We start from the raw sequence: 55,983 nt of genomic DNA on the forward strand, positions 1-55,983 counted from the left end.
GCGTTCACCCCCGCCTTCCGGGAGCGCACCGCGATCTTGGTGCGGTGGCCGGCCTCGCGGGCGATCGCGGCGATCTCCACGGTGCCGTCCGCGATCTCCGGGACCTCCAGCGCGAACAGCTTGCGGACGAGGTTCGGGTGCGTCCTGGACAGCTGGATCGACGGGCCGCGGTGGCCCTTGCGGACCTGCACGACGTAGCCGCGCAGCCGCTCGCCGTGGTCATAGCGCTCGCCGGGCACCTGCTCCTGCGGCGGCAGGACGGCCTCGATCTTGCCGAGGTCGACCAGCACGTTCCGCGGGTCCTTGCCCTGCTGGATGATGCCGCTGACGATGTCGCCCTCGCGCCCGGCGTACTCGCCGAAGGTCAGCTCGTCCTCGGCGTCGCGGAGGCGCTGCAGGATCACCTGCTTGGCGGTGGTGGCCGCGATGCGCCCGAACCCGGTCGGGGTGTCGTCGTACTCGCCGACGGGCTCGCCTTCGTCGTCGGTCTCGGTCGCCCACACGGTGACGTGGCCGCTCTGGCGGTCCAGTTCGACGCGCGCCTTGGGCGCGGCGCCCTCCGTCCGGTGGTAGGCGATCAGCAGGGCGTCTTCGATGGCCTTGACGGCCACGTCGAGCGAGATGTCCTTCTCGCTCTCCAGACCGCGCAGGGCGGTCATGTCGATGTCCACGAGGTTCCCCCCTCTATTCCGGCTCAGCCGGAGAACGCGTTCCCTCGGCCGTGCCCGCAGGGTGTTTGAACTCCACCTGCACTCGGCCGCGCCCCAGCTCGCCGAGGCCGAACCGGCGCCGTACGGTCTCCGTCCCGGCGGTCTTCGACGCCGCCGCCTTCGACCCGGCGGTCTTCGACGCCGCGGTCTCCGGCTCGGCGGATGCCGGCCCGGCGGACCTGCCGCCCCTGGCCCCGGCTCCCTTGCCCCGGCGCTTCTGGACGACGTCGATCTCCACGGCCTCGTCGTCGGCCGCGACCACCCGGCCCTCGACCTGGCCTCCCTCCGTCAGCGGGGCGACGACCAGCCGGCCGACGGCACGGCGCCAGTGCCGCGGCTCGGTGAGGGGGCGGTCGACGCCCGGGGAGGTCACCTCCAGCACGTACGGCGAGGTCCCCATGACATCGGTGGTGTCGAGCAGCTCGGAGGCCGTCTCGCTGATCGCGGCGATGTCGTCGAGGCCGACGCCGTGGTCGCCGTCCACGACGATGCGCACGAGGCGGCGCCTGCCGGCGGGCCGCACGTCGACCTCCTCCAGGTCGAAGCCGGCCTCGTCCACCGCGGGCGCGAGCAGACCGGTCAGCTCGGCGACGGTGGCGGCGCGCTCCGGACGGGCCGGACGCGCCGGACGCGCCGAGGCGTCGTCGCGCCTGCCCTGCCCGCGCCCCCCTTGAGCGCGGCCGCCGCGGGACTCGACGCTCATGGGACCCTCCTCCTGTTGTGCCGCCTGCGATCCGTTGTGCCGCCTGCGATCGCGGATGTCGCCGCTGGTTCGTCGACACCTCAAGACTATCGACAGCCGGGGACCGCAGCGGTTTTTCGATCGGCTCACCGGCGCGGCGGATATGGAATGCTTGAGCAGGCCCGATGGACGCGTCCCGGGGCCCGGGCCGCGGAGGGCCGCCGCCACCACACCACCGGGTGAGGAGACTCCCTTGCCAGAGGCCCCGCCGCGCCCGCCGGAGCCCGTGTCGCGCCGCGCGCTGCTGGGCCGGGGGGCGGTGCTGGGCGGGGGTGCGCTCGTCCTGCCGTGGCTGGCGGGCTGCGCGGCGGAGGCGGCGGCGCCGCGCGCGGACCTGCCGGCGCTGGTCGGCGCGATCGCGTCCGAGCAGAACCTGATCGCCACCTACGAGGCGGCGCGGTCGATGAACCGGTCGCTGGCGGGGCGGCTGGATCCCGTCCTGGCCCATCATCGGGAGCATCTCGACGTTCTGAAGCGCCATTACGTGCCCGGGTCGGGCGATCGGGCGGACGAGGGCGGCGCCATTCCGGCTCCCAGGGCCTCCTCCGTCCCGCGCGGCGGCGGGGTCCTCGTGACGCTGCGGGACGCGGAGGACCGCGCGGCGAAGGAGCGCAGGGCCGAGGCCGCCAAGGCCGGCCCGGGGCTGGCCCAGCTGCTGGCCAGCATCGGGGCGTGCGAGGCGGGCCATGCCATGCGGGTGAAGGGGGACGTCCCGCGGGTCCGGTCGAGGTCGGGAGCGGACGCCGTCCAGAAGGCGCTGGCCGGCGAGCACGCGGCGGTGTACGGGTACGGGGTGCTCGGCGCGCGGTTGCAGGGTCCGCTCCGGCAGACCGCGAAGGCCGTCTGGAACGCCCACCGGGCGCGGCGCGACGAGCTGATCGCGATCCTCTCCGGCACGCCGGTGGCCGCCGCGGCCGTGTACGAGCTGCCGGTCAAGGTCACCTCGGCGCGCAGCGCGGCCCGGCTCGCGGCGGCGTTGGAGGACGGTCTCGTCCCCGCGTACGTCGCTCTCGCCGGGGTCTCCTCCCCTGACCTGCGGGCCTTCGCCGCCGACGGCGCGCAGCGGGCGATGGCGCGGTCGGCGGCCTGGCTCAGCAAGGCGGGCGCTCCGGCACCGCGGGACGCGTTCCCGGGGCTGCCTTCGTCGGCGCTCTCCCCGCACGGCGAATCGGATGAGTGATCTTCCGCACGCCGGGAACGATGTGCCCGATTCATCGCGTTAGTCCCTTTGCAGCGGATGACTCGGGGGAGGAGTCCAGACCGGCATGAGCACCACTCCGCAGGGGAGCGCCCTCGACGAACTGCGGGCCGCGTACCACGAACAGCTGAACCGGCTCGCCGCCGAGCGCGACGCCGCCCGCCGCCAGGCGCGCATGGCCCAGGCCCAGGCCGACGTGGCCCGGGCCGACCTCGCCAGCCTGACGAGCCGCGTCCACGAACTATTGAACGCCGCCGCCCGGCACCTTCCGGACCTCCCGGCCGTTGAGGCGTCGAAGGGCCCGGTGGCGCAGCGGGCCCTTCCCCCCGCCTCCGGCGATTCCGAAGCCGGGAAGTCCGGAGAACGTCCGGCCCGAGCCGCCTGACCCGGGAGGAACGGCCCGCACATGGGCCGAACGGAGACCGCCGGGGACACCGTTCCCCGGCGGTCTCCGCCGTTCCGGACGAGGCCGACCCGCCGTTCCGGACGAGGCCGACCCGCCGTTCCGGACGAGGCCGTCCCGCCGTTCCGGACGAGGCCGCCGGGCCGGGCGGATGGCTGTAGGGTCGGGCGAATGACCGCGTACGGCCTCCTCGTCTCCCCCTCGCACAACCGGGTCTACGCACAGGCCGCAGCGGGCCTTGTGAAGGCGGAGCTGGCCGTGTTCAGCGAGCGGGCGCTCGGCGGGCGCGTCCGCGACATCCAGGAGACCGCGATCGGCGGCGTCCCTTACGTGACGTTCTCCGCCGATGGACTGGCGGAGCAGGACGTCCGCCTTCTGTCGAACCTGTCGTCGCTGTACGCGCTCTTCCAGATCGTCGAGGACGACCTTCTCCGTCCCGTCGCGCTCCGGCCGCTCGACCTGTTCGGCAGCGACCTGCTCACCATCCAGAAGTACGCGGGCAAGACGAACGAGTACTTCACGAAGCTGCTGCTGAACGTCACCGCGATGGCGGCCGAGTCCCCCATGGACCTGGTCACTGGACGTCCGCGCGTCCTCGACCCCCTGTGCGGACGCGGCACGACCCTCAACCAGGCCATGATGTACGGCCTGGACGCCGCCGGGATCGACATCGACGGCAAGGACTTCGACGCCTACGCCGCCTTCATCAAGACCTGGCTGAAGAACAACCGGGTCAAGCACCAGGCCGAGGTCGCCAACATCAGGCGTGAGAAGGCCGTGCTCGGACGCCGTCTCCACGTGACCCTCGGCGCGTCCAAGGAGCGCTACAAGGGCGGCGAGACGATGGAGATCACCGTCGTGAACGCCGACTCCCTCGACGCGGGGAAGTTCTTCCGGCCCGGGTCGTTCGACCTGATCGTGACCGATGCGCCGTACGGCGTGCAGCACGGCAGCCGTCCCAAGGGCGGGCAACCCGGGCGCAAGGGCAAGGGGAACCTGTCGCGCAGCCCGGTCGAGCTCCTCACGGCGGCCGTGCCCGAGTGGGTCCGGCTGCTGCGCCCGGGCGGCGCCATCGGCATCTCGTGGAACACGTTCGTGGGGCGCCGTGAGGAGCTCGCGGACGTCCTCGCGTCCAACGGCCTGGACGTCCAGGACTCCGACGCCTACCGCGGGTTCCGCCACCGCGTCGACCAGGCCATCACCCGCGACCTGATCACCGCCCGCAAGCCCTGATCACAGTTCGCCGACGCCCGTTCGCGTACGCCCGATCGCGCGCCGGTCATGGAGCGTGCCAGCGGTCTATGTGCGGGAGCAGCTCGGCCAGGTCGTGGATGAGGGCGTCGGGCGGTGTGAGGCCGGGACGGCTGAAGGCGTGCGTGGTCTGGTGCCGGACCTGGACGGCGCGCAAGCCGACCGCCTTGGCGCCGTGGATGTCGTCGTACGGGCGGTCGCCGACGAAGACGCAGGATGCGGGGTCGGTGGCGCCGACAGCGTCCAGGGCGGCGCGGAACGCCTCGGCGTGCGGCTTCGTCCAGGGGATCTCGCTGGAGTAGACGGCGCCGTCGAGCAGGTGCAGGACGTCGTCCCGGGCGAAGATGCGTTCGTGCAGGTCGCGCGACCAGATCGTGTTGGACAGGACGCCGACCCTGATCCCGCGGTCGCGGAGGGCGCGGAACAGGCCGGGGACGGCGGGGTCGGTGTGGGTGTGCGGCGTCCAGGTCTCGAAGTGGGAGGCGAGGAGCGCCTCGGTGGGCTCGACGCCGGCGATCTCGAAGAGCTCGGCGAGGGTGGCGCTGCGGTGCTCCTCGTCGCCGCGGCGCCAGAGCGCGAGCTCCGCGTCGGCGAGCGCGGCGGCGGCCTTCTCGACGTCGTCCGGGGGGAGGTGGGCGGTGCAGATCGCGCGCCACATGTCGGCCAGTTCGATGTCGTGCCAGGGGGTCAGCGTGCCGCCCCAGTCGAAGATCACAGCTTGTACGCCCATGCCCCGGATCGTAACCATCCGGCCGGGCATGGACGATCACTCCGGAACGCGGCGCTTCGTCCTGGCGCGACCGTGAGTAGGGCGCCGGTCAGCGGGGATACCGGTCCGATCAGCGGGAACCGACACGAACTGGAGGAGCCATGAGGGCGCGCGAGCCCGGTGAGGCCAGGGACTTCCGCGACGACATCGACGACATGGGCGACAACACCCAGGACGAGCAGATCGGGTTGACGGAGGAGTACGTCACCGATCCGCCCGAGGAGATGGAGATCGAGGAGCCCGAGCAGAGCAGGGACGGGCTGGGCATCACCGAGTACGAACGGCAGACGGCCAGGGAGAACGACGAGGAGCGGCCCCGCCCGGACACCCCCGCCGAGTCCGACGCCGTGAACCCCACCCGGAGGCCGTGAGCGCGGTGTCCCGGGTCACGGCATGCCACGCGTCGGTCTTGAGGGAACCGTCCGCGTTGAGCGGCCACCGCACCACGCGCATGGGCAGCGCGGACGTCACCCCGCCTTCCTTTCCCTGGGGCGGGCAGAAATAGGACAGAACGGAGATCTTAGGCATCCGGCGACCATCTGTCAGACCGTTCCGCCGCCTCGGACCAAGGACCGAATCCTGCCCGGGACCTTCGACCGAGATCGCTCCCCGCGGGAATCAGGAGAGCCGATCAGCGGCTTTAGTGGGCGTCGACCAACCCGTAGCCACGAAACGGACTCCCATGAGCGGATCGCCCAACGGCTCGTCCGGAACGCCGGTGACCGGTGTCGACGGCACCGCCTTCCGCTCGGTGCTGAGCCGTTTCGCGACCGGCGTGGTCGCCGTCACGGGCGTCGAGCCGGGTTCGGGACGTCCCACCGGCCTGGTCGCGAACTCCTTCACGTCCGTCTCGCTCGACCCGCCCCTGGTGGCGTTCTGCGTCGCGCACACCAGTACCACCTGGCCGCGCCTGCGCCCCGCCGACCGGCTGTGCGTCAACATCCTCAGCGAGGCGCAGCTCCACGTCTCCACGAGGCTGGCGCTCAGCGGCGGCGACAAGTTCGCCGGCCTCGACTGGACGGAGTCCCCGGGCGGCGCCCCGATCATCGACGGCGCGCTCGCCTGGATCGAATGCTCGGTGGACCAGGAGCACGCCGCAGGCGACCACATGATCGTCGTCGCCCGGGTCCACGCCCTGGCCGAACACCGCGACGACCCCCCACTGATCTTCTACAAGAGCGCCTACGGCACCCTCACCTGACCGCCTGATCAGACGGGTGTGTCTTCTGGGGCCTTGAGGCGGGCCAGGACCTGGAGGGGGTCGGCGAGGACGTCGGCGAACGCGAACTCGGCGGCGCCGACGAGGGTGGTGTCGTCGCCGAGGGCGGCGGTGCGGAGCTTGACCTTCTCCCGGGACGCGGCGAGGGCGCCGGTGGCGAGGACGCTGCGGACCTGCGCGGCGGCGCCGAGGTAGATGTCGCGGAGCGTCCCGCCGAAGACGACGAGTCCGGGGTTGAAGACGTTGACGAGGTTGGCGACGCCGAAGCCGAGCCACGTGCCGACGCGCTGCAGCGCCTCCCGCGCGACGATGTCCCCGGCGTCCGCGGACGCCACGATGTCGCGGACGGCGTCGCGCCCCGGCTGGCCTGGGATCTCCTCGCGGCCCGCGTGGGCGAGCAGGGTCCGCTCCCCCACCTCGGCCTCCAGGCAGCCCTTCGAGCCGCAGGCGCACGGCCGCCCGCCCGGGTTGACGATCATGTGGCCGATCTCGCCGCCGTAGCCCTCGTCGCCGCTGAGCAGCCGCCCGTGCGCGATGATGCCGCCGCCGACGCCGACGTCGCCGTGCAGATAGATGAGGTTGTCGGAGTTGACGCCCGCGCCGCGCTCGTGCTCGGCGAGCGCGCCGAGGTTGGCGTCGTTGCAGACGGAGACGGGGACGCCGAGGCCGAGGCGGCGGGACAGCAGGTCGCCGAGCCGCAGGTCGCCGACGTCGAGGTTGGGGCCGAACATGATCGTGTCGTCGGAGCGGCGGACGGTCCCCGGGAACCCGACGGCGGCGCCGACGCAGACGGCGTCCCGCTCGGCCTTGCGGACGAGGGAGCGGGCCCCCGCGCCGAGCACTCCGACCAGGTCGGCGGGGTCGGAGTCGCGGGACCGGACGCCTTCGCGCCGGTCCAGAATCACGCCGCCGAGCCCCACCCGCGCGACGACGAGCCGGTCGACGCCGACCTCGAACGCGAGCACGTACACGCGGGTGGACTCGGGCCGGACGACCAGCGACGGGCGTCCGGCGCGCCGTCCTGGGCCGCGCGGCAGCTCCTCGCGGACGAGCCCGGCGGCGGTGAGGTCGGCGGTCAGCGCCATGATCGTGCTGCGGTTCAGGCCGAGGGACTCGGCGAGCGTCGCCCTGGACGCGGGCCCGCGCAGATGGACGAAGCGCAGCAGCGTCCCGAGGTTGTGCCGCCTGATCTCCTCTTGTGACGGGCCGCCCTTCATCATCGGCGCAGCCCCAGCTCGCCGCTGGCGCCCGAGGTGATCAGCTCAACGACCTGCCTGTGGGTGACGTCGGCGGTGCTGACCTGCGCGACCATCCGGCCGAGGTACAGCGCGGCGATCCGGTCCGAGACCGCGAAGACGTCGTTCATGTTGTGCGAGATCAGCACCACGGCGAGGCCCCGGTCGGCGAGCCGCCGGACGATCTCCAGCACCTGCTGGGTCTGCGCGACGCCGAGCGCGGCGGCGGGCTCGTCCAGCACCACGACCTTGCTGTCCCACAGGACGGCGCGGGCGATCGCGACGGTCTGCCGCTGCCCGCCGGACAGCGTCGAGACCCGCCGCCGGACGGAGCCGATCGTGCGGACGGAGAGCCCGGACAGCGTCCTGCGCGCCATCTCCTCCATCGCGTCCTCGTCGAGCGCGAGGCCGCGGCGCCGCTCCCGGCCGAGGAAGAGGTTCTGGACGATGTCGAGGTTCTCGCAGAGCGCGAGGTCCTGGTGGACGATCTCGATGCCGAGCCGGGTGGCGTCGCGCGGGCTGCCGACCCGCACCGGGCGGCCCTCGAAGCGGTACTCGCCCGCGTCGAACGGGTGGATCCCGCCGATGCACTTGACCAGAGTCGTCTTCCCGGCGCCGTTGTCGCCGACGAGCGCGGTGACCTCGCCCGGACGCGCGCAGAACGCGACGTCGTGCAGGACTTTCACGGAACCGTAGCTCTTCTCGATGCCGCGCAGATCCAGGGCTGGCGTCACTGACATGCCGAGGGGCTCCCACCGTGCCGCACCGCCGCCGCGCGCCAGGCGGTCGTGATCCGTGAGCGTATCAGCAGCCCACGCGTCCCCGGCGGGGTTCACGGCGTCACCTCCCCGTGCTCGACCGCCGGCGCCTGGCCAGCGCGTCGATGCTCGCGGCGAGCAGCAGCACCAGGCCGGTGATCAGGTAGCTGAGGTAGGCGCTGGTGCCGAGCAGCCCGAGCCCGTTGTCGATGAGCGCGATGACGAGCCCGCCGAGGACGGCGTCGCGCGCCTTGCCGCGTCCGCCGAACAGGCTCGTCCCGCCGATGACGGCGGCGCCGACCGCGTACAGCAGCGTGTTCCCGCCGCCGGCGTTGGTGGCGACGGAGTTGAGCCGGGACGCGGCGACGATGCCGCTGACCGCCGCCAGACCGGACGCGATCATGAAGACGGAGATCCGGATCCGGGTGACGTTGATGCCGGCGCGGCGGGCGGCCTCGGAGTTGCCGCCGACCGCGTAGATGTGCCGTCCGTAGGCGGTGCGGCCGAGGACGAACGTGCAGACGATCAGCAGCGCGCCGACCAGCGGCACGCCCCACGGGATGCCGCCGAGCGTGATCAGCGGGCTGGGGGCGCGGTCGAGGCTGAGCACGTAGGTGCTGATCAGCAGGGCCGCGGCGACGACGGCGCACTGCGCGATCACGAACTCGACCGGCTTGGAGTGCAGCCGCCGGACGTGCTGGCGCCGCCATCGCAGCAGCTGCGTCGCGGTGTACCCGGCGACGCAGACGCCCGCGAGCGCCCAGCCGAGCCAGATCGGCATGTTCTTGTTGGACAGCGCGACGATGACCTCGTCGCGGACGGGCACCGTCCCGCCCTCGCCGATCAGCTTCAGCGTCACGCCCTGCAGCCCGAGGAAGAACGCCAGCGTGACGACGAACGACGGTATCCGCAGCACGGACACGAGCCAGCCGATGGACGTCCCGATGACGATGCCGATCGCCACGCCGCTCAGCACGGCGGTGTACCAGGGCTGCCCGGCGTCGGTGATGAGCTTGGCGAGCACGGCCGCGCACAGCCCGCTGGCGACGCCGGCGGCGAGGTCGATCTCGCCGAGGAGCAGCACGAACACCAGGCCCATCGCGAGGATCGTGATGGGCAGCGCCTGCACAGACAGGTTCGCCATGTTCCCCTTGCTGAGGAACGTGTCGGGCTTCAGCGCGGTGAACAGCACGACCAGGGAGATCAGGCCGAGGACGGCGGGCAGCGCGCCGAGCTCGCCCGCCCTGATCCGGTGCCAGTAGTCCAGCAGCGCGGACCTCATGTCGTGCTCGCGCCGGTCGGTCGCGAAGTCCGAGTCCGCCAGCGTCATGGCCCTGCTGCCCTCGCTGAGGTCGTTCTTGGTGAGGTCGGCGCCCTTGGCGACGTCGTCGCCCGGGATGTCGGTGGACACCTGCGTCCTCCCTTCAGATGCTCTCGGCGGCGGTCTGCGGCGCGAGGCCGAGACCGCCGGAACGGCCGGCGGTGATGAGCTCCACGACCTGGCCGTGGGTGACCTCGGAGCGGGCGACGTCCGCCGCGACCCTGCCGAGGTACAGCGCGGTGATGCGGTCGGCCACCTCGAACACGTCGTTCATGTTGTGCGAGATGAGCACGACGGCGTGCCCGGTGTCGGCGAGCCGCCGGACGAGGTCGAGGACCTGCCGGGTCTGCGCGACGCCGAGCGCGGCGGTGGGCTCGTCCAGGATGACGAGCCTGGACTCCCACAGCGCGGCCTTCGCGATCGCGACGGTCTGCCGCTGCCCGCCGGACAGGCTCGCGACCTGCTGCCGGACGGACTTGACGGTGCGGATCGACAGCCGCGCGAGCGTCTCCCTGGCCGCCTCCTCCATGGACGGCTCGTCCAGCACGAGGCCCTTGCGGCGCTCCCGTCCGAGGAACATGTTCTGCACGATGTCGAGGTTGTCGGCCAGCGCGAGGTCCTGGTAGACGACCTCGATGCCGAGCGCGGACGCGGCGCGCGGGCCGTCGACGGTCACGGGACGGCCGTCGAACTCGATCCGTCCCGAGTCGAACGGGTGGATCCCGGCGATGCACTTGATGAGGGTGGACTTGCCCGCGCCGTTGTCGCCGACGAGGGCCATCACCTCGCCGAGCCGCACCGTGAAGTCCACGTCGTGCAGCACATGGACGGCGCCGAAGCTCTTGTTGAGCCCGGTCAGGCGGAGGACGGGGTCTCCGTTTTCTGCCACGTGGTTCCTTCCGTGTCTCCCCTGCCGGGGATGGTGCCCGTGGCGGGCCCCTACGTCCCGGGTTTCCGGGTATCCGGGACGCTCCCCAGTGGATCGGGGCCCGCCACGAGGTCGGCGGGGCGCGCTACTGGATGCCCGCGTCCTTGCACTTGGCCGCGTAGGCGCCCTTGCAGAGGTCGTCCTTCTTGATGAAGCCGTCGGCGACGACCTGCTTGACGTTGTCCTCGAAGACGGCGATGGGGGTCAGCAGGACCGACGGGACGTCCCGCTTGCCGGTCGGGTCGTTGACGGTGCCGTTCGTCTCGCCCTTCTGCCCGTTGATGAGGGAGACGGCGAGCTTGGCGACGGCGTCGGCCTCCTGCTTGACCGGCTTGTAGACGGTCATGCACTGGTTGCCGTCCAGGATGTTCTGCAGGCCCTCCAGGGTCGCGTCCTGTCCGGTGACGGCGACCTCGCCGGCCTCCTTGTTCTTCTTCAGGATCGACACGACCGCGCCGCCGAGCGCGTCGTTGGCGGCGACCACGCCGTTGATCTTGCCCTGCTGCTCGGTCCACATCTGCTCGAAGATCGTCGCGGCCCGCTCGGCCTTCCACTCCGGCACGGCCTGCTCGGCGACCTTGGTGTAGGCCGTCGCCTTGTCGAGGACGCTGTGCGCGCCCCGTGAGAACAGGGTCGCGTTGTTGTCGGTGGGCGCGCCGTTCAGGTAGACGATGTTCGACTTCTTGTCACCGAGGCACTTCTGGAGGCCCTTGCCGAGCTCCTCGCCGACCTTCACGTTGTCGAACGACACGTAGTAGTCGGCGACGCCGCCGAGCGTGAGCCGGTCGTAGTCGATGGTCTTGACGCCCTGCGCCTGCGCCTTGCGCTGGACGGCGGCCGCGGAGTTGGAGTCGAGGCCGTCCACGATCAGGACGGTCACGCCGCTGGTGAGCATCTGGTCGGCGATCGTCTGGAAGCGCTGGGCCGAGCCCTCGGCGTTCTGGATGTCGTAGCCGACGCCGGCCGCCTTGAAGGCCTGCTCCAGGTAGGGCCGGTCGAAGCTCTCGTACCGGACGGACGAGGTGGTGTCGGGCAGGATCACGCCGACCTTGCCCTTGGCCGATCCGGAGCCGCCGCCGGACTCGCCGGAGTCGTCCCCGCACGCGGTGAGGGTGAGCGCCGCGGCCGCGGTGAGGGCCGTCAGGCTGAGGATCCCCTTGCGCATAGCCCGGGTCCTTTCTGGGGGTGGCCGCCGTGCCGCGGCCGGGGGGTAAGGCCGAGATGTCGGTGGACGAGGCCTCCGACTTAAATGTTGTGCCCCGCAACTTATGTCGGGCTTGTCCGTCACGCCAGACCCGCCGCCCGGTTGATTTGTTGTTGGCGGTAACAATCATGTAACGCGAGATCACCTAGGGCGGGCCCGCATACCAGCGCCGCGCACACACGCCACCGCGCCCGCATGCGCGGCGGGCGCGGCACAACCCCAGAATGTTCGGCGCGTCAACAATCAGCCCGACCGGCGGCCATCACGAGCCGCGCGGAACTCACCGACCGTTGCGATCGTTGGTCGGCGTCCTGGCCTGCTCCGCGCGCGGAGGAGGGATCAGCGGAGGGCGAGGACCTGTGCGATCCGGTCGGCCGCGGCGGACGCGTCGTCGGCGGGCGCGATGCGCTCGGCCCACGACCACCAGTACCACCAGCCGTCCGCGGCCTGCTCCGCCAGGACGTTCTCGGTCAGCGCGGACGCGTCCGGGTTCAGCACGTGCAAGGTGGGCGACTGGCCGCGGGGCAGGACGAGCCGCACCCGCAGGCCGCGCTCGACCAGCCGTTCGCCGAGCTCTTCCAGATATTCGATCCGCGTCTTCGACGGCGCGGTGGTTCCCGTATCGTCAGGCGTCATCCTTAGTTCCTCACGGCAGTTCCTCACGGACTCCGCGCGGCCCGACGGGACTTCAGCCTCCCGCTTCGTCCGCCCGTGCGCAAGCACCGCCGGGCTGGTCAGCCCGGCGGCGGCCCGGTCGGCGGCGCGCGTTTCGAACGTCGGCGAGCGGCTATCCGGGATATCTTGCGCGTAACAGATGAACAGGACTTGGGGGGCGAAGTATGACGCTGGGCCCTGATCCAGCAGCCGACCCGGACGCCACTCCGGCCCTCGGCACCCCGGCGGGCGCCGCCCCGGACCCCGGGCAGGCGCCCGGACCAGCGCCCGGACCGGCGGCGCCTCGACCGGCCGGGACGCTTCGCGCGGGCGCGCGGACGTGGCACCGGTTCCACTACGCGGTCGGCGTGTTCCTCATCGCCTACGGCGCGACGGCGCTGCTGAGCGGGTTCCTGCTGTGGAGCGACCGGCAGGACGAGATCGACGGCTACTTCGACTCCGGCCCGGCGACGGGGCTCCTCGTCCTGGTCAAGCTGGTCGAAGGGGTGCTCGTGCTGTCCGCGGTGGCGGGGGTGGCGCTGCGCCGCGACCTCCTGTTCGTGCCGTCGACGGCGGGCTGGATGGCGGGGTTCGCGATGTTCGCCGTCCTGGACGTGTTCACCGGCCGGTGGGGCGGGCTCGCCGAGCACCTGCTCTACCTGGCGGGATTCGTCGTCCTGCTGTTCGTGTCGTACGGGCTGAGCGCGAAGGCCCAGCTCGCGAGCGCACCACAGCCCGACGAGGGCTCCGAGGACGCCTCGCCCGGCGACGGCCCGCACCGGCTGACCCGGACGCAGGAGTTCGCGCTCCAGGCGATCAACCGGGCCGTCGCGCTGACCGGCCCGCGGCCCCGTCCCGGACACCGTCCTGAAGGACGCGACTGATCTTGGCAGAAGTTGCCCTTGGTGACCGTTCCGCACGGTGACACGTTGTGGCTCATGAGAGCCCGAAAACTGGCGTTGCCCCTGGTGATGGCGGCGTCCCTGGCGGTGCCCGCGGCGCTCGCGGCGCCCGCCGTCGCACGACCCCAGGCGGCCCCGTCCGGCTGTGATCCGACGCAGACCGCTCCGGTGTACCGGGGCAAGGTCCCCTCCCCCAAGCAGGTCCTCGGTTTCGAGCTCGGCGAGCGGCAGGCCACCGCCGCCGAGTCCGACAGGTATCTGGAGACGGTCGCCGCGAAGAGCGAGCGTGTGCTCTCCGGGACGCTGGCCAGGACGGCGCAGGGCCGTCCGCTGAATTACGCCATCGCGGGACGTCCCGAGCTCCTGTCCAAGGCCGGGCTGGCCAAGGTGCGGCTGGAGGCCGGGCTGCTGCGCGACCCGCGCACACCGGACGCGCTGGCCAAGCGGATCACCGCGCGCGGCGTCCCGATCCTGTGGGTCAGCGGGAACGTGCACGGGAACGAGCCAAGCGGCACGGACGCGGCGCTCAGGGTGCTGCGCGACCTCGGCGACCGCTCCGACTGCGCCGCCACGTCGATCCTGGACAACGCGCTGGTGATCGTCCTGCCGACGCAGAACCCGGACGGACGGGAGGCGGACACGCGCCAGAACGCCTACGGCTTCGACATGAACCGCGACTGGTTCGCGCGGACGCAGCCGGAGACCGACGGCAAGCTGGAGATGCTCAACGAGTACCCGCCCGCGCTCTACATCGACGCGCACGAGATGGGCGGGACGTCGTACTTCTTCCCGCCGAACGCCGACCCGATCTACCACGAGACGCCGGAGCAGGCGGTCGGCTGGATCAACGACCTGTACGGCGCGGCGATGGCCACCGAGTTCACACGGCAGGGCATCGACTTCTTCAACCGCGACGTCTACGACCTCTTCTACCAGGGGTACGGCGACTCGGTGCCGACCAGCGCGTTCCACGCCGCCGGGATGACGTTCGAGAAGGGCGGCGACAGCCCGTACCCGGAGCGGGTGAAGGAGCAGTACCTCACCCAGTGGGTGACGCTGTCGGCCGCGGCCCGCGACCGGCACCGGATCCTGGGCGAGTGGCGCCAGATGACCGTGGACGCCTACACGCAGGGCAAGGCGGGGAAGCTGGAGCCCAACCAGATCTACAACCCGCCGAACCAGATCGACCGTCCGGTGCCCGACCGTCCGGTGCGGAGCTACTTCCTGCGGGACGACGACCCGTCCAAGCGCGACGAGGTCCGCACGATCGTGCGGCGCCTCCAGCGGATGGGCGTGGACGTGAAGCGACTCGTCCGGCCGCTGACGGTCCCCGACTTCAAGGCGTACGGGCATCCCGAGGCGAAGACGACCCTCCCCTCCGGCACGTACTGGATCTCCATGGCGCAAGGCCAGAAGCACTGGATCCAGGCGATGCTGAACGAGGACTCCTACACGCCGTTCCCCTACTTCTACGACGTGACGGCCTGGAGCCTGCCGCTGCTGGGGAACGTGTCGGGTGGGTCGTCCGGGGCCGTCCTGCACCCGCGCGCCGTCCCGGTGCGGACGCCGCCCGCCCCGCGTCCCGGACATGACGGCAGGGCGCCGAAGATCGGCATCCTGCAGCTGTCGGCGGCGTCGTCGGCGGCGCGCCAGTCGGCCGGCTGGCTGCGGCACCGCCTCGACCGCGACTGGAAGCTGCCGTTCACCCCGCTGACCCCGGCGGACGTGGCCGCGGGCAAGCTGGCCGGCGTCGAGGTCCTGCTCACGCCGGACGGCCCGGCGAAACCCGCCCACGACGCCCTCGGCGCCACCGGCCGGGCCGCGCTCCAGCAGTGGACGCGGGACGGCGGCCGCTACGTCGGCTGGCAGGGCGGCACGGAGCTCGCGGCCCTCCTCGGCCTGACGACGGCGACGCTGTCGGAGCCGACGTCCGACATCCCCGGCACGCTGTTCCGCGTGCAGGTGGACGGGACGAGCCCGCTCGCCGCCGGCGTCGGCGCCACGGCCTGGAACTTCACGTCCTACGACCCGGTGATGAAGGCGTCCAGCGGCGTCGTCGTGTCGTACCCGGAGACGGACTCGCCCGGCTGGTTCGTGTCAGGGTTCGAGCGGGGCGCGTCCGAGCTGGGCGGCACCGCGGCGGTCGTCGACCAGCCCGTCGGCGCGGGACGTTCCGTGCTGTTCGCGGCGGAGCCGAACTTCCGCGCGTTCACCGACGGGACGGCCAAGCTGCTCTACAACGCGATCCTCGGACGCGACCCGTCCAAGGCGACGGCCCCGCAGGCGGGCGCCACCGCGGAGGCGGCGCGGCAGGCGGCGGCGCTGCCGTCGTACGAGTCGCCGATCCGCGTCTCGGTGAAGGCGGCCGACGCGGCGAAGGCGGCGTCGATCCTGCGGTCGGCGGGCGCGACCTGGGCCGAGAGCCGCGGCGGCGGCGTCGTCCACTACGTGATCGACAACCCGCGCGGGCTGCCGACCGACCACCATCCGTTCGCGGGACGGCTCCCGTCCCTGATCCGGCGGGCGGGGATCCACCCCGTGGCCGTCACCCTCCCCTGAGTCGAACGGCGTGCCGGGCTGCGGGGGCCACCCGGCACGCCGCCCCTCTCGAACACTTTCGCCCTCGGCCGACCCACGCGGGCCAGGCCCCGCGCGGCCGGACGGGACGAGAGTGTCCACTCTTACTTACGCACGATCCAGGCGATGGCGGTCATCGTGCCGGGCGGAACCTCGGTGAACCCGCCGTCACGGACCGCCACCGTCGCCTCCTTCACACACTTCCGCCACGGAACGTCCCTGGTCGCCGCCTCCCGAGGGGGGACGACCCCCCGCACCCCCCGGTCCGACTCCGTCGGAATCAGGTGGACGCGGGCGCCGCCGTCGACCCATGCCGCGACGTCCTTGCGCCGCCCCTGGCGCAGCAGCAGCTGGGCCGCGTGCCCGCACTGGGCGGCGGCCTTGCCGGTCGTGATCGTCACGTCCGGGTTGATCGCGATCACCGCGTACGGGGGCTCGGGCGGCGGGCCCGGCTCCTCGGCCTCGGCCAGATCAAGCCCCGCGACCTGGAGTTTCGCGAGCACGGACGGAACGTCCGACACCGGCCCGGGCGGGAACGCCCGCACCTGCGCGCCCGCGTGGTCGACGGTCACGCCGGGCAGCGCCTCCGCCTCCGGCCACCGCACGCCCCGCGCCCGCCGCGTCACCTTCCGGATGCGGCGCGCCTCCCACTCGCGGACGGCGTCGTGCCACTCCCCGCCGGGCTCGGCGGCCCGCGGGTCGGTGAGCAGCCGGACGACCGCGGTCGCCGCCGCCTCGCAGACCGCGCCGTGCGCGGGCGGGCCGGCCTTCTCGGCGCGGACCACCAGCTGCATCGCCCAGGGCGGATCGTCGTGGGGATCGTAGTCGGGTCGCACGCGTGGAGTATTCCAAACCCGGCCCGGCTTTCCGGACACGGATATGGGTACTGCAACTTGTGCCGTCCCTCGGACGTCTTTCCTGTTACGGGCTGGACGGCCCTCGCCGGAGAGGGCGAGGGGACACGGCGGAACGGTCGGGTCGGAGGTCGCCGGTGACCAGTGGCACGTGGAGCGACTCCATACCGGGAGTCGGGACGTTCTTCGTAGGCATCGACGTCGCCCCAGGACGCTACCGGTGCGACGACGGCAAGGGCGGCTGGTGGGTGCGCTTCACCGGCCCGGGCGGCGGCGACCCGGTCGGCTCGTGGCCGCTGCCCGCCGGCCCCTCCGAGATCGAGATCGCGCAGACCGACTTCGCGTTCGAGACGCACGTGTCCACGTACTGGCGGCGGATCGCGCCGCCGCGCACCCCCGGCGACGGCTCCCCCGCCGAGCCCCGCCCGGTCGCCGACCCGGCGCTGCGCGCCGAGCTCGACACGCTCGTCGCGCGCCGCAGGCCGCTGCTGTGGCTGGCGCCGCTGACGGTCCTCGGCCTCGGCCTGGTCGGCGGGCCGCTGATCGGCTCGCTGTGGCTGGTCTGCCTCGGCATGCTCGCGCTGCTGGTCGCGCTCGCCGGCCCTTCGGTCTCCCTCGACCTGCGCCGCGCCCGCGAGCTCGAACGGCGCCGCGACCGCTACCTCATGCCGGAGGACCTCGACGACGACGGCCGCGCGCTGCTCGGGCGCGTGCAGGCGGCGGTCGACGCCGTCCGCGACTCCGACGTCAACCGGGAGGGCCTGCTGGACGCGGTCGACAACGCCGTCACGCTGCCGCGCCAGGAATGGGAGATCGCGCAGGTCCTGGCGAAGCAGGCGAAGCTGCGCGCCGACCACGCGGAGCTGGCGGGCGCGGCCGCGCTCCCGGAGGTCGAGGCGGCGCTGCGCCCGCTGCGCGACAAGCTCGACAGCTCCGTCGAGGCCGTGACGCGCCGCGTGGAGGCGCTGGAGCGCTACGCGGAGCGGGCCCGGGCGGCGGACGAGGTCCTGCGCGCCCAGCGCCACCTGGAGCGCATCGCGGAGAAGGCGCACGAGTACGACGAGCTGCTCGCCGACACCGTCCGCGACGACCTGGCGATCCCCGCGATCGAGCGCCTGACCGAGCAGGGCGACGAGCTGGTCCGCACCCTCCGCGAACGCCTCTCCAAGGCCGCCGAGGCCGCCCAGGAACTCCCTCCGCCGTCCTGAGCCCACCGCCCGCGACGAGGGCCGGCTGCCGCCGCCGGACGGGAGCCCTCGACGACGTCTGGGCGTTCCAGGGGGCGCTGACCCAGGAGCAGGTGTCCATGATTTCCGGCGGCATCGATATCGACACCATGGAATTGCTGGACTGATCGCAGAGCGGGTGGAGCGGTGGTGACTTGTCCGGTCACCACCGCTCGCCCGCCGTCCCGGGCGGTGCAGTGCGGGGCAGTCCGGGCCGGTGCGGTGCGGGGCTGTCAGAGAATGGCGCGGACCTGGTCGGGGGACGTGAACAGTTCGGCGCGCATTCCGGTTTCGCGGGCGGCGACGACGTTGCGTTCGGTGTCGTCGAAGAACAGGACGTCGGCGGGCCTGACGCCCAGGCGGTCGGCGCAGATCTCGTAGGCGCGCGGGTCGGGTTTGGCGACGCCGATGTGGCAGGAGTAGGTGAGGGCGTCGAAGCGGGACAGCCAGTCGCCGTGGCGGGCCTCGAAGCGGGGCACGAGGTCGCCGATGATGTTCGACAGCAGGCCGAGGGTGCGTCCCCGGTCGGCGAGCTCGTGGACGAGGGCGACCATGGTGTCGTCCACGTCCGTCCAGCTGTCGAGGTCGGCCTCGATCAGCGCGGGGACGTCGGGGAACGTGGCGCCGAGGACGCCGGCGACGTCCGCCCAGTAGTCGGCGCTCGACCGGCCGGCGTCGTAGGCGGGGCGGCAGGACCAGTAGGCGTCCCAGAACACGGGCCCCTGGACGCCGGCGACGTCCTCGATCCGCCGCACCGCCTCGGGGGTCTGCGTGCGGGCGATCACTCCGTACAGGTCGAAAACGATCACATCGGGCATGCCCCGAGCCTATGCAGGACGCGGCGGCGCCGCGCCCTTAGCAAGCGCTTGATGCGGGCGCGTACGCTGGTGCCGGCGGTCAAGCGGGCCGTTGGGCGAGGCGGCATAATGAGGGGGTGACGACCACGAGCGCCAATTCCGGACGATCCAGGGCCCGCGCCGCAGGCGAGGCCGGTGCCCGCCGCCGCGGCAAGGGCTCGGCTCCCCTGGCGTCGGAACGGCGCGAACACCTGGTCAGACTGGCCGCCGAACTGTTCGCCGAGAAGGGCTTCCAGGCCACGACCGTCCGCAATATCGCCGACGAGGCGGGCATTCAGTCGGGCAGCCTCTACCACCACTTCGACTCCAAGGAGTCGATCGCCGACGAGATCCTCTCCAGCTTCTTCGACGAGATCATGTCGGCGTACCAGGCGGTTCTCGACGAGAGCGGGAATCCGCGCGACACCGTCGCCGGGCTCGTCCGCGTCGCGTTCGGCAGCCTGGAGCCGCACCGCGCCGCCATCACGGTCATGCAGAACGACTGGAACTACCTGAAGGGAATGGACCGCTTCGCCTATCTCACCAAGTCCGAGGACGAGGTCGAGAAGATATGGGTGGACGCCCTCAGGACGGGTCAGGAGAACGGCCTCTTCCGCGCCGACCTCGACCCGAAGCTCACCTACCGGATGATCCGCGACACCATCTGGGTGGCGGTCCGCTGGTTCCGTCCCGGCGGGCGGCTGAACGCCGAGGGCCTCGCCGAGCACTACCTCAAGGTCATGTTCGACGGCATCAACCTCCACTAGCCCCCGGCGTCGACCACCGGCCGTCCGTCAGACGCGCACGCCGTCCGCGGGCGACTCGGCGGCGGGGGTCTGGCGGGACGGCAGGAGGCGCGCCAGCGGCCGCGGGATCCACCAGTTCGCCTCGCCGAACAGCTCCATCAGCGCCGGGACGAGCACCAGCCGCACGATCGTCGCGTCGATCAGGATCGCGACGCCGAGGCCGAGGCCCATCTGCTTGACGGCGACGTCCGCGCCGAGCAGCACCGACAGGAACACCATCACCATGATCGCCGCGGCGGCGGTGATGACCCGGGCCGTGCGGGACAGGCCGAGCGCGACCGCCTCCCGGGTGCGGACGCCCGACTCGTACGTCTCGCGGATGCGGGACACGAGGAACACCTCGTAGTCCATGGAGAGCCCGAACAGGATCGGGAACATCATCAGCGGCACCCAGGTCGTCACCGGCATGTCGGTGGGGAACCCGAGCAGACTCCCGGCCCACCCCCACTGGACGACAGCGGTCAGCACCCCGTACGCCGCCGCGATCGACAGCAGATTCATCAGCGCGGCCTGCAGCGCGACCGTCACCGACCGGACGAGCCCGACGAGCAGGAGCAGCGACAGGCCGACGACGACGGCGATCAGCCACGGCAGCCGGGTGCTGACGTCGTCGGCGAAGTCGATCGCGGCCGCGTTCGGCCCTCCGACGTAGGTGCGCGCGCTCGTCCCGTCCATGACGCCGGGGATGACGTCGTCGCGCAGTTCGTGGACGAGCTTCGGCGTCGCCTCGTCCTGCGCGCCCGTGGTCGGGAACGCCATCACGATGGACGCGGCGCCGTCCTGGCTGGGGCGCGGCGGCTGGACGGCGGCGATGCCGGGCGTCTCGCGGACGGCCGCGGCGAGCCGTCCCGCGTCCGCCGCGTTCCCGCCCTCGGTGACGAGGACGAGCGGCGCGGACGTCCCTGGCCCGAAGCCCGCCGCCATGATCTGGCTCGCGCGGTACCCGCTGTGGTCGTGCGGCTGGGTGCTGGAGTCCGGCAGGCTCAGCCGCATCGACAGCGCGGGCACGGCCAGCACCAGCAGGACGGCGGCCGCGCACAGCCCCGCGACGACCGGGTGCGCCTGGACGACCCGCGCCCACCGCTCCGCCAGGGGACGCCGCCGGGTCTTGCCGAACCCCGGCACGCGGAGCCTGTCGATGGAGCGTCCGGCGAAGCCGAGCAGGGCGGGCAGCAGCGTCACCGCGCCGAGCATCGTCATCAGCACGGTCGTCGCGGCCGCGACCGCGACGGCGTTCAGCAGGCTCTGCTGCATGACGAACAGGCCCATCAGCGCGATCACCACGGTGGTGCCGGCGAACAGCACGGCGCGTCCGGCGGTGATGATGGCGGTGACGGTCGCCTCCTCCGGGTCCTTCCCGGCGTGCATTTCCTCCCGGTAGCGGGTGACGATGAACAGCGCGTAGTCGATGCCGACGCCGAGCCCGATGAGCGCGGCGACGATGGGGGCGAACGACGGCGCGGGCAGCGCGTGCCCGAGCAGCATGATCAGCGCGAGGCCGGAGCCGATGCCGAACAGCGCCGTCACGATCGGCAGCCCCATCGCCAGCACCGACCCGAACGCGACGAGCAGGATGACGATGGCGGCGAGCACGCCGATGGCCTCCGAGGGACCGCCTCCCGGCGTCTCGGCGAGGTCCACGGCGGCGCCTTCGAGCTGGACCTCGACGGGCCCGCCGTCGCTGCGGACGTCGTCGAGCAGCGCGGACACGTCCGCCTTGGACATGTCGTCGGACGGGACGTCCAGGTTTCCGGTCGCGAACGCCGTCTTCCCGTCCTGCGAGATCTGCCCGGGCGTCTCGTAGGGCGACGACACCGACGCCACGTGCGGCGTCTTGGCGAGCCGGTCGATCGCCTGCTGCACCTTCGGCTTGGCCTCCGGGCTCTGGACGCCCGCGTCCGCCCGCACCGCCAGCGTGATCGAGTCGCCGCTCTGGTCCGGGAAGTGCTCGTCCAGCAGGTCGGACGCCTTCGCCGAGCCCGAGTCGCCGCCGGAGAAGTCGTTCAGCGGCTCGGCCGCGAAGCCGAACCCGAGCACCATCACCGCGATGGTGCCGGCGATCCAGCCCGCCACCGTGAGGCGCCGCCTCCGGAAGCAGAACCGGGCGAGCTTGGCCAACCTCATGGGAACCACCCTCGTGTACGTGTCGCTCTGGACCGGATGACGTCCGGACGCGCGGGAATGTGACGGCAGGGTCCAGCGTTACCCGTCGACCAGGCTCGACACATCGGGCGGACGGTGTCACTCGTACCGGTGATGTACATCCGTTGGAGTACATCCGGCGCGGTATCCCACGGAGCGAGTCCCCTAACCCCCATAGTGTGCTTAGTCACTAATTGCCGAGTAGGGGTGACGCTTTGGTCCGTGGGGACGCTGTTACGGGAGACAACGATGAGTCAGGTGGGGCTTGTCGATTGTTGGGTGGGGGGTGTGTGGCATGACGGCTCGGCGAGACGCCGCCGGTCGCGACGAGCCCACGCCCGCGGCCCTGCGCGCCGCCACGGCGCGCGGCCTGCAGGAGCAGTTCCCCGGAGTACGCGTCTGGTACGGCGAGGCGACCGGGTCCTGGTGGGCCATGGTGCCGCTGCGCAGCGGGCCCCGGCTGCTTGAGGCGCCGACCCCGCAGGAGCTCCGCGAGGAGATCATGAGCCTGCGGAGCCGGGGATGACCAGGCCCGTCTCGTAGGCCAGCACCACGAGCTGTGCCCTGTCCCGCGCGCCGAGCTTGCTCATGGCACGGCTGACGTGCGTCTTCACGGTGAGCGGGCTGAGCTCGAGCCGGGCCGCGATCTCGCCGTTCGACAGGCCGCGCCCGGCCAGCCGGACGACCTCGCGCTCCCGTCCGGTCAGCCCGTCGAGCAGGCTCCCCGGCCGGGACGGCTCGGCCGGATCGGGCCGCCGCGCGACGAACCCCTCGATGACGGCGCGGGTCACGGCGGGTGCGAGCAGCGACTCGCCGCCCGCGACGACCCGCACGGCGCGCAGGAGGTCGTCCGGCTCGATGTCCTTCACGAGGAACCCGGAGGCGCCCGCCCGCAGCGCCAGGTACACGTAGTCGTCGTCTGTGTAGGTCGTGAGTACTACGACGCGTACGTCGCGGAGCGCGGGGTCGGACACGATGCGGCGGGTCGCGGCGAGCCCGTCGACCTCGGGCATCCGCATGTCCATGAGGACGACGTCCGGGCGCAGCTCGCGGGCCAGCTCGACCGCCTCGGCGCCGTCCTCGGCCTCCCCGACCACCTCGATGCCGTCGCCGCGGGCCAGCAGCGAGCGGAAGCCGGCGCGGACCAGCGACTGGTCGTCGGCGAGCACCACGCGGATCACGGGCGCTCCGCGCGTCGCGCGGGGCGGGTCGTCGTCGGTACCGGCGGTCACGCGGCAAACGTTACGACGGTTCGGGCGCTTCGGGCGCCCTCGCGTGGGACGACCGCGGCCGATGCCGTGCGCACCCGCCCGGATCGCGCGAACGGCTCCGGGGGCCGGGCTGCGGCCAGTCGACTCCAGGGCCAAAGCTCGTTCGCGGCTTCGCGGCTTCGCGGGGCGGGGCGCGTTCGCGGAGCCGCCCACCGGGGACGGGGCGCGATCCGTCCCCGGCGGGCGTCTTCGGTGACGGTAACCCGAAAATGGTTCGGACTCAAGCGCTTGCTCGGTTACCCGTCTACGTCGCGTACTGGATGGACGCGCGCTCCGCCGCGATCGGCGCGATGTACCGCTCGACCACCGCCCGGTGGGACGGGTGGTCGCGATAGGCCAGGTAGGCGTCGCGGTCGGCGAAGTCGGCGACCAGCACGAAGTCGTAGGCGCCGGGGTTCACGCCCGCGTCGGCGCCCAGGCTGTACTCCCGGATCTCCTGGATCACGGCGGGCAGCTCGCGCAGCCGCGCCGCGACCTCGTCCTGCTGGCCGGTCGTCGTCCCCTCGGCCCACCTGAACATCACCACGTGCCGGAAACCGCTCATGGCGGCACGCTACCGGTGCCGACCCCGTAGATCAGCTCGCCCGGATGTCGCCGAGCTCTGCCGCCGTGACCGCCCCGAGCTCCCAGCACGCCTCCAGGTCGGCCTTCGACGGCTCCCCGACGACCGCGACGGGCGGCTGGACGGCCTTCCACCGCAGCCCGGTGGTGATCGAGTCCAGCGCCCGCAGGCCGCCGGTCGCGTCGTTGTTGCCGTGCAGGAACGCGCCGAACGGGCGGCGGACGGTCTCCTCCAGGCACGGGTAGTAGACCAGGTCGAAGAAATGCTTGAGCGCCCCGGAGAGGTAGCCGAGGTTGACCGGCGATCCGAGGAGGTAGCCGTCCGCCTCCAGGACGTCCACGGCGGTGGCCGCCAGCGCCGCGCGGCACACGACCTCCACCCCCTCGACCTCGTCGGTGGACGCCCCGGCGCGCACCGCCTCGAACATCGCCTGCACGGACGGCGACGGCGTGTGGTGGACGATCAGCAGCCTCTTCATCGTCACGAGCGTAACCGTGCGCGGGACGGCCCGACGTGGTAGGAGACCCGGTGCGGGGGAATGACGTCCAAAGGATCTTGGTTGTGGGCGCAGCGGAGGTGTCCCTCGTGCAAGCAGGCGATTCACCCTGGCGAAACGTGTGGCCGCTCGCCGCGGCGACGCTGTGCGCCGCCGTCCTGGTCGCGGCGCCGGCGCTGCCGCAGTCGCCGCCGTGGCTCGGCCGGCTGTCCGGGATCGTCACCGGCGGCCCGCTCGCGCCCGCCCACGCCCTCGTCCTCGGCCTGGCCCTCGCGCTCGTCGCCCGCGGCGTCCTGCTGCGCCGCCGCGCCGCCTGGTACGGGCTGGTCGTCCTGGCCGTCCTCGGCGTGCTCGCCGTCCTCACCGGCGACGACGCGGCCTGGCGGCTGCCGCTGCTCGCCGCCGCCCTCGGCGGGCTGTGGCTGGAACGGGACCGGTTCGCGGTCCGCCCGCATCCCGACCGGGTCCGCGCGGCCGTGCGGACCGGGGCGCTCCTCGTGGTCGCCGCCGTCGCGGGCTCGCTGGCCTTCGGCGGCGTGTCGGTCCGGTCGGTCGGCCAGGTCGCCGCAGGTCTCGGCGCGACCGGCGCGCCCATGGACGGCGCGCCGTGGCTCCCGGGAGTCCTCGGCCTCGCCGGGGCGGCCGGGCTGCTCGTGCTGGTCGTGACGCTCCTGTCCCCCGATCCCCCGCCGCCGCCCGGCGACGAGCGGGAGCGCGCCCGCGTCGCCGGGCTCGTCGCGCATCCCGGGTCCGACACCCTCGCCCCGTTCGCGCTGCGCCGCGACAAGGCGTACGTGTTCAGCGCGGACGGGCGGGCCGTGGTCGGGTACCGGGTCCTGTTCGGCGTCGCCGTCGCGGGCGGCGACCCTGCCGGCGACCCGGCCGCGCACGCCGACGCGGTCAGGTCGTTCCTCGCGCTGTGCCGGACGGCCGGATGGCGTCCCGCCGTCCTCGGCGCGAGCGACGGCCTCCTGCCCGTGTGGGGATCCGCGTGGGGACGGCTCCGCTCGATCGGCTTCGGCGACGAGGTCCTGATCAGGCCGCGCGAGTTCACGCTGTCGGGGCGGCAGATGCGCAACGTCCGGCAGGCGGTCAAGCGCACCGTCAACGCGGGGGTCACGTCCGAGATCGTCGCGGAGCGCGACCTCGCCCCCGACCTGCGCGACCGGCTGCTGGACGTCGCGTCCCGCTCCCTCGGCGGCGCGGCGGAGCGCGGCTTCGCGATGAACCTGGACGAGCTGCTCACCGGCCACCACCCGGGCGCGATCATCGCGATCGCCTTCGGCGCGGACGGGGCGCCCATCGCGTTCCAGCGCTACGTCACCGCGGGCGAGGGCCTCAGCCTGGACGCGATGCGCCGCAGCCCCGGCGGCCCGAACGGCGTCAACGAACGCCTCATCGTCGAGATGATCGAGTACGCGTCCGGGCACGGCCACGGCGTCGTCTCGCTGAACTTCGCCGCGTTCCGCGAACTGCTGGACACCGAGGAGCGCACCGTCCTGGAGAAGGCCGGCTACCGCGCCCTGCATCTCCTCGACCCGTGGATCGCGGTCGAGTCGCTCTACCTGTTCGACAAGAAGTTCAGGCCGTCCTACAAACCGCGCAACGTCGTCTTCCGCTCCTGGTCCGACATCGCGTGGCTGGCCGCCGCGCTCCTCGCCCTGGAGTTCGCCCGGACGCGCCCGGCCCGGCGAGCCGAGGACCCGGTCACCGAACCCGCCCACCACCTCGGCTAAGCCGCCCACCCTCAGGGCGGCCAGGTCGGCGCAGATCGCCCGTCCCATGCCGCCCGCGCCGCCGGTCACCACGGCCGTGCGGCCGTCCAGTCGCATCTCGTCCATGTGCACCTCCGGGGGGTTTGTCACGTTCCATACTGAACATCCGCCGGTACTGTGCCGGATCATGGAGGTGCTCGATCTGCACGCCTGGCCGTCCACCCCGGCCAAGGCCGAGGCGATCCAGGACCGGCTGCGTCCGATGCTGGAGCTGGACGTCCCCGGCCCGGCGAGGCCGCGCACCGTCGCGGGCCTGGACGTCTCCTACGCGGGCGACGGCGGCGGCACCGGGACGCGCCTGGCCGCCGCAGCGGTCGTCTTGGACGGCGCAACACTGGACGTAGTCGAACAGTCGGTCGCCGTAGGCACGGCCACGTTCCCCTACGTCCCGGGGCTGTTCGCGTTCCGCGAGCTGCCCACCCTCCTGGACGCGCTCCGCGCCCTGAAGACCACGCCCGATCTGCTCGTCTGCGACGGGTTCGGCGTCGCGCATCCCCGCCGGTTCGGGCTGGCGTGCCATCTCGGCGTCCTGACCGGCCTGCCCACCATCGGCGTCGGCAAGACCGCGTTCGTCGGCGCCTACGAAAACCCAGGCGGCCGACGCGGCGACACGAGCCCGCTCCTCGACGACGGCGAGGTCATCGGCCGGGTTCTGCGGACGCGCGACGGCGTGAAGCCGGTCTTCGTGTCCGTCGGCCATCGCACGGACCTCGAAACCGCGTGCCGGAACGTCCTCGACCTGGCGCCCGGGTACCGTCTGCCGGAGACGACGCGCCGGGCCGACCGGCTGTCCCGCGATGCGCTCGGCGGGTAGCGCGTCTTTGTGGAAGATGGCACTCTCGTCCGAAAGCAGACGGAGACACCCAGGTCATCCGCGACACCGCTGGACGGTGCCCCATGGACACCCGGCCGATGCGAGCCGACGCCCGCCGCAACTACGAACGACTGATCACGACGGCCCGCACCGCCTTCATGGAGCACGGCACGGGCGCGTCCCTCGACGACATCGCCAAACGCGCGGGCGTCGGCTCCGGGACGCTGTACCGCCATTTCCCCACCCGCGACGCGCTGCTGCACGCCGTCCTGCGCGACCGGATCGACGGCCTCCTCGCGCACGCGGACGAGCTGCTCGCCGAGCCCGCGCCCGACCCGGACACCGAGGCCCTCAACGCGGAGGCCGCGCTGGGCCGCTGGCTGCGCACCTACCTGACCGGCGCCGCCACCCCGCGCGGCACCTCCACCGTGATCATCGAGGCCATGTCGGCGAAGTGGGCCGACACGGGCCTCGGCTGCGCGGCCACGGCGATCTGCGACGCCCTCGGCCGGCTGCTGGACCGCGCGCAGCACGCGGGCGCCGTCCGCGCCGAGATCGACCCGCGCGACCTGCTGCGCCTCACCAACGCGATCGGCGTCGCCGCCGAGCGCACCGCCGATCCCGGCGCCTACGCGGACCGGATGCTCGCGCTGCTCTTCGACGGCCTGCGCACCGGATGACCCCCCTTGCCCGATTGACCAAGCGTTCGCTAGGTTGACGAAAGATCCAGCCGGTCCAACCGATCCAACCGAGCCAGCCGATCCAACCGAGCCAGCCGATCCAACCGAGCTAGCCGGGCCAGCCGGGCCAGCCGATCCGGGCCCGGGGACGAGGAGCGTTGATGGGTCAGCTCGACGGCAAGGTGGCGTTGATCACCGGCGGCGCGCGCGGCATGGGCAGGTCCCACGTCCGCCGTTTCCTGGACGAGGGCGCCAAGGTCGTGTTCGGCGACGTCCTGACGGACGGGGGCGCCGAACTGGCCGCCGAACTGGGAGACGCCGCCGTTTTCGTCCCCATGGACGTGACCCGCGAATCAGACTGGAAGAACGCCGTCGAAACGGCCACAACGACGTTCGGCGCCCTGCACATCCTGGTCAACAACGCGGGCATCATCCGGCACAAGACGATCGAGGAAATGTCCGTCGACGAGTTCCGCCGCATCCTCGACGTGAACCTGCTCGGACAATGGCTGGGCGTGAAGTCCGTCACCGCCGCGATGCGCGAGGCGGGCGGCGGCTCCATCGTCAACGTCTCCTCGACCGAGGGCTTCATCGGCGCCTCCGGCCTCGCCGCCTACAGCGCCAGCAAATTCGGCGTCCGCGGCCTCACCAAGGCCGCCGCCCGCGAACTCGGCGAATACGGGATCCGGGTGAACTCCATTCACCCGGGCGGCGTCCTGACGCCCCTTTCCCTCCAGGACGACGTCGTCGCCGCCACCGCCGACAGCGCGGACGCCTTCCTCAAGGCACTCCCCCTCGGCCGCCTGGGCAAGTCGAAGGAAGTGTCGGGCCTCGTCGTCTACCTCGCTTCGGACGACTCGTCCTACTGCACCGGCAGCGAGGTCCTCGTCGACGGCGGCATGCTCACCGGCGCCGGATACTAGGGACGCCGCCCGGCCCGCCGTCCTCTGGCCGCCACCCACCAGCGTCCAATGGACGAGCTCCGCCCGGCCACCCCTCCACGGCCTCCAGCTGCGCGGCCAGCGAAATCAGCGTCGCCTCGTCGGAATCGTGCCCGAGCAGTTGCGCCCCGATGGGCAGCCCCGACTTCATGAACCCCGCGGGCACGTTCACCGCGGGCCACCCCACCACATTCCACGTCCACGCATACGGACACGCCGCCGCGACCCCCGACTGCGTCTTCCGATATCCCACTCCGTCGAACGCGCCCACCCTCAACGGCGGCTGCGCCGTCGTAGGCGTCAGCACCACATCCGCGACCTGGAAGATACGCCCGACCTTCCTCCGCAAATACGGATCCAGCCTTCTCGCCAGAGGAAGGAGCCGCCTTCCCACCAGCCGCCCGATCGCCGCCTCGACCTCCGTCCGGCGCTCCGGCCGCGCATTCGGAATCGACTCAAGCCAATCGGCGACTCCGGCCGTCCCCCGAGGAGCAAGCCCCAACCCCACCAGCCCATAATCGGGATCCGCGGGGAAAACCTTATGCCCCAGATCCGTCAGCCTCCGCGCAAGCCGCTCAACGGCCGCGCGAATCTCCGGATGGAGCCTCCCGCTCACTCCGAACGCCGTCCGAAACGAAACAGCGACCCGCAACCTCCCAGGCTCCCTCTTGGCAGCCTCCACAAAAGGCACCACAGCCGCATCAACTTGATAAACATCATCAGGATGGCTCCCGCTCAGCACGTCGAGCAGCAGCGCCGCGTCCCCCACACTCCGCGCGAGCGGCCCCCACACCGTGATCCCGTTGAACGGATCCGTCTGCGGATACCCGGAAACCCTTCCCCGCTGAGGCTTGATGCCGACGAGCCCCGTCCACGCCGCCGGAATCCGGATCGACCCGGCCCCATCGGACCCCACCGCCCCCGCGACCATCCCCGCCGCCACGGCCACCGCCGATCCACCCGACGACCCGCCCGGCGAATACTCCGGATTCCATGGATTCCTGGCCACCCCGAACCCCGACTCGCTGAACGGCCACAACCCCAGCTCACACGTATTGGTCTTCCCGACGACCACGGCGCCCGCGGCCCGCAGCTTGCGCACGACCTCCCCGTCCCGCGCCACCGGCCGATGATCCCCGGTCACCGCGAACGGCGTCGTCTCCCCCGCCAGATCCGTATCGTCCTTGATCGCGACGGGCACCCCGAGGAGGGGCAGCCGCTCCCCGTCCGCCAGCCGCTTGTCGGCCTCCTGCGCCTCCCGTCCCGCCGCCTGTGCCCGCACCACCCGGAAAGCCCCGAGCGCCTCCTGCCGCCGGACGCTCTCCAGGCACTCCGCCACAAGCTCACGCGACGACACGTCCCCCCGGGCCAACGCCTCCGCCTGCTCCACGAGCCCCACGCGCCCCCCTCTCGTTCGTTCGAACGAACGATACGATGGCACAAATGAGCGCCCGCGACCAGATCCTCCACGCCACCCTCCGCCTCATCGGCGACCAGGGCATCGGCGCCGTGACCAACCGCGCCGTGGCCCGCGCCGCCGGCGTCTCCCTGGGCTCCCTCACCTACCACTTCCCGAGCCAGGAAGACCTGCTCCGCGAGGCCCTGCAAACCTTCGTGGAAAACGAAATAGCCCGCATAACCACTCACATGAAAACCCTCGCCGGCACAACCCCCGCCGACGCCCCCACCGAGGTCGAGAAAGCCGTCCTCGCCCTGACCCACGGCCCCGAACAGATAGCCAACCTGGAACTCCACATCCACGCCGCCCGCGCCCCCGCCCTCCGCGAAACCTCCACCCGCTCCGTCGAGGCCTACGACCGCCTGGCCACCGCCGTCCTCACCGCCCTCGGCATCCCCGACCCCGAACGCCACGCCCCCGCCATGGTCGCCATGCTCTACGGCCTGGCCGTCCGCCGCCTCGCCACCGGCGACACCACCGCGACCGGCACCGCCGACGCCTTCCGCCTCCTCCTCCAGGGCGCCCTCCCCCGCACCTGAGAAAGACTTCTGGCCCGCACGGCCCCAGAGCGGGGTTACAAGGCCGTGCGGGCCAGAAACCTGTCTCAATCAGGAACCTCAGTCGGAACCTCAGCCGACGTTCGCTCTGCTCTCCGCCTGTGCACCTCCGCCGTGTCTCCGATGTGACACCGCAACGCTAAGCCGCCCCACCCCCCACCAGAACCCCCTTAACCCTCACTTAGGGAAGCGCTGAGCCCGGCTTAGTCGGGAGGGTTTGGGGGTTTGCCAAGGAGAGTTTTGATTACTCTGTGTCTGTATTATGTGACTCTGGGTAGTGAGGCGGTGTACGTCAAGACCGACTTGGAGGTACACATGCTGGTAGGGGAAAGGCTCGGTGTGGCGGCTGCCGCCGCGGTGCTGGCCGGGAGCGTACTGAGCTTCGGTGCGGTCGCCGGGGCTTCGGAGCCGCCGCCGGAACCGGGAGTGGACGGGGCGGTCCCGGTCCAGCCTCAGCTTCCGCAGGAACAGGAGCCCCCGCAGGGGGCGCAGGAAGAGGAGGGGCAGGGGTCCGGTGGGATCTACGTCGGGCCGGAGGGCCACGCTAAGGCACTGGAGCGCCTTCAATACCGCACCAATCAGCGCGCCCGGTGGTTCTGCGGCGAGGTCGTCATCGGTGTGCTGAAGACGCGGAAGGGGCCGGGAAAGAACTACGACGAGGGGAGGAAGCTCCGCCGGGGCGCGCACGTGGTGACGGACTGGTACAGCATCGTGCGCAACCAGGGCTACCTGTGGGTGAAGCTCCGCAACAGCGATTACTGGATCGCTGACTACAACCTCACCAAGGGCAAGTGGTACGTGAAGTACGCCTCCCACTGCTGATGCCTGGGCGCGGGGCCGGTGCGCAGCCGCCGGCCCCAGCGTCCACTGACACCCGCTGCCGGCATCGAGATCGTGCCGTCCATCGGGGGCGAGAAGGAGTGCCCGCTGGGCCTGCAGCTGGCGGCCGTTGAATACCCGTGGTTCAGCGAGATGCGGGGCGACTGTGTCGCTGTGGTGGGTGGGCATTCACATGATCGAGGACGCGGTGCGGCAGGCCAGCCGTGTGGGCATCGTCCGGGAGCTGCTCGACGGTGTGGCCGGTGATCTTCAGCGTGAGCAGGCGTACGTCCGGGCGCCGTGGGAGTGCGGACTCGACGGTGGGCAGGCGGTCGCTGGGCGGCGGTTCGGGTCGTCGTGGGCGGCGTACGCGTTCGGCACGCGGATCGCGTTCGAGGCGTTTCCGCTGACCGCGGTGCTGGTGTTGCGGGTCGGGCAGGCGCAATTGTCGCCGCTGGCGGTGGGGAGGTAGCCGTTGGCGCGGAGTCCGAGGAGGGCGATCAGGACGGCGACGGCAAGGCCCACGACGCCGACGACACCGGCGGCGACGTACTGGGAACGGCGGCGCTTCATGGCCGTCAAGCTAAAGCGGGGCCGGGGCGGCCGCGGGAGCGTTAAGCGGGATTTAAGCCGAGGCTAGGGCGACGGGGCGCTGTGTTCTACGTGCGGGAATGGCGGCGGCGGACCAGGCGGCGGGAGCGGCGGGCGGGCGGGAGCCACTTGGTGCGGAACCACATCTGCACCTGGGCGCCGCCGAGGACGCTGCGGTGGATGCGCAGGTAGCCGCCCGTCGACTCGGCGGCGCGGCGGGCGATGTCCAGGCCGAGGCCGGTGGAACCGCCGCTGCTGCTGCCCCGCTTCAGCGCGGCGTCCGGGTCCGCGATGCCGGGGCCTCCGTCGGCGACGAGGATGCCGGTGACGCCCTGGCCCTGGTGGAGGGTGACGACGAAGCCGGTGCCCTCGGACGTGTGCCGGAAGATGTTGCCGAGCAGCGCGTCCACGGCGGCGGCGAGCTCGGTGCCGGGGAGCGGGAGCGGCGCCGGACGCTCCGAGCCGATCAGCTCGCAGGAGCGGCCCTCGTCCTCCGCGAGGACGGACCAGAACGCGACCCTGTCCTGCAGCACCTTCGACGCGTCGCAGCTGCCGCGCCCGGTGGGCCGCCGGACGGTCCTGATGATCTGGTCGACCTCGCGTTCGATGCGGTCGACGGCCTCGCGGGTCTGCTCGACGACCGGGCCGTCGCCGAGCGCCTCGACGTTGAGGCGGAGCGCGGCGAGCGGGGTGCGCAGCCGGTGCGACAGGTCGGCGGCCATCTCCCGCTCCGCGGACAGGAGCTGGACGACGTGGTCCGCCATCGCGTTGAACGCCAGCCCGGCCTCGATCAGCTCAGGCGGCCCGTCCGGCTCGATGCGGACCGACATCTCGCCGTCCCCGAACGCGCCGGCGGCCTCGGCGAGCCGCCGGGTGGAGCGGATCATGCGGTTGCCGAGCCGGTCGGCGACGGCGACGGATCCGGCGACGAGCGCGGCGGCCACGGTCGTCATGACGAGCCACGCCTTCCACACGCCGCGTGACAGGTCGTCGTCGGGCACGTAGACCTCGACGACGGCGGTGCGGCCCGCGTCCAGCGACACCGGCTGGAGGAGCGCGTACCCGCCGTCCACGCGGGCGGTGTAGGCGCGTCCGCGGCGTCCCGCCTCGGCGAGCTGCTCGGAACGGGCGCCGCCGTCGGGCGAGGCGTTCCGCGGGACGATCCCGCCGTCCGGCATGTGCACGGTCATTCGCCCGGCGGAGCCGGCGAGGGTGCTGGCGACGGCGCGTTCGAGCGCGGCGGGGTCCTCGGTGACGACGAGGACGGGCCCGACCGCGCTGGCCTGCCGTTCGGCGGTGGTGAGGGCGCGGTCCCTGGCGATCTCCCGGACGGTCAGCGCGAGCGGGATGAGGAACGCCAGCGCCACCATCGAGGTGACCGCCAGCGACACCAGGACCAGCGTGCGCCTCATGATCTCGGATCGGGCTCGGCCAGCCGGACCCCGACGCCCCGCACCGTGTGCAGGTAGCGGGGGGCGGCCGCGGTCTCGCCCAGCTTGCGGCGCAGCCACGACAGGTGGACGTCGATGGTCTGGTCGTCGCCGTACGCCTGCCGCCACACCTCGGCGAGCAGCTCGCGGCGCGCGACGACGCGTCCCGGGCGGGCGGCCAGGTAGGCCAGCAGGTCGAACTCGCGGCGGGTGAGTTCGAGGGGCTCGCCGTCCAGCGTCGCCTCCCGCCGGTCCAGGTCGATGTGCAGGCCGCCGACGCTGAGCTCGGCGGTCGGCCCGGACCGCGCCGACCTGCGCAGGACGGCGGCGAGCCGCGCGCTGAGATGCTCGATGGAGAACGGCTTGATGAGGTAGTCGTCGGCGCCGGCGTTCAGCAGCCGGACGATCTCGGGCTCGTCGTCGCGGGCGGTCGCGATGATGACGGGCACGTCGGAGATGCCGCGCAGCATCTTCAGGACCTCCGCGCCGTCGAGGTCGGGCAGCCCGAGGTCGAGGACGACGACGTCGGGCGGCGACTGGGTCACCTCGCGCAGCGCGTCCATCGCGGTGCCGACGCTGCGCACGACATGGGACCGGACGCTCAGTTCCCTGATCAGGGCGGTCCGGACGTTCGCGTCGTCCTCGACCACCAGAACACTCGCCATGGCGGAACCGTATGCCACCATGTGCCCATGCGTCGCGCAATGTCGTATGTTGCCCCCTGGGCGGGGGTGACCGCGCTCGCGGTGGCCCTCTCCTGGCTCGGGGTGCGCGACGTCGTGCGCGGCGCGGTGTCGGAGCGGTCGGCGCCGCCGCCGATCGCCGGTCCGATCATCCACTCCAGCCCGTCGGACCCGCCCGGACCGACGTCGATCGGCTCGCCGACGTTCCGGCCGAGCCCGTCCACCGGGGAGGACGAGGGGCCGCGTCCTTCGCCGTCCCCGAAACCGTCCGGACGGGACGACGACCCCACCCCCAAACCGCCGGACAACGTCCGCAGCTACGCCACCCGCGGCGGCCGCGCCGCCATGTCGATCGAGAAGGACCGCGTGCGGCTGGTGTCGGCGACGCCCAACCGCGGCTACGAGACGCGCGTGACCCAGGCCGAAGGGTGGCTCCGCGTCGACTTCCTCAACGACGACCGCACCTCGTCGGTCATCGCGTCGTGGTACGGGCAGGACCCGGCGGTCAAGGTGTACGAGTACTGATACCGAACAGGGTCGCCGGTCAGTACTTCGACACGACGAACCGCTGCGGCATGACGAACATCGCGGTGGCCTCGACGGTGACGCGGCCGTCCGGCGCGGCGATCGTCCCGGCCGCGTAGACCTTCCGTCCCTCGACGCGGCTCGCCTTCGCCTCGACGAGGAGCGGGACGCCCAGCGGGGTGGGACGCCGGTAGCGCAGCTCCAGGTTGGCGGTCATGCCGGGCGTCCCGGTGGCGGCCGCGGCCATGCCGAGGACCTGGTCGAGCACCATCGCCGAGACGCCGCCGTGCGCGTACGACGGCGGGCCCTCGTAGACGGGGCCGAGCGTGAACTCGCCGCGCACGATGCCGTCCGAGGTGACCTCCAGGTCGACGGGCGGCGCGACCGGGTTGAGGGGGCCGGTGACGGGGTTGCCGACCTGCCGATCCATCCGACGTTCCCCGGCGGCCGTGTCGATCCCGCCGGACGCGGCGAAGGGCGGCGCGGTCCGGCGCCTCGCCGCGAGCCGCGCGGTCAGGGCCTCGACCTCGCGCGCCACCGCGGCGGCCTCGCCCGCGCCGACGCCGGTCAGGAGGGCCGCCCCGGCCAGCCCGCGCACCCGCGCGGCGAGCCCGGCCAGCGCCGCGACGTCGTCCTCCCCAAGGAGATCCCGTTCCACCAGCGCGCCCATCCAGCCCTACCCTTCTGGGGCAGCCCCCAGCCCCCCGATCAGCCGAGCGTGATTCTAGGACGCGCGCTGGGAAGCCTCGGACACCGGGGTCGATTCCACCGCATTTCAGGAACCAGATCTCGCCGCCGCCCGGCTGGGCCTGAGGCTGCCCAGGATCTTCTTCAGCTCCGCCTTCGGCAGCGCGTCCGGGACGCCCTGGTCGGACAGCAGCACGAACACCGTCGTCTTGCTCGGGCCGACGCCCGGCACGGCCACCGCGTGGACGACCGCGGACGGCGAATCGCACTTCCCCTTGGCCTTGACGACGACGTCGGCGCGTACGTGCACCGCCTTGGCGCGTCCGACCTTCACGGTCTCCGGCGCGCTCAGCGTGACCGCCGGGGCCGGGGCGCCCTCGACGCTGTAGCCGTGCGTGGCCCACTTGTTCGCCGCGTGCTTCGCGACCTCCGCCACGCCGCCTTCGACGTACTGGTTGAACCCGGTGTTGCCGCGGCTGTACTCGTCGTCGCCGTCCTTGCAGGCGTCGTCGCGGAACACGGCCGTCGAGCTCATCATGACCGGCTTCCCGCCGTTGATTCCCTCGAAACCGCTGAGGGTCCCCGACGGCAGGACGCGCCACGCCTTCGGGACGTCGTAGGTCAGCCCGTACTTGGCGCTGCTGACCGCCTTCCAGCCCTTCACCTCCGGCGGGACGGTGCTGACCGGTTCCGGCTCGGGCGAGGACGGCGGCGACGGGGCGGACGCCGACGTGTCAGCGGCGTCGTCGTCCTGGCCGGGGCCGTAGGCCTGGAACCCGACCCAGGAGATGATCAGCACGGCGGCGATGAACGCGCCGAAAAGGAAATGCCTGAGCTGACGCCGCCCCGACCGCACCGGACGACCCCCAGTCCTGGCCCGGCAGCGGATACGGATTCCGCCATTCCTCGTCGCCGCCGAAGCCGCCACCGAAGTCGCCGCCGATATCGCCGCCGAAGTCGCCGGAGCCCTTGTCGCCCTTCATGTCCGGTGACCGTAGCGCACGATAGATTCCTGCATACCTCCCACGGGAGCCCTGTCAAGGACCGAAGGAACCACCAGTGACGGACAAAGTCCCGCCGCCTCCCGATGATCCGCCGCCCGATCAGCCGCCGCCGTATGAGGGTCCCTACGGGCAGGCGCCGGGAGCCCCGCCCTACGACCAGCAGCCCTACGACCAGCCGCCGCCCTACGGCCCGCCGCCCGGTCAGCCGCCGCCCTACGGTCCGCCGCCTGGTCAGCCTGGAGAGCCGCCGCCCGGGGGGCAGTACGACCCGCGCTGGGGGTACGGGCCTCCGGGCGTCCCGTACGGCATGCCGCAGGCGCCGCCCCAGGAGACGACCTGGGCGATCTTCTCCTATGTCGGGACGGTCCTGATCGGCTTCCTCGCGCCGCTGATCATCTACTTCGTGAAGAAGAACACCGAGCCGTTCACCCGCTACCACGCGGCGCAGGCGCTGAACTTCCAGCTCACCCTGCTGATCCACCTTCTCGCGGTGGCGGTCGTCTGCGTGCCTCCGGCCATCGCGCTCGAAACGCCGGCGTTCCTGATCCCGATCGCCTTCCCGTACCTGGAACTGGTCATCGGGCAGTGGGTGTTCATCATCCTGGGCGCGGTGAAGGCGGGAAAGGGCCAGTACTACAAGTTCCCGACCTTCTTCTGCTTCCGGATGGTCCGATAGCCCAAGCGTTCAAAGGCAGGACGGTTCGAAGGCAGGACGGTTCAGAGGTAGGACGGGTACGAGCGGGCGTACTCGTCCAGCAGCGGCAGGACGGCGTCGCGCCCGGCGGACGGGACGCGCAGCACGACCTCCTCGATCCCGAGCGTGCCGTAGTAGTCGAGCTTCTGCGGGGTGGGCGCCGTCCCGAACGGGATCACGGGCACCGTGGCCCGTCCCGCCCGCTCGCAGGCCCGGCGGAGGTCGGGCAGCGCCGCGCGGATTCCGGCGCCGCCGATCGGCAGCCATCCGTCGCCGTACTCGGCGATGTGCGCGAACAGCGTGGGTCCGGGCGCGCCGCCGAGCAGAACGGGCACCCGTCCGGACGGCTTCGGCCACGACCAGCTCGCCTCGAAGTCGACGAACTCGCCTTTGAAGGACGCCTCGTCGTCCGTCCAGAGGGCGCGCATGGCCAGGACGTGCTCGCGCACCATCGCGCGCCGCCGCGTCCAGGGGACGCCGTGGTCGGCGCCCTCTTCGGCGTTCCAGCCGTAGCCGACGCCGAGGGCGAACCGTCCGCCGGCGAGCCGGTCGAGCGTGGCGACGGCCTTGGCGGTGACGATCGGGTCGCGCTGCGCGGGGAGCAGGACGCCGGTGCCGAGCGTGATCCGCTCCGTGACAGCGGCCGCGGCGGCGAGGGCGACGAGCGGGTCGAGCGTCCGCGCGTACTCCGCGGGCAGGTCGCCGGCGCAGGTCGGGGACGGCGTCGCGCGGGACACGGGTATGTGGGTGTGCTCGGGGACGTAGAGGGACGCGAACCCGCGGTCCTCCGCCTCCCTGGCGAGCTCGTGCGGCTCCATGGTCAGGTCGGTCGCGAACATCGTGATCCCCAGCCGCATCGCACGGCCTCCTCCCATCGCGCAGCACGGCCCACCCTAACGATGAACCAAGCAGATGCTAGGTAGGGGGTCGGCGCGAATGGCGCGGGAAGGTGCAGACCGCGACGGTCGCGTCGTCGTGCACCTTCCCCCGCGGCCACCTCACGGCGGACGGGTCGGTGCGCTCGACCTCCCGGGTCCGCTCGATCAGGGCGGCGGGCCCGGGGTCGGCGGCGAGCGCGGCCAGCCCGGCCCAGTCGGTGACGCCGAACAGGTCGGCCAGGCGGGTCGCGCCGTCCGTCATCAGGAAGACGCGGCGCAGGTCGTCCACCGGCACCGTCCCGGTGATCGCCGCCTCGGCCGCCGCCGGGTCGGCGGCGGCGTAGTGGTGGCCGCCCGTGATCTCCCGCACCCCGTCGCGGCCCTCCAGCAGGACGGTCGAGTCGGCCAGCACCAGGTAGTCGACCAGATCGCCGCCCCGCAGCCGCAGCGCCAGGACGGTCGCGGCGGGCGTCGTCGGCGCCCGCAGGTCGCAGGTCGCGCGGTGGGATGCGGCCACGTCCGCGATCGCGCCGGCGAGCCGCGCCACCAGCGGCCGCTCCCCCGGCGTGTGCGCGCCCTCGGGCGGGCCGACCGGCGGACCGGCGGACGGCCCGATCCCGTCCAGCATCCGCGCCAGCAGCCGGGTGCCGAGCGACCGCGCGTACCAGGCCGTGCCGTGCACGCATCCGAGGTCGGTGCCGAGCGGCAGCCCGCACCCGTCGAGCACCACCACGGCCCCGGCCGCCGCGGCGACGAAGTCCTCGTTTCCCCGCTCCGCGCTGCCCTGATCCGTCGCCCACGTAACCCGCACCGCGCCCGCCCCTCCCTGTCGGCCGTCCACCACAGTATGGGGGCCGGTTCCGGCGGGGAGGAACACGCGGTGGGAGGCTTGATCCTCGCAGCCCGGCGGGGCGCCGGAACGGGAGGGCCGAGGTGAGCGGATGGCTGTCGCCGGAGACCATCGACACGGTCACGCGCTACCTGGACCTGGCAGGCGTGTTCACGTGCGCGCTGCTCGGCGGCGTGGTCGCGCGGGCGGAGGGGCTCGATCTCTTCGGCTACCTCGTCGTCGGCACCGTTTCCGGGCTCGGCGGCGGCATCATCCGCGACACGCTGCTCCAGCACGGCACGCCGGTCGCCCTGACCGACCCGGCCTACCTGCCGACCGCGTTCGCCGGAGCGCTCCTCGCGTTCCTGATCAAGCTGCACGAGGAGCAGTGGGAGCGGCTCTTCACCCCGCTGGACGCCGCCGTCATCGGGTTCTGGGCCGTGACCGGCGCACAGAAGACCCTCGCCGCCGGGCTCGGCTGGCTGCCCGCGGTGCTGCTGGGCACGATCACCGCGGTCGGCGGCAGCGCCGTCCGCGACCTGCTGCGCGGCCGCGTCCCCGCCGTGCTCGGAGGCAACGCGCTCTACGCGACGGTGGCCGTCGCCGTCGCCGGGGTGTTCGTCCTGTGCTCGTACCTGGACGCACCCACGCTCGGGATCGTCGCCGGCGTCCTGCTGGGCCTGGTGCTGCGGACGATCGCCCACCGCCGCGGCTGGCGACTCCCCGGCGGCCTGCCGCTGGAGCCGGGCACCGCGCTGCGGAACGTCCGGGGCAAGAGCCGGCGCGACCCGCGAGAGAACACGCAAAGCCCGCATAGACCGCAAAGCCCGGAAAGCCCGAACGGACCATGAGGAAGGAAAGGCCCATGAGCACGACCGCCGCCGACACGGTTCTCGCGGGGCTGGACGACGTCCGCCCCCACCTGGAGGACCTCTACAAGGACCTCCACGCGCATCCCGAACTCAGCCTCGCCGAGCACCGCACCGCCTCCCAGGTGGCGGAGCGGCTGCACGAGTACGGCTACGGCGTCATCGACGGCATCGGCGGTACGGGCGTCGTGGGCGTCCTCTCCAACGGGGAAGGCCCCACCGTGCTGCTCCGGGCCGACCTGGACGCCCTCCCGGTCAAGGAGGACACCGGCCTCCCCTACGCCTCCACGGTGACGACCACCGACGGCGACGGGCGCCAGCACCCGGTGATGCACGCCTGCGGGCACGACGTCCACATCACCTGCATGCTCGGATTCGCCCAGCTCATGGCGCGGGCCAAGGACTCCTGGCGGGGCACGCTGGTCCCGCTGTTCCAGCCTGCGGAGGAGAACGCGGCCGGGGCCGACGCGATGGTCCGCGACGACCTGGCGGGCCGGATCCCGCGCCCGGACGTGGCGTTCGCGCAGCACGTCCTCCCCTACCCGGCCGGGTACGTCGGCGTCCGGCCCGGGCCGATGTTCTCCGCCGCGGACAGCCTGCGCGTCACCCTGTACGGGCGCGGCGGGCACGGGTCCATGCCGCAGGCGACCGTCGACCCCGTCGTGATGGCGGCGATGTGCGTGGTGCGGCTCCAGACCATCGTGTCCCGCGAACTGCCCGCCGCGACCCCGGCCGTGGTGACGGTGGGCAGCGTCCAGGCGGGCGCGAGCTCCAACGTCATCCCCGACACCGCCGTCATGCTCGTGAACATCCGCACCTACGACGAGGACACGCGGCGGCACGTCCTCGACGCCGTCAGGCGCTGCGTCAACGCGGAGGCGGCGGCGTCCGGCGCCCCGCGCGAACCGAACATCGAGCGGTTCAACGTGTTCCCGCCGACCGTCAACGACGACGACGTGGCCGGACGGCTCGCGAACGCGTTCAAGGCACGGTTCGGGGACGACTTCCACACCATCGACATGTCGCCGGCCAGCGAGGACTTCAGCCTGATCCCGGACGCCTTCGGCGCGCCCTTCGCCTACTGGGGCATCGGGGGCACCGACCCCGACCTGTACGCGAAGGCCGCCGGGCAGGGCACCGTCCAGCGGGACGTCCCCGTCAATCACTCCCCGAGGTTCGCGCCCGTCGTCCAGCCGACGCTCGACACCGGGATCACCGCGCTCACGGTCGCCGCCCTCGAATGGCTCGCCTGACACCCCAGGCCCGGCTCAGGCCCGGCTGACGGGTCAGACGAGGACGGCGCGGTCGTCGACGCGGGCCACGGCGCGGACGGGCGCGGCGTCCGCGCCGGCGAGGGCGATCGGGAAGAGCGACACCTCGATCGCGCAGCCCGCGTCCTGCGCGTCGAGGAGCCGGTCGAGCCCGGTGAGGTTCTCGCCGATCACGGCGCCGGCCCGGCACAGGACGCGGTGGACGGCGAGGGAGAAGTCGTCCGCGCCGGGCGGCGGGGTGCGGTCGACGCTGAGGGCGTCGACGGCGACCGTCCGGACGCCCGCCGCGACGATCGCCTCGGCGGTCTCGACGGCGGGATACGGGTGGGCCAGGTAGTCGTCGGCGCCCCACTTCGCGGACCAGCCCGTCGCGACGAGCAGGACGACGCCGGGGCCGAGACCGCCGGGCAGCAGGTCCGGGCCGATGGGCGTGCGCGGCGGCAGGCCGCGGGCGTCCATCACCACGGCGGGGCCGGTGAAGCGGGTCAGCGGGAGCTCGTCCAGGCGCGGCAGGGTGTCGTCGAGGTGGAACGGCGCGTCCACATGGGTGCCGGTGTGCGACCCCAGGTGCAGGCGCAGGACGTTCACCCCGGACTCGGCGGCCGTCAGCGCCGGGACGGCCGCCACCTCCGGATCGCCCGGATAGACGGGCATGCCCGTGACGATCGGCACCGACAAATCGACCAGTTCAACGCCCACGGTTTCGATTATCCAGGGTGCGTTCACCCGATAGCGTTGCGATGTGTTGCCACACGTGACAGCCATTCGCTACGTGACGCCGCTGCGCGAGGGCGGGTCGCTGCCGGGCGTCGTCGAGGCCGACGACCTCGGCACCTACGTCGTGAAGTTCCACGGCGCCGGGCAGGGCCGCAAGGCGCTGATCGCCGAGGTGATCAGCGGCGAGCTGGCCCGCAGGCTCGGCCTCCGGGTGCCCGACCAGGTCCTCATCGACCTGGACCCGGCCATCGGACGCCACGAGCCCGACCCCGACGTCCAGGACCTGCTGAAGGCGAGCCCCGGCTGGAACCTCGGCGTCGACTTCCTGCCCGGGTCGCTCGGGTTCGACCCGCTCGGCTGGCGCCCCGACCCCGGCTTCGCGTCCCGCGTGCTGTGGTTCGACGCGTTCACCGGCAATGTGGACCGCAGCTGGCGCAACCCGAACATGCTGGTGTGGCACGGCGACGTGTGGCTGATCGACCACGGCGCGAGCCTCATCTTCCACCACGCCTGGACGAACGCGACCCGCCTGTTCTCCGGCCCGTACGACGTGGACGACCACGTCCTCACCCCGTACGCGACCCAGCTGGAGGCCGCCGAGGCCGAGCTCGCCCCGAAGATCACGGAGGGGCTGCTGCGCGAGGTGACGGACCTGGTGCCCGACCGCTGGCTGGACGGCGAGCCCGGCTTCGCCGGCCCGCAGGCGCTGCGCGACGCCTACGTCGACATCCTGCTGCCCCGCGCCGGCAAACCGCGCGACTGGCTGCCCGACCTGCACGCGCGCGGCCGGGTGGGCGGCGCCCGATGAGCAACATCAGGACGGCCGCCGAGTCCACGGTCTTCGAGTACGCGACGCTGCGGATCGTCCCGCGCGTCGAACGCGGCGAGGCGATGAACGTCGGCGTCGTGGTGTACTGCCGCGCCCGCGACTACCTCGGCTGCCGCACCCATCTGGACGAGCAGCGCCTGCTGGCCCTCGACCCGTTGCTCAACGTCGAGGGCGTCCGCGCCGCGCTGAAGGCCGTCGACGCCGTCTGCTGCGGCGGCGAACGCGCGGGCCAGGCCGCGAACGAGGCCCCTGGCGCCCGTTTCCGCTGGCTGACGGCGCCGCGGAGCACGATCGTCCAGCCGGGCCCGGTCCACGCCGGGCTTACCGACGACCCGGCGGCGGAGCTGGACCGGCTCCTCGATCTCCTTGTCAAATGACGCTGACCCGATAACGCGATGGCTCGCCTGAAAACGAACCTCGTCGAAAAAGAAGGGTCAGTCCCATTCCCAGCGGATGCCGTGGTAGCCGGCGGCCATGCCGAATTCGATGAAATGGACGCTGTGGTAACTGGACAGCCGCAGGTCGGCCGAGTCCTTGAGCGCGGTGTGGCCGTCCGGGCGCCAGGTGCGGTAGCAGCGGGCGGGCAGCGCGGACGGGTGGAACCTGATCTCGATCAGGTACTCGTGCTGCGGCGCGCGGAACCCGCGGCCCTCCTCGTTGGCGGGCGGGCTGGCCTCGTCGAACCCGAAGCCATACTCCAGCAGGTACGTCTCACCGCGGCCGAGGGCCCGGTCGAACAGCAGCTCGGCGGCGATGAGGCCGCTCGCCTCGTCCATCCGGACGCGGCCGAACCGGCAGCCGCGGACCGTCCGGGACGACGGCAGGACGCCCTGCGGGTGGTGGTACACGGCGATCCAGCGGTCGACGCCGCGCTGCTGCGCCTGGAACACGGCGCGGACGCGGACCTCGTGCAGTTCGCGGCGCCGTCCGATGAGGTACTGGTCGTGCATGCTGAGCCCGGTGAGCTGCCGCTCGCCGCGGTCGCCGATCTCGTCGAGCAGATCGCGGACGCCGGGCTCGGGACACAGCTCCTCGACCGGCAGCCACGGCCCGGTGGCGCGTTCGGCGGTCGGCTTGAGCAGGGTCAGCAGGGAATGGCGCGGCAGTTCGAGGATGACCTCGAGGCCGCGGACGGCACGCATGGAGTCGGCCCGCTCGGGCCGGGTCCGGCCACGCTGCCAGTAGCTCAGCGTGGACAGGCTGACGGCTATGCCCTGCTCGTCCAGGCGTCGCCTCAGCGAGTCGAGACTGAGGCCGCGCGCCTGGATCGCAGCGTGCAGGGCGACATTGAACGGCCCGTACTGCAAGACCTGTAGGAGATCGTCTTCCGCGACACTCTGCACTGTTCGGCCTCCGGATCAGCTCCGGCCGGCCCCCGCACAACGGCCTTGACAACTGCAATTGCAACTTCAGCGCTCACTGTAAGCCCCCCGTGGCGCAATGCCAACAGGCAACTTTTGCCGTCTCTCCCTGAGCTCCGGCCCCGGGGAGACACCCGGCGGCAACGCCGGGTTCATGGAGTGTAGCCCCGGCGGGCCCGCCGGTCATGTCTTTCGCGGACGCGTTCACAGCATCGAACGCGGCAGGCTACGTCAATGCCATTCCCATTCGATGCCGACGATGCCGCGTCGAACGGCGCCGACCGCGATGTTCGCGCTGCCGGACGTGCCGATCCACAGCTCGCCGAGGCGCTGCCGCGGCGACTGCGAGCTCTCGGCGGTGAAGCCGTAGCAGCGCGCGGGGAGCCGTTCACCGTCGAACTGGATGATGGCGACGTAGTCGTGGACGGGGTGGGAGAACCGCCGGTCGTAGCTGTCGTACGCGGGTTCCTCGACGGGGCCGAGCTCGTACTCGACGACGGCCGTGTCGCCCGCCGACAGGACGCGGTCGAAGACGAGCTCGAACGCCACCAGCCCGCCCTCGGCGCGGATCCGTCCCGGGCGGCAGTAGCGGACCTCCGCGAGGCCCGCCGTCCCGCCGGTGGCCGCGTGGGAGTCGACGCCCGCGGCGCCGTCGGGCTCGTGGTCGGCGACGTTGCCGCCGTTGCCCGAGCTCCCGAGGATTCCCGAAACACCCGGGTTCCCCGAGCTGCCGGGGCTCCCGCCGAGCTCGGCGATCCTGGCGACCTCGGCGAGCTCGGCGGCGCCCGCGTTCCCGGGGTTGCCCGGGCCCGCCGCGTTGCCCGAGACGATGCCGGTGTTGCCGGGTTGCTGGGCGACGCTCGTCTGGTGGACGCACACCACCCGGTCGATGTCGTCGCCCGCCGCGCGCAGGACGGTGCGCACCGACAGCGTCCAGGAGCGGTGGACCTCGTCCAGCCGGAAGACGTCGTGGATGCTGAGCCGTTCCAGCCGGTGGTCGCCGGACCGGTCGAGCTGCCCGATGAGGCTCGCGTACTGCTCGGGGTCGGGCCACAGGTCCCGCGCCGGCCGGCCGCGCTCGCCGGGCCCCGGCGCGCCGGCCGTGAGACCGCCGCGGACGGGCGTCGCGGTGGGGGCGGGATCGTCGAGCAGTTCGGTCAGCGTCCCCGGCGGGACCTGCAAGATCTCTTCGAGCGCGACGACGACGGTCCGGGAGCGCGGCCGGCTCCGGCCGCGCTGCCAGTAGCTCAGCGTGGCCACGCTGACCGTGAGGCCGCGCCGGCCCAGCCGGTGCCGGATTCGTTCCAGGGTGAGACCGCTGGCCTGGATGGCCTGCCGTAACGCCCCGGCGAATTCCACGGCCGGATGGTACCCGTCCCGGAAGCCCGATTCATAGATCAGGACATACCAGGCAGGCAATGACAAGACGATTGTCCGAGCCGGACGACTTTCCGAGCAAGATCAACTTCTAGAACAAGATCGACATGAACGAGCCGATCTCGGCGAATCCGACCCGCCGGTACACGGCCCGCGCCCGCGTGTTGTAGTCGTTCACGTAGAGTGACACGGTCGGTGCGACGGCCCGCAGCGCCTCCCCCACCACGGCGGCCATCCCGGCCGCCGCGCGGCCCTGCCCGCGCAGGTCCGGCGGCACCCAGACGCCCTGCACCTGGCACGCCCGCGGGGTGACGGCGCCGATCTCGGCCTTGAACACGACGCGGCCGTTCTCGATCCGGGCGAACGCGCGGCCGTCGCGGATCAGCTCGGCGACGCGGGCCCGGTAGAGCACCCCGCCGTCGCCGGTGTCGGGCGAGACCCCGACCTCTTCGGTGAACATTGCCACGCAGGCGGGGTAGACGACGTCGAACTCCTCCATCCGGACTCGGCGGACCCGCGGGTCGCCCGCCACGTCCGGAATGGTGGACGTGGCCATCACCGGCTGGTCGGCGCGGACGGCCCGCGGCGGCCCCCAGTACGGCGCGAGGATCTCCCACAGCTCCCCCACCGCGCCGACGGGCCCGACGATCGACGAGCACCGCCGTCCCTGCGCCTGGGCCCGTTCGGCGAACGCGCGGACGGCCTCCGGGCCCGCGGCGACCGGGATCAGGTTGGCGCCGGAGTAGCACAGCGAGACGAGCCGTCCGTCCCGGAGGTAGCCCCACATCTGCGCGCCGAGGCGGCGCGGGTCGAGGCCCGCGGCATGCACGCGGGAACTGACGAACACGTTGGACACCGGTTCGGCGTCCAGGATCGCGAGGGCCTCCGCCCGGTGCCGGTCGTCCAGCACGCGCACCGGGATCGAGCCCAGCATGCGCACGGCTACCGGCCCCTCACCACTGAAAGCACCACGTGCACCAGCCTATGCCGTCCGAGGTCCGAGCACCCCGCAGGCTCGGAGAACGCACGTCCGGGCGTGCGCGATCCGGGCCCGCGGGGAGGACGGTTCAGCGGTGCGAGGCGGCGTGCTCCGCGCGATCCGGCTTCTTGCCCGCGGCGGGCTCGGGCTCGGGCGCGGCCTCGCACTCGGCGTCCGGCCCGACCTGGCTCGCGGGCACCCGGCCGTCGCCGAGGTAGGCCGCGACGGCGCGGTCGACGCACCGGTCGCCGGACAGCGAGACGCCGTGATTGTGGCCCCCGACCTGCATGAGCAGTCGGGACGTGGGGAACCTGCGGTGCGTCTCCAGCGCGCCGGGGGACGGCGTGGCGGCGTCCTCGCTCGCCTGGACGAGCAGCATCGGCGGCAGCGACGGCGAGCCCTGCACGCGCGGCGGCGGGCCGCCCCGCACCGCCCAGAATGCGCACGGCGCGTTGTACCAGGTGTTGCTCCAGGTCTCGAAACGGTGGCCCTCGCGGTAGAGGCGCTCGCTGTCGGCGTGCCAGCGGCCCCAGTCGCGCGGCCAGGACGCGTCGCGGCACTGGACGGCTCCGTAGACGGTGTAGTTGTTCTGGTCGAGCCGTCCCGGCGGCTGCCACGCCTTGCGCAGCGGGCCCGCGTCGTGCCGGACGACGTACGCCGACAGGGCCTGCGCGTGCGCCGACCAGCTGTAGTCGCCGTAGCCGTCGGCGAGGAAGACGTCGTCCAGTTCGGAGGGGCCGATCTTCCCGTCGAGGGGCTTGGCCTTGAGCGCGGCGCGCACCTTGGCGTACGCGGCCGAGACCCGCCGCTCGGACGTCCCGAGCCTGTACGTCGTGTGGTGGCGGGCGATCCAGGCGAAGTACGCGCGGATCCGCTTCTCGAACGCGACGTTCTGGTCGAGGTTGTTCTGGTACCAGACCCCGCTCGGACGGACGACGCTGTCGAGCACCATCCGGCGGACGCGTCCGGGGAACATCGTCGCGTACACCGCGCCCAGGTAGCTGCCGTAGGAGTAGCCGAAGTAGTTGAGCTTCTCCTGCCCGAGGGCCCGGCGGATCTCGTCCATGTCGCGGGCCCAGTCGGCCGTGCCCATGTGCGGCAGGATCCGCCGGTACTTCCTGGCGCAGTCGTCGGCGTAGGCCTTGGCGCGGGTCGTCCACGCCCGCTCCTCGCGCGCGTTCGCGGGAATGGTGTCGGGACGCGCGCGGCCAGGGTCCTGGTAGCCCGGGTCGCAGATCAGGGAGGGTCTGCTGGCGCCGACGCCGCGCGGGTCGAAGCCGATCCAGTCGTAGGACGCGGCGACCTTCCCGGGCAGCGCGCGCTTGAAGACGGCCGGCATGTCGCGTCCGTGCGCGCCGGGCCCGCCCCGGTTCAGCAGCACCGCGCCCTGGGACCGGGAAGCGGTGTGCCGGGCGCGGGTCAGTTCGAGCGTGATCTGCTCGCCGTGCGGGCGGGCGTAGTCGAGCGGCACCCGGACGGACGCGCACTGCAACCCCTTGAGGCGCTTGCCTTCCACCGGGTCGTCGGCGGGGCAGGACTTCCAGGCGAGACCGGCGGGCCGCGGAGCGGGCCCGGGACTCGCGACGGCGGGCGTTCCGAGGGCCGCGAACGCGGCGGCCCCGAGGGTGACTGCGGCGGCGGCCGTCCCGGCGGCGGCCCTCTTTCCAGCGTCGTTCAGCACTCCGGTTTTCTATCGGAGCGACGCCGCGAGCTGCGCGAACCTCGGGTTCGCGCGATTCCGGCCCGAACGCCGCGAACCGTGGCGTTCGGGCCGGAATCTACGAGCGTGCTAGGGGCGTCCGACCGGGAGGTCCTTGCCCGCTGCGGGTCCGGCGGCCTTGGTCCGCATGGCCGTCGGGTCGGGGTCGTTCAGCTCCGGGAGGGCCTTGCAGTAGGCGTCCGGGCCGCGGCGGCTCTCCGGCAGCGCGCCCGTGTCGAGGTACGCGGCGACCTTGTCGTCCAGGCACTTGTTGCCGTTGAGGGTGTTGGCGTGCGTCTTGCCGCCGACCTCGAACACCAACCGCGACGACGGGAAGACCTTGTGCATCTCCAGCCCGCCCGCGACCGGCGTCGCCCCGTCCTCCGTGGACTGGACGAGCAGCATCCCCGGCAGGTTCTTGCCGCCCTTCAGCCGGAACTCGGGCCCGCCGTTGAACGGCCAGAACGCGATCGGGGCGTTGAACCAGACGTTGCTCCAGGTGTTGAACCGGTAGCCCTGCTTGTAGAGCCTCTCGGCGTCCCGGTGCCACTTCGACCAGTTGCGCGGCCACTTGGCGTCGGCGGCCTGGACGGCGTTGTACACGGCGAAGCCGTTGTCGTCACCGCCCGGGTTGAGCCAGTCGAGCAGGCCCGACGGGTCCTTGTCGTTGACCCACTGGGAGAGGATCTGCGAGAACGGGATGTAGTAGCCCGTGTTGTACCCGGCGGTCAGGACGATGTCGTCCAGCTCGTCCGGGCCGATCTTGCCGGCGATCGGGGCCTTCTTCGCGGCGGCGCGGACCTCGTAGTACTTCGCCTCGACGGCCTTCTCCGTCGTGCCGAGGTGGAAGACCGAGTCCCACTTGGCGGTCCAAGCCCACCAGGACTTCATGTTGCGCTCGAACGCCTTGTCCTGGTCGAGCTGGGCGTCGTACCAGACGGTCTTCGGGTTGACGTTGCCGTCCATCACCATCCGCTTCACGCGGCCGGGGTAGAGCGTGGCGTAGGTGGCGCCGAAGTAGGTGCCGTAGGAGAAGCCGTACCAGCTGATCTGCTTCTGGCCGAGGGCGGCGCGGATCGCCTCGACGTCGCGCGCGGCGTCGGTGGTGCGCATGTGCGGCAGCAGCCCGCCGAACTTCTTGGCGCAGTCCTGCGCGTACTTCTTCGACTTGGCGATCCAGGCCTTCTCCTCCTTCCACGAGCTCGGGACGTAGTCCGGGCGGATCGGGTCGGAGTAGTGCGGGTCGCAGCTCAGCGCGGGCTTGCTGGACCCGACGCCGCGGGGGTCGAAGCCGATGATGTCGTACTTGGCGGCGACGTCGGGGTGCCCGGTGCCGCCGATCCAGCGGGCGAGCGCCGGCGCGTAGGCGAGCCCGGAGCCGCCGGGGCCGCCCGGGTTCACGAACAGGACGCCCTGGTAGTTCTTCTCGTCGGTGTGCTTGAACCGCGACACCGCGATGGAGATCTTGGGGCCGTGCGGGCGGCCGTGGTCGAGCGGCACCTGGACCTGGGCGCACTGGGCCTTGTTCATCGGGTCGTCCGGCCCGCTGACCTCGCACTTGCCCCAGTCGATGCCCTGGGCCGCGACCGCGGCGGCGCCGGCCTGGCCGGTGTCCGCGCTCACGGAGACGGCGGCGCCGGTGCCGCCGGCCGCCACGACCGCCGCGGCCGTGACGAGAAGAATCCTTTTCACCTGACCCCCTCAGATCGGCGGCTCCGGAACCCGGACGCGGGGAGACCGGAGGGGGGAGCCACGCCGATGCATTGCGGATGCGGATTGCGTGGCGATTCTGGCGCTATGTCGGTTATCGCGGCAGAGGCCGGGATGACTGGATGCGGAATCGTGACAAGATCAACGGAACTTCGTGATGTTGCAGGTCGTTCGCCCTCGTTCGTCCGTCCGCGCGAACGCGTGAGGGCCCCGGGGATCGCTCCCCGGGGCCCTCCGCGCGTCGGACGCGTCAGCGGATGATGTCCGCCTTCAGGCGCGCGGCCGTCAGCGACCCGGTGCCCACGAGCGTCTTGGCGGACGCCTGCGCCGGCGGAGTCGGGTCACCGAGCTGCGGGACGTGGACCGTACGCTCCTCCGGACGCTCTCCCCGCAGGAAGTACGCGTCGAAGTAGGCGTCCACAGCCGCGGAACCGCGGTGGACGATGCAGTGCGTGCGGTCGCCGTCCTGGACGACCAGGCGCGAGCCCTTGAGCCGGCGCTGCATGTCCAGCGAGCCCTCGTACGGGGTGGCCGCGTCGTTGGTCGACTGGAACATCAGGATGTTGCGCGGCAGGTCGCGGGTCCGGCCGATGTCGACCGGCTCGCCGGCCTCGGCGCCCCAGAACAGGCACGGCGCGTTGAACCAGGCGTTGGCCCACGTCTCGAACGGGTGCCTGCGGTTGATCCGGTCGTTGTCGCGCTGCCACTTCTTCCAGCTCAGCGGCCACTGGACGTCGGTGCACTGCACCGCGAGGTAGACGGCGTTGCCGTTGTCCGCGACGCCCCCGGTGGTCGGCCCGCCGAAGGTCTGCGCGAACGTCGCGGTGTCGCCCGCCTTGTACGCCGCCAGCCCGGCCGCGTACCCGTGCCACACCGCCTGGCTGCGCCGGTATCCGGCGTTGAGGATGGTGTCGGTCAGCTCGTCCGGCCCGACGGCGAGTTCCTGCCCGCTGTCGGGGTCGGTGTAGCGGACCGGCTGCTTCTTCAGCTTGGCGCGCAGGTCGTAGAAGAAGTCGCGCACCTCGCCCTGCTTCTTGCCCAGCTTGTACGTCGCGTCGTGCTTGGCGATCCAGCCGAGGTAGTACTCGAAGTTGATGTCGAACTGGACGTCCTGGTTGAGGTTGGCGTCGTACCAGACGTCTGACGGGCCGACGTTGCCGTCCAGCACCATCTTGTCGACGTTCTTCGGGTACACGGTGGCGTACGCCGAGCCGAGGTAGGTGCCGTAGGACGCGCCGTACCAGTCGAGCTTGTCGTTGCCCAGCGCGCGCCGGATCGACTCCACGTCGTGGACCGAGTCGATGGTCTTGATGTGGTCCAGGAGCCCGATCTTGTCGTTCTTCGCGCAGCTCTCGGCGTAGGCCTCGGTCAGCTTCAGCCACGTCTGGACGGACTTGCGGTCGCCGGTGCCGTAGTCGGGACGCGGGGCGAGGCCGTACTTCTCGTCGCAGGTGAGCGCGGGGACGCTCATGCCGACGCCGCGCGGGTCGAACCCGATCACGTTGTAGGCGTCGCGCATCGGCGCGGAGTTCTGCGCGAACACGCGCGGGCCGAACAGCGCGCCGCCGCCGCCGGGACCGCCCGGGTTGACGACGATGTCGCCCTTGGCCGGGCCCTTGCCGGTGTGCGGCGTCCTGGTGAGCTGGAGCGTGATCTTCTTGCCGTTCGGCTTCGCGTGGTCCAGCGGGACCGGCAGCTCGGCGCACTGCACGATCTTGGAGACCGGGTAGATGACGTCGTAGAGGTCGTGCACCGTCTTGACGAAGTCCGCCGGGCAGGCGTGCCACTTGAGCGAGGCGGGGTTGTAGCCTCCTGCCGATCCGGCGGAGGGGCTCGCGGCCTGCGCGCTTGTGGCGCCCAGACCGGTGAGACCGAGGCCGGCCACCGCGGCCACGACAACGATCCTCTTCACAAATCCCCCTTAACGTGCCGACTCCTGATTGAGTCAGACATACGGGTAAATGAGTGAAGATTGTGGCGTCCCGGCGGGGGGCCGGACAGGGCCCAAACCCGAGTGGATGCGGAATCGTGACAAGATCAGCGGAACTCTGTGATCACCCCGGACGTTCCGGATCCGGACCGTCACGCACGCGAGAGACGACCCGTCACGCAAACGGCAACGGCCGTCACGCGAACGGCGAGCGTCACGCGAAACGGCGAGGGCCCCGGGTTCCGCACCCGGGGCCCTCGCCGTTCTAGTTCTTCGCTCTCAGCCGTTCAGTTCTTCGCTCTCGCCGTTCTAGGTCTTCGCTCTCGGCCGTTCTAGGTCTTCGCTGTGGGCGATGCGATGCGCGGTGTCAGGTGACGACGACGTCGGCGCCCGGGCCGGACACCGAGCCGTCCTCGCCGATCTCGATGCCCATCTCGTCGGCGATGCGCATCGCCTCCTCGATCAGCGTCTCCACGATCTGCGCCTCCGGCACGGTCTTGACGACCTCGCCTTTCACGAAGATCTGCCCCTTGCCGTTGCCGGACGCGACGCCCAGGTCGGCCTCGCGCGCCTCGCCCGGGCCGTTCACGACACAGCCCATCACCGCGACCCGCAGCGGGACGGGAAAGTCCTTCAACCCGGCGGTGACCTGCTCGGCGAGCGTGTACACGTCCACCTGCGCGCGCCCGCACGACGGGCACGACACGATCTCCAGCCCGCGCGTGCGCAGCCCCAGCGACTCCAGGATCGCCTGGCCGACCTTGACCTCCTCGACCGGCGGCGCGGACAGGGAGACCCGGATCGTGTCGCCGATCCCCTCGGCGAGCAGCGCCCCGAACGCCACCGCCGACTTGATCGTGCCCTGGAACGCCGGGCCCGCCTCGGTCACGCCGAGGTGCAGCGGGTAGTCGCAGGCCGCGGCCAGCTGCCGGTACGCGTCGATCATCACGACCGGGTCGTTGTGCTTCACCGAGATCTTGATGTCGCGGAAGCCGTGCTCCTCGAACAGCGAGCACTCCCACAGCGCCGACTCCACCAGCGCCTCGGGCGTGGCCTTGCCGTGCTTCTCCAGCAGCCGCTTGTCGAGCGAGCCGGCGTTCACCCCGATCCGGATCGGGACGCCCGCGCCGGCCGCCGCGCGCGCGATCTCGCCGACCTTGTCGTCGAACTTCTTGATGTTGCCCGGGTTGACCCGGACGGCCGCGCACCCCGCGTCGATCGCGGCGAACACGTACTTGGGCTGGAAGTGGATGTCGGCGATGACGGGGATCGGCGACTTGCGCGCGATCGCCGGCAGCGCTTCGGCGTCGTCCTGCGACGGCACCGCGACCCGGACGATCTGGCACCCGGACGCGGTCAGCTCCGCGATCTGCTGGAGCGTCGAGTTCACGTCGGCGGTGAGGGTGGTGGTCATCGACTGCACCGAAACCGGGGCGTCGCCCCCGACCGGAACGCTGCCGACCATGATCTGCCGGGACCTGCGGCGCGGCGTGCTCAGGCCCGGCGCGCCCGGCCCGTTCCGCCCGTCGTCCTCGCCGCGGACGCCCGGCATTCCCAGTGAAACGCTCATCCCTCTCCTCTGACTCGCGGCCCCGTACTCCAGACTAAGCGCCGCGCGTGTCCGGGAGGACGCCGCCCGGCATCCACCGATGTGACCGATCGACTACCTTGGGTGAACGTTTTGTGTCATTCGGGTAGCTGGAGCGGGTTGAAGACGTCCGCGAGGATCAGCAGCACCCCGAGCCCCACCAGTACCAGGACGGCCAGGTACGTCAGCGGCAGCAGCCGGGTCAGGTCGACCGTGCCCGGATCCGGACGGCCCCGGATCCGGTTGACGCCCGCGCGGGCCCGCTCGTAGCCGACCACCGCGAGGTGCCCGCCGTCCAGCGGGAGCAGCGGCAGGACGTTCAGCGCCCCGAGGAAGACGTTCACCGACACGACCAGCGACAGGAACAGCGCGATCTTGTCGCGGACGGAGTTGGCGTCGGAGGCGAAGATCTGGCCGGACACGTCCGTCGCGCCGACGACGCTGCCGACCTGGCCGCCGGGCGTGCTCTCCCGCTCGGGCGAGAACAGCCGCGGGACGGCGGACGGCAGGTCCACCGCGACCTCGCCGATGCCGGCGACGGTCCGGCCGATCGCGCGTCCGGCGAACTCCGTCGCGCGGAGCGGGCCCGTCCGGTCGTAGCCGCCGCCGACGACCCTCGCGGACATGCCGACGAACGGCTGACCGTCCACGTCCGCGAGCTTGATCGGCAGGGTCACCGGCTGCGGGGCTCCCTGCCGCCGCACCACGACGGGCACCGTCTGGCCGGGCTTCGCCTTGTCGATGGCCTTGGTGAGCTCGTCCCAGTCGGCGACGGGCGTGCCGTTGAACGACACGACCCGGTCGCCTACGCGGAGCCCGGCCGCCGCGGCGGGCGAGCGCGGACGGCCCTTGCCGCAGTCGGACCGCACCCCGGCGGGCACGCACGGCGTCACCTCGTCGACCGTGCTGGTCACGGTGCCGGACCGCGGCACGCCCACCGTCATCGCCATCGCCATGAGCAGCAGGAACGCGAACACGAAGTTGACGACGACGCCCGACACGATCACGATCGCGCGGCGTCCGGCGGGCTGCCGGTAGAACGCGCGCGGACGGTCCGCCGGGTCGATCTCCTCCAGCGGCGTGTATCCGACGATCTTGACGAAGCCGCCGAGCGGGATCGCCTTCACGCCGTACTCCGTCTCGCCCCGCCGCGTCGACCACAGCGTCGGCCCGAAGCCCACGAAGTACTGCGTGGCCTTCATCCCGAACCGCTTGGCGGGCAGCAGGTGGCCGCCCTCGTGGAGCATCACCGACAGCAGCAGCGCGACGACGAACGCCACCGCGCCGAGCAGGAACGCCATCGGCTCTCCTCGGGCATCGTCCGGAGGCGGGCGAGGCGGGCCTCCGTGGGTCTCAGTCGGTTCCGGTCAGTTCTCGGGTCCTGGTGCGGGCCCAGCCGTCCGCCGCGAGGACGTCGTCCATCGTCAGCTCTCCGGCCTTGCCCGGATCACCCTCGTGCGCGCGCTCCTCCGCGGCGTGCTCGTCCACGATCCGCGCGATGGTGTCGACGATCCCGAGGAACGGGAGGCGTCCAGCGCGGAACGCGTCCACACATTCCTCGTTCGCGGCGTTGTAAACGGCGGGGAACGTCCCGCCCAGCTCACCGGCGCGGCGCGCCAGCGCCACCGCGGGGAACGCCTCCTGGTCGAGCGGGAACAGCTCCCAGGTGTGCGCCCGCGTCCAGTCGACGCCGGGCGCGGCGTCCGGGACGCGGTCCGGCCAGTCGATGCCGAGCGCGATCGGCAGCCGCATGTCGGGCGGGCTCGCCTGCGCGAGCGTGGAGCCGTCGGTGAACTCCACCATCGAGTGGATCATCGACTGCGGGTGCACCATGACCTCGATCCGGTCCATCGGGACGTCGAACAGCAGGTGCGCCTCGATGACCTCCAGGCCCTTGTTGACGAGGGTCGCGGAGTTGATGGTGATGACGGGGCCCATGTCCCAGGTCGGATGCTTCATGGCCTGGTCGGGCGTGACGCCGGCCAGCTCGGCGCGGGTCCACCCGCGGAACGGGCCGCCGCTCGCGGTCAGCACGAGCCGCCGCACCTCGCCGGCGCGGCCGCCGCGCAGGCACTGGGCGAGCGCCGAGTGCTCGGAGTCGACGGGGACGATCTGCCCCGGCCGCGCCCGTTCCTTGACGAGCGGGCCGCCGACGATGAGCGACTCCTTGTTGGCGAGGGCGAGGGTGCGGCCGGCGTCCAGCGCGGCCAGCGTGGAGGCGAGGCCGAGCGCGCCGGTCACGCCGTTCAGCACCACGTCGCACGGCCACGCCGCCGTCTCCGCGACGGCGTCCGGGCCTGCGACGATCTTCGGGATGGGGTAGTCGCCTGACGCGTAGCCGCGCCGCTTGGCCTCGGCGTAGAAGGCGAGCTGCAGCTCCTGCGCGGCGGACGCCTTGGCGACGGCGACGATCTCGGGACGGAACTCCAGCGCCTGCTCGGCCAGCAGGCCGACCCGTCCGCCGCCGGCGGCGAGCCCGGCCACCCGGAACCTGCCGGGGTTGCGGCGGACGACGTCCAGCGCCTGGGTGCCGATCGAACCGGTGGAGCCGAGCACGACCAGCTCGCGGGCGGGCGCGTCGGTGCTTGATGGAGGCATCACGCGTTCATTGTCCGACAATCCAGGCCGCGGGTCGCGTCCCCGCCGCGACTCGTCGCGCACGCGCGCCTCCAGATCGCGGACGGGCAAGCCAGCGCGGACGCGCAAGCCCGCGCGGACGCGCGGGTCAGCGCCGACCGGCGAGCGGGAGCCGCAGGACGAGGCGCGCGCCGTACGCGCCGTCGCCGACGTAGAGGCGCCCGCCGTGCGCGACGGCGATCTGCCGCGCGATGGCGAGGCCGAGGCCGCTGCCGCCGTCGGCGCGGCTGCGCGCGGAGTCGAGCCGGGTGAACCGCTCGAAGACGCGGTCGCGGTCGGCGTGCGGGATGCCGGGACCGTCGTCGCGGACCTCGACGACCGCCTCCCCCGGCTCGGCGCGCACGGTGACCTCGATCACCGCGACGGCGTGCCGCTCGGCGTTGGCGAGCAGGTTGAGCAGGACGCGGCCGAGCCGCGGCGGGTTCGCCTCGACCAGCACGCCCGCCTCGGCCTTGACCGTCGTCGGGACGGGCGGCGCGCGCCGGCCGGCCTCGGCCTCCACCAGCGCGCCGAGGTCCAGGATCTCGCGGGCGGGCGAGTCGCCGGAGTCGAGCCGGGCGAGGACGAGGAGGTCGTCGACGATGTG

General features: G+C 72.2%; 54 protein-coding genes and 2 pseudogenes (2 of these 56 cut by a window edge). 23 read left to right on the forward strand and 33 right to left on the reverse strand.

The genetic code is table 11. The features are described 5' to 3' along the window. Both nusA and rimP read right to left on the reverse strand, forming a co-directional pair. Window positions 1-659 (reverse strand): annotated as a pseudogene (gene nusA, locus ACH34T_RS35165) (transcription termination factor NusA); its annotated part reaches 325 nt to the left of the window's first position; the annotation flags it as partial. Between the two features lie 25 nt (window positions 660-684). Beyond that, a pseudogene (rimP, locus tag ACH34T_RS35170) lies at window positions 685-1,321 on the reverse strand (ribosome maturation factor RimP); the annotation flags it as partial. A gap of 324 nt (window positions 1,322-1,645) precedes the next feature. Between rimP and ACH34T_RS35175 the strand changes: the two are divergent. The 3 genes from ACH34T_RS35175 (at window position 1,646) to ACH34T_RS35185 (ending at window position 4,286) form a co-directional block, all read left to right on the forward strand. Then, entirely contained in the window at window positions 1,646-2,632 is a 987-nt protein-coding gene (locus ACH34T_RS35175; protein WP_396025291.1) for a ferritin-like domain-containing protein, read from the forward strand. Between the two features lie 85 nt (window positions 2,633-2,717). Next, a complete protein-coding gene (locus tag ACH34T_RS35180; protein ID WP_396025292.1) occupies window positions 2,718-3,035 on the forward strand; it encodes a hypothetical protein in 318 nt (105 codons plus the stop codon). Between the two features lie 189 nt (window positions 3,036-3,224). Next, window positions 3,225-4,286, forward strand: a complete 1,062-nt coding sequence (locus tag ACH34T_RS35185; RefSeq protein ID WP_396025293.1) for a TRM11 family SAM-dependent methyltransferase — start codon at window positions 3,225-3,227, stop codon at window positions 4,284-4,286. A 46-nt stretch (window positions 4,287-4,332) separates the two neighbouring features. Here the strand turns inward: ACH34T_RS35185 and ACH34T_RS35190 are convergent, their stop codons facing one another. Beyond that, window positions 4,333-5,034 carry an HAD family hydrolase gene (locus ACH34T_RS35190; RefSeq protein WP_396025294.1) on the reverse strand — a complete coding sequence of 234 codons (702 nt, stop codon included), beginning with the start codon at window positions 5,032-5,034 and terminating at the stop codon, window positions 4,333-4,335. 140 nt (window positions 5,035-5,174) lie between these two features. Between ACH34T_RS35190 and ACH34T_RS35195 the strand changes: the two genes are divergently transcribed. Together ACH34T_RS35195 and ACH34T_RS35200 are read left to right on the forward strand one after the other, a co-directional pair. Beyond that, window positions 5,175-5,444, forward strand: a complete 270-nt coding sequence (locus tag ACH34T_RS35195; RefSeq protein ID WP_396025295.1) for a hypothetical protein — start codon at window positions 5,175-5,177, stop codon at window positions 5,442-5,444. Between the two features lie 311 nt (window positions 5,445-5,755). Next, complete coding sequence (locus ACH34T_RS35200; RefSeq protein WP_396025296.1) at window positions 5,756-6,274, forward strand: flavin reductase family protein; 519 nt, start codon at window positions 5,756-5,758, stop codon at window positions 6,272-6,274. Window positions 6,275-6,282: 8 nt separating this feature from the next. Here the strand turns inward: ACH34T_RS35200 and ACH34T_RS35205 are convergent, their stop codons facing one another. The 6 genes from ACH34T_RS35205 to ACH34T_RS35230 all read right to left on the reverse strand — a co-directional run bounded on the left by ACH34T_RS35205 (window position 6,283) and on the right by ACH34T_RS35230 (window position 12,374). Next, the gene (locus ACH34T_RS35205; protein ID WP_396025350.1) at window positions 6,283-7,509 is read right to left on the reverse strand and encodes an ROK family protein; all 1,227 of its coding nucleotides are present in this window, start codon (window positions 7,507-7,509) and stop codon (window positions 6,283-6,285) included. Then, on the reverse strand, window positions 7,509-8,267 hold the full coding sequence (locus ACH34T_RS35210; protein WP_396025297.1) for an ATP-binding cassette domain-containing protein: 759 nt from the start codon (window positions 8,265-8,267) through the stop codon (window positions 7,509-7,511). The genes ACH34T_RS35205 and ACH34T_RS35210 overlap by 1 nt, the downstream gene beginning before the upstream one ends. Before the next feature lie 100 nt (window positions 8,268-8,367). Next, window positions 8,368-9,696 carry a sugar ABC transporter permease gene (locus ACH34T_RS35215; RefSeq protein ID WP_396025298.1) on the reverse strand — a complete coding sequence of 443 codons (1,329 nt, stop codon included), beginning with the start codon at window positions 9,694-9,696 and terminating at the stop codon, window positions 8,368-8,370. 13 nt (window positions 9,697-9,709) lie between these two features. Next, on the reverse strand, window positions 9,710-10,495 hold the full coding sequence (locus ACH34T_RS35220; RefSeq protein ID WP_396025299.1) for an ATP-binding cassette domain-containing protein: 786 nt from the start codon (window positions 10,493-10,495) through the stop codon (window positions 9,710-9,712). Window positions 10,496-10,619: 124 nt separating this feature from the next. After that, window positions 10,620-11,699, reverse strand: a complete 1,080-nt coding sequence (locus tag ACH34T_RS35225; protein ID WP_396025300.1) for a sugar ABC transporter substrate-binding protein — start codon at window positions 11,697-11,699, stop codon at window positions 10,620-10,622. Window positions 11,700-12,077: 378 nt separating this feature from the next. Beyond that, a complete protein-coding gene (locus tag ACH34T_RS35230) occupies window positions 12,078-12,374 on the reverse strand; it encodes a hypothetical protein (RefSeq protein ID WP_396025301.1) in 297 nt (98 codons plus the stop codon). A gap of 203 nt (window positions 12,375-12,577) precedes the next feature. On the opposite strand from ACH34T_RS35230, the gene ACH34T_RS35235 reads away from it, so the two are divergent. Continuing rightward, a complete protein-coding gene (locus tag ACH34T_RS35235) occupies window positions 12,578-13,276 on the forward strand; it encodes a hypothetical protein (protein WP_396025302.1) in 699 nt (232 codons plus the stop codon). Window positions 13,277-13,330: 54 nt separating this feature from the next. Beyond that, window positions 13,331-15,853: a M14 family zinc carboxypeptidase gene (locus ACH34T_RS35240; protein WP_396025303.1), complete on the forward strand. Its 2,523-nt coding sequence runs from the start codon at window positions 13,331-13,333 to the stop codon at window positions 15,851-15,853. Between the two features lie 122 nt (window positions 15,854-15,975). Here the strand turns inward: ACH34T_RS35240 and ACH34T_RS35245 are convergent, their stop codons facing one another. Continuing rightward, entirely contained in the window at window positions 15,976-16,707 is a 732-nt protein-coding gene (locus tag ACH34T_RS35245) for a peptidyl-tRNA hydrolase (RefSeq protein WP_396025304.1), read from the reverse strand. Window positions 16,708-16,862: 155 nt separating this feature from the next. On the opposite strand from ACH34T_RS35245, the gene ACH34T_RS35250 reads away from it, so the two are divergent. Continuing rightward, window positions 16,863-17,933, forward strand: coding sequence for a hypothetical protein (locus ACH34T_RS35250; RefSeq protein ID WP_396025305.1), 1,071 nt, complete (start codon window positions 16,863-16,865; stop codon window positions 17,931-17,933). 251 nt (window positions 17,934-18,184) lie between these two features. On the opposite strand, the gene ACH34T_RS35255 is transcribed toward ACH34T_RS35250, so the two are convergent. Further along, window positions 18,185-18,769, reverse strand: coding sequence for an HAD family hydrolase (locus ACH34T_RS35255; RefSeq protein WP_396025306.1), 585 nt, complete (start codon window positions 18,767-18,769; stop codon window positions 18,185-18,187). A gap of 116 nt (window positions 18,770-18,885) precedes the next feature. Between ACH34T_RS35255 and ACH34T_RS35260 the strand changes: the two genes are divergently transcribed. Continuing rightward, window positions 18,886-19,554, forward strand: coding sequence for a TetR/AcrR family transcriptional regulator (locus ACH34T_RS35260; protein ID WP_396025307.1), 669 nt, complete (start codon window positions 18,886-18,888; stop codon window positions 19,552-19,554). A gap of 27 nt (window positions 19,555-19,581) precedes the next feature. Here the strand turns inward: ACH34T_RS35260 and ACH34T_RS35265 are convergent, their stop codons facing one another. Then, window positions 19,582-21,717, reverse strand: a complete 2,136-nt coding sequence (locus ACH34T_RS35265) for an MMPL family transporter (protein ID WP_396025308.1) — start codon at window positions 21,715-21,717, stop codon at window positions 19,582-19,584. A 313-nt stretch (window positions 21,718-22,030) separates the two neighbouring features. Here ACH34T_RS35265 and ACH34T_RS35270 point away from each other — a divergent pair, with 313 nt between their 5' ends. Further along, window positions 22,031-22,261: a hypothetical protein gene (locus ACH34T_RS35270; RefSeq protein ID WP_396025309.1), complete on the forward strand. Its 231-nt coding sequence runs from the start codon at window positions 22,031-22,033 to the stop codon at window positions 22,259-22,261. Here the strand turns inward: ACH34T_RS35270 and ACH34T_RS35275 are convergent. From ACH34T_RS35275 to ACH34T_RS35285, 3 genes are all read right to left on the reverse strand, one after another. Next, window positions 22,236-22,916, reverse strand: coding sequence for a response regulator (locus tag ACH34T_RS35275; protein WP_396025351.1), 681 nt, complete (start codon window positions 22,914-22,916; stop codon window positions 22,236-22,238). The genes ACH34T_RS35270 and ACH34T_RS35275 overlap by 26 nt on opposite strands. Window positions 22,917-23,250: 334 nt before the next feature. Then, window positions 23,251-23,550 carry a Dabb family protein gene (locus ACH34T_RS35280; protein WP_396025310.1) on the reverse strand — a complete coding sequence of 100 codons (300 nt, stop codon included), beginning with the start codon at window positions 23,548-23,550 and terminating at the stop codon, window positions 23,251-23,253. Between the two features lie 31 nt (window positions 23,551-23,581). Further along, on the reverse strand, window positions 23,582-24,046 hold the full coding sequence (locus ACH34T_RS35285) for a flavodoxin family protein (protein ID WP_396025311.1): 465 nt from the start codon (window positions 24,044-24,046) through the stop codon (window positions 23,582-23,584). Between the two features lie 137 nt (window positions 24,047-24,183). Between ACH34T_RS35285 and ACH34T_RS35290 the strand changes: the two genes are divergently transcribed. The 4 genes from ACH34T_RS35290 (at window position 24,184) to ACH34T_RS35305 (ending at window position 28,256) form a co-directional block, all read left to right on the forward strand. Then, window positions 24,184-25,800, forward strand: a complete 1,617-nt coding sequence (locus ACH34T_RS35290; protein WP_396025312.1) for a bifunctional lysylphosphatidylglycerol flippase/synthetase MprF — start codon at window positions 24,184-24,186, stop codon at window positions 25,798-25,800. A 166-nt stretch (window positions 25,801-25,966) separates the two neighbouring features. Next, window positions 25,967-26,653 carry an endonuclease V gene (locus ACH34T_RS35295; protein ID WP_396025313.1) on the forward strand — a complete coding sequence of 229 codons (687 nt, stop codon included), beginning with the start codon at window positions 25,967-25,969 and terminating at the stop codon, window positions 26,651-26,653. An 83-nt stretch (window positions 26,654-26,736) separates the two neighbouring features. After that, window positions 26,737-27,333 carry a TetR/AcrR family transcriptional regulator gene (locus ACH34T_RS35300; protein ID WP_396025314.1) on the forward strand — a complete coding sequence of 199 codons (597 nt, stop codon included), beginning with the start codon at window positions 26,737-26,739 and terminating at the stop codon, window positions 27,331-27,333. Between the two features lie 161 nt (window positions 27,334-27,494). Next, complete coding sequence (locus ACH34T_RS35305; protein WP_396025315.1) at window positions 27,495-28,256, forward strand: glucose 1-dehydrogenase; 762 nt, start codon at window positions 27,495-27,497, stop codon at window positions 28,254-28,256. Here the strand turns inward: ACH34T_RS35305 and ACH34T_RS35310 are convergent. Then, complete coding sequence (locus tag ACH34T_RS35310; protein WP_396025316.1) at window positions 28,237-29,673, reverse strand: amidase; 1,437 nt, start codon at window positions 29,671-29,673, stop codon at window positions 28,237-28,239. The genes ACH34T_RS35305 and ACH34T_RS35310 overlap by 20 nt on opposite strands. Before the next feature lie 44 nt (window positions 29,674-29,717). Between ACH34T_RS35310 and ACH34T_RS35315 the strand changes: the two genes are divergently transcribed. The 3 genes from ACH34T_RS35315 (at window position 29,718) to ACH34T_RS35325 (ending at window position 31,581) form a co-directional block, all read left to right on the forward strand. Next, entirely contained in the window at window positions 29,718-30,272 is a 555-nt protein-coding gene (locus ACH34T_RS35315) for a TetR/AcrR family transcriptional regulator (RefSeq protein WP_396025317.1), read from the forward strand. Window positions 30,273-30,605: 333 nt separating this feature from the next. Continuing rightward, the gene (locus ACH34T_RS35320) at window positions 30,606-31,112 is read left to right on the forward strand and encodes a hypothetical protein (RefSeq protein ID WP_396025318.1); all 507 of its coding nucleotides are present in this window, start codon (window positions 30,606-30,608) and stop codon (window positions 31,110-31,112) included. A gap of 190 nt (window positions 31,113-31,302) precedes the next feature. Beyond that, complete coding sequence (locus ACH34T_RS35325) at window positions 31,303-31,581, forward strand: hypothetical protein (RefSeq protein WP_396025319.1); 279 nt, start codon at window positions 31,303-31,305, stop codon at window positions 31,579-31,581. Window positions 31,582-31,768: 187 nt separating this feature from the next. On the opposite strand, the gene ACH34T_RS35330 is transcribed toward ACH34T_RS35325, so the two are convergent. Beyond that, window positions 31,769-33,112: a sensor histidine kinase gene (locus ACH34T_RS35330; protein WP_396025320.1), complete on the reverse strand. Its 1,344-nt coding sequence runs from the start codon at window positions 33,110-33,112 to the stop codon at window positions 31,769-31,771. Continuing rightward, window positions 33,109-33,795: a response regulator transcription factor gene (locus tag ACH34T_RS35335; RefSeq protein WP_396025321.1), complete on the reverse strand. Its 687-nt coding sequence runs from the start codon at window positions 33,793-33,795 to the stop codon at window positions 33,109-33,111. Before ACH34T_RS35335 ends, ACH34T_RS35330 begins: the two co-directional genes overlap by 4 nt. Window positions 33,796-33,822: 27 nt before the next feature. Here ACH34T_RS35335 and ACH34T_RS35340 point away from each other — a divergent pair, with 27 nt between their 5' ends. After that, the gene (locus ACH34T_RS35340; protein ID WP_396025322.1) at window positions 33,823-34,338 is read left to right on the forward strand and encodes a hypothetical protein; all 516 of its coding nucleotides are present in this window, start codon (window positions 33,823-33,825) and stop codon (window positions 34,336-34,338) included. Window positions 34,339-34,357: 19 nt separating this feature from the next. On the opposite strand, the gene ACH34T_RS35345 is transcribed toward ACH34T_RS35340, so the two are convergent. Continuing rightward, window positions 34,358-35,008, reverse strand: coding sequence for a PaaI family thioesterase (locus tag ACH34T_RS35345; RefSeq protein ID WP_396025323.1), 651 nt, complete (start codon window positions 35,006-35,008; stop codon window positions 34,358-34,360). Between the two features lie 105 nt (window positions 35,009-35,113). Then, complete coding sequence (locus ACH34T_RS35350) at window positions 35,114-35,881, reverse strand: hypothetical protein (protein WP_396025324.1); 768 nt, start codon at window positions 35,879-35,881, stop codon at window positions 35,114-35,116. Between the two features lie 203 nt (window positions 35,882-36,084). Between ACH34T_RS35350 and ACH34T_RS35355 the strand changes: the two genes are divergently transcribed. Continuing rightward, window positions 36,085-36,705 carry a DUF4870 domain-containing protein gene (locus ACH34T_RS35355; RefSeq protein WP_396025325.1) on the forward strand — a complete coding sequence of 207 codons (621 nt, stop codon included), beginning with the start codon at window positions 36,085-36,087 and terminating at the stop codon, window positions 36,703-36,705. A gap of 41 nt (window positions 36,706-36,746) precedes the next feature. On the opposite strand, the gene ACH34T_RS35360 is transcribed toward ACH34T_RS35355, so the two are convergent. Both ACH34T_RS35360 and ACH34T_RS35365 read right to left on the reverse strand, forming a co-directional pair. Next, the gene (locus tag ACH34T_RS35360) at window positions 36,747-37,580 is read right to left on the reverse strand and encodes a TIGR03619 family F420-dependent LLM class oxidoreductase (protein WP_396025326.1); all 834 of its coding nucleotides are present in this window, start codon (window positions 37,578-37,580) and stop codon (window positions 36,747-36,749) included. A gap of 58 nt (window positions 37,581-37,638) precedes the next feature. Further along, on the reverse strand, window positions 37,639-38,412 hold the full coding sequence (locus ACH34T_RS35365) for a hypothetical protein (RefSeq protein ID WP_396025327.1): 774 nt from the start codon (window positions 38,410-38,412) through the stop codon (window positions 37,639-37,641). Between the two features lie 122 nt (window positions 38,413-38,534). Between ACH34T_RS35365 and ACH34T_RS35370 the strand changes: the two genes are divergently transcribed. Beyond that, window positions 38,535-39,281 carry a trimeric intracellular cation channel family protein gene (locus ACH34T_RS35370; RefSeq protein WP_396025328.1) on the forward strand — a complete coding sequence of 249 codons (747 nt, stop codon included), beginning with the start codon at window positions 38,535-38,537 and terminating at the stop codon, window positions 39,279-39,281. Window positions 39,282-39,295: 14 nt separating this feature from the next. Further along, a complete protein-coding gene (locus tag ACH34T_RS35375) occupies window positions 39,296-40,552 on the forward strand; it encodes an amidohydrolase (RefSeq protein WP_396025329.1) in 1,257 nt (418 codons plus the stop codon). A 33-nt stretch (window positions 40,553-40,585) separates the two neighbouring features. Here ACH34T_RS35375 and ACH34T_RS35380 read toward each other — a convergent pair whose 3' ends face one another. Further along, window positions 40,586-41,269 (reverse strand): cyclase family protein, encoded by a 684-nt coding sequence (locus ACH34T_RS35380; RefSeq protein WP_396025330.1) that lies wholly within the window; start codon window positions 41,267-41,269, stop codon window positions 40,586-40,588. A 46-nt stretch (window positions 41,270-41,315) separates the two neighbouring features. Here ACH34T_RS35380 and ACH34T_RS35385 point away from each other — a divergent pair, with 46 nt between their 5' ends. Continuing rightward, window positions 41,316-42,095, forward strand: a complete 780-nt coding sequence (locus ACH34T_RS35385) for a HipA family kinase (protein WP_396025352.1) — start codon at window positions 41,316-41,318, stop codon at window positions 42,093-42,095. Next, window positions 42,092-42,493, forward strand: a complete 402-nt coding sequence (locus ACH34T_RS35390) for a DUF3037 domain-containing protein (protein WP_396025331.1) — start codon at window positions 42,092-42,094, stop codon at window positions 42,491-42,493. The genes ACH34T_RS35385 and ACH34T_RS35390 overlap by 4 nt, the downstream gene beginning before the upstream one ends. 57 nt (window positions 42,494-42,550) lie before the next feature. Here the strand turns inward: ACH34T_RS35390 and ACH34T_RS35395 are convergent, their stop codons facing one another. From ACH34T_RS35395 to ACH34T_RS35440, 10 genes are all read right to left on the reverse strand, one after another. Then, entirely contained in the window at window positions 42,551-43,459 is a 909-nt protein-coding gene (locus ACH34T_RS35395) for a hypothetical protein (RefSeq protein WP_131968227.1), read from the reverse strand. A 249-nt stretch (window positions 43,460-43,708) separates the two neighbouring features. Next, window positions 43,709-44,836, reverse strand: a complete 1,128-nt coding sequence (locus tag ACH34T_RS35400) for a helix-turn-helix domain-containing protein (protein WP_396025332.1) — start codon at window positions 44,834-44,836, stop codon at window positions 43,709-43,711. Window positions 44,837-44,945: 109 nt separating this feature from the next. Next, window positions 44,946-45,788, reverse strand: coding sequence for a GNAT family N-acetyltransferase (locus tag ACH34T_RS35405; RefSeq protein WP_396025353.1), 843 nt, complete (start codon window positions 45,786-45,788; stop codon window positions 44,946-44,948). 133 nt (window positions 45,789-45,921) lie between these two features. Next, window positions 45,922-47,514 (reverse strand): alpha/beta hydrolase, encoded by a 1,593-nt coding sequence (locus ACH34T_RS35410; RefSeq protein WP_396025333.1) that lies wholly within the window; start codon window positions 47,512-47,514, stop codon window positions 45,922-45,924. A gap of 108 nt (window positions 47,515-47,622) precedes the next feature. Continuing rightward, complete coding sequence (locus ACH34T_RS35415) at window positions 47,623-49,224, reverse strand: alpha/beta hydrolase (RefSeq protein ID WP_396025334.1); 1,602 nt, start codon at window positions 49,222-49,224, stop codon at window positions 47,623-47,625. A gap of 268 nt (window positions 49,225-49,492) precedes the next feature. After that, window positions 49,493-51,154 carry an alpha/beta hydrolase gene (locus ACH34T_RS35420; protein ID WP_396025335.1) on the reverse strand — a complete coding sequence of 554 codons (1,662 nt, stop codon included), beginning with the start codon at window positions 51,152-51,154 and terminating at the stop codon, window positions 49,493-49,495. Window positions 51,155-51,539: 385 nt separating this feature from the next. Beyond that, on the reverse strand, window positions 51,540-52,742 hold the full coding sequence (gene ispG, locus ACH34T_RS35425; RefSeq protein WP_396025336.1) for a flavodoxin-dependent (E)-4-hydroxy-3-methylbut-2-enyl-diphosphate synthase: 1,203 nt from the start codon (window positions 52,740-52,742) through the stop codon (window positions 51,540-51,542). Window positions 52,743-52,858: 116 nt separating this feature from the next. Further along, window positions 52,859-54,061 carry a M50 family metallopeptidase gene (locus ACH34T_RS35430; RefSeq protein WP_396025337.1) on the reverse strand — a complete coding sequence of 401 codons (1,203 nt, stop codon included), beginning with the start codon at window positions 54,059-54,061 and terminating at the stop codon, window positions 52,859-52,861. Between the two features lie 52 nt (window positions 54,062-54,113). Beyond that, on the reverse strand, window positions 54,114-55,358 hold the full coding sequence (gene dxr / locus ACH34T_RS35435; protein WP_396025354.1) for a 1-deoxy-D-xylulose-5-phosphate reductoisomerase: 1,245 nt from the start codon (window positions 55,356-55,358) through the stop codon (window positions 54,114-54,116). A gap of 127 nt (window positions 55,359-55,485) precedes the next feature. Continuing rightward, window positions 55,486-55,983, reverse strand: the final stretch of a protein-coding gene (locus ACH34T_RS35440) for a sensor histidine kinase (RefSeq protein ID WP_396025338.1). The gene runs 603 nt beyond the window's last position; the window shows 498 of its 1,101 coding nt (coding positions 604-1,101); its start codon lies beyond the right edge, outside the window; its stop codon occupies window positions 55,486-55,488.

This window comes from Actinomadura sp. 9N215, from assembly GCF_044326345.1.
GTDB lineage: Bacteria > Actinomycetota > Actinomycetes > Streptosporangiales > Streptosporangiaceae > Spirillospora.

Excerpts from the sequence above, each read along its gene's own strand:
- ACH34T_RS35330 (WP_396025320.1), bottom strand. The coding sequence starts at position 33,112 with ATGAGGCGCACGCTGGTCCTGGTGTCGCTGGCGGTCACCTCGATGGTG.
- ACH34T_RS35305 (WP_396025315.1), top strand. The coding sequence starts at position 27,495 with ATGGGTCAGCTCGACGGCAAGGTGGCGTTGATCACCGGCGGCGCGCGC.
- ACH34T_RS35270 (WP_396025309.1), top strand. The coding sequence starts at position 22,031 with ATGACGGCTCGGCGAGACGCCGCCGGTCGCGACGAGCCCACGCCCGCG.
- ACH34T_RS35320 (WP_396025318.1), top strand. The coding sequence starts at position 30,606 with ATGCTGGTAGGGGAAAGGCTCGGTGTGGCGGCTGCCGCCGCGGTGCTG.
- ACH34T_RS35225 (WP_396025300.1), bottom strand. The coding sequence starts at position 11,699 with ATGCGCAAGGGGATCCTCAGCCTGACGGCCCTCACCGCGGCCGCGGCG.
- ACH34T_RS35335 (WP_396025321.1), bottom strand. The coding sequence starts at position 33,795 with ATGGCGAGTGTTCTGGTGGTCGAGGACGACGCGAACGTCCGGACCGCC.
- ACH34T_RS35285 (WP_396025311.1), bottom strand. The coding sequence starts at position 24,046 with ATGAAGAGGCTGCTGATCGTCCACCACACGCCGTCGCCGTCCGTGCAG.
- ACH34T_RS35230 (WP_396025301.1), bottom strand. The coding sequence starts at position 12,374 with ATGACGCCTGACGATACGGGAACCACCGCGCCGTCGAAGACGCGGATC.
- ACH34T_RS35200 (WP_396025296.1), top strand. The coding sequence starts at position 5,756 with ATGAGCGGATCGCCCAACGGCTCGTCCGGAACGCCGGTGACCGGTGTC.
- ACH34T_RS35265 (WP_396025308.1), bottom strand. The coding sequence starts at position 21,717 with ATGAGGTTGGCCAAGCTCGCCCGGTTCTGCTTCCGGAGGCGGCGCCTC.
- ispG (WP_396025336.1), bottom strand. The coding sequence starts at position 52,742 with ATGAGCGTTTCACTGGGAATGCCGGGCGTCCGCGGCGAGGACGACGGG.
- ACH34T_RS35185 (WP_396025293.1), top strand. The coding sequence starts at position 3,225 with ATGACCGCGTACGGCCTCCTCGTCTCCCCCTCGCACAACCGGGTCTAC.
- ACH34T_RS35190 (WP_396025294.1), bottom strand. The coding sequence starts at position 5,034 with ATGGGCGTACAAGCTGTGATCTTCGACTGGGGCGGCACGCTGACCCCC.
- ACH34T_RS35390 (WP_396025331.1), top strand. The coding sequence starts at position 42,092 with ATGAGCAACATCAGGACGGCCGCCGAGTCCACGGTCTTCGAGTACGCG.
- ACH34T_RS35240 (WP_396025303.1), top strand. The coding sequence starts at position 13,331 with ATGAGAGCCCGAAAACTGGCGTTGCCCCTGGTGATGGCGGCGTCCCTG.
- ACH34T_RS35195 (WP_396025295.1), top strand. The coding sequence starts at position 5,175 with ATGAGGGCGCGCGAGCCCGGTGAGGCCAGGGACTTCCGCGACGACATC.
- ACH34T_RS35210 (WP_396025297.1), bottom strand. The coding sequence starts at position 8,267 with ATGTCAGTGACGCCAGCCCTGGATCTGCGCGGCATCGAGAAGAGCTAC.
- ACH34T_RS35430 (WP_396025337.1), bottom strand. The coding sequence starts at position 54,061 with ATGGCGTTCCTGCTCGGCGCGGTGGCGTTCGTCGTCGCGCTGCTGCTG.
- ACH34T_RS35180 (WP_396025292.1), top strand. The coding sequence starts at position 2,718 with ATGAGCACCACTCCGCAGGGGAGCGCCCTCGACGAACTGCGGGCCGCG.
- ACH34T_RS35315 (WP_396025317.1), top strand. The coding sequence starts at position 29,718 with ATGAGCGCCCGCGACCAGATCCTCCACGCCACCCTCCGCCTCATCGGC.
- ACH34T_RS35255 (WP_396025306.1), bottom strand. The coding sequence starts at position 18,769 with ATGCCCGATGTGATCGTTTTCGACCTGTACGGAGTGATCGCCCGCACG.
- ACH34T_RS35360 (WP_396025326.1), bottom strand. The coding sequence starts at position 37,580 with ATGCGGCTGGGGATCACGATGTTCGCGACCGACCTGACCATGGAGCCG.
- ACH34T_RS35325 (WP_396025319.1), top strand. The coding sequence starts at position 31,303 with ATGATCGAGGACGCGGTGCGGCAGGCCAGCCGTGTGGGCATCGTCCGG.
- ACH34T_RS35340 (WP_396025322.1), top strand. The coding sequence starts at position 33,823 with ATGCGTCGCGCAATGTCGTATGTTGCCCCCTGGGCGGGGGTGACCGCG.
- ACH34T_RS35375 (WP_396025329.1), top strand. The coding sequence starts at position 39,296 with ATGAGCACGACCGCCGCCGACACGGTTCTCGCGGGGCTGGACGACGTC.
- ACH34T_RS35405 (WP_396025353.1), bottom strand. The coding sequence starts at position 45,788 with ATGCTGGGCTCGATCCCGGTGCGCGTGCTGGACGACCGGCACCGGGCG.
- ACH34T_RS35295 (WP_396025313.1), top strand. The coding sequence starts at position 25,967 with ATGGAGGTGCTCGATCTGCACGCCTGGCCGTCCACCCCGGCCAAGGCC.
- ACH34T_RS35235 (WP_396025302.1), top strand. The coding sequence starts at position 12,578 with ATGACGCTGGGCCCTGATCCAGCAGCCGACCCGGACGCCACTCCGGCC.
- ACH34T_RS35205 (WP_396025350.1), bottom strand. The coding sequence starts at position 7,509 with ATGAAGGGCGGCCCGTCACAAGAGGAGATCAGGCGGCACAACCTCGGG.
- ACH34T_RS35300 (WP_396025314.1), top strand. The coding sequence starts at position 26,737 with ATGGACACCCGGCCGATGCGAGCCGACGCCCGCCGCAACTACGAACGA.
- ACH34T_RS35345 (WP_396025323.1), bottom strand. The coding sequence starts at position 35,008 with ATGGGCGCGCTGGTGGAACGGGATCTCCTTGGGGAGGACGACGTCGCG.
- dxr (WP_396025354.1), bottom strand. The coding sequence starts at position 55,358 with ATGCCTCCATCAAGCACCGACGCGCCCGCCCGCGAGCTGGTCGTGCTC.
- ACH34T_RS35280 (WP_396025310.1), bottom strand. The coding sequence starts at position 23,550 with ATGAGCGGTTTCCGGCACGTGGTGATGTTCAGGTGGGCCGAGGGGACG.